This is a genomic window from Enterobacter cloacae (genome assembly GCF_013375935.1).
In the GTDB taxonomy this organism is placed as follows: Bacteria; Pseudomonadota; Gammaproteobacteria; order Enterobacterales; family Enterobacteriaceae; genus Enterobacter; species Enterobacter pasteurii.
Genome location: NZ_CP056117.1, coordinates 3,558,512 through 3,616,182 on the forward strand (window position 1 = coordinate 3,558,512; position 57,671 = coordinate 3,616,182).

The 57,671-nt window shown below is 57.1% G+C and carries 33 protein-coding genes and 4 pseudogenes (2 of these 37 running past the window's edge); 22 read left to right on the top strand and 15 right to left on the bottom strand.

Features of this window, described 5'->3' with window-relative positions; genetic code table 11:
* A protein-coding gene (gene hglS / locus HWQ14_RS16700) for a 2-oxoadipate dioxygenase/decarboxylase HglS (protein ID WP_176610366.1) crosses the window boundary here: on the bottom strand, positions 1 to 360 show its start. Its footprint begins 984 nt before the window's first position; only the first 360 of its 1,344 coding nucleotides appear in the window; the start codon lies at positions 358 to 360; its stop codon lies beyond the left edge, outside the window.
* A 227-nt stretch (positions 361 to 587) separates the two neighbouring features.
* On the opposite strand from hglS, the gene HWQ14_RS16705 reads away from it, so the two are divergent.
* Positions 588 to 1,511 carry a LysR substrate-binding domain-containing protein gene (locus tag HWQ14_RS16705; protein WP_176610367.1) on the top strand — a complete coding sequence of 308 codons (924 nt, stop codon included), beginning with the start codon at positions 588 to 590 and terminating at the stop codon, positions 1,509 to 1,511.
* Between the two features lie 41 nt (positions 1,512 to 1,552).
* Here HWQ14_RS16705 and HWQ14_RS16710 read toward each other — a convergent pair whose 3' ends face one another.
* The 3 genes from HWQ14_RS16710 to HWQ14_RS16720 form a co-directional block, all read right to left on the bottom strand.
* Positions 1,553 to 3,244: a methyl-accepting chemotaxis protein gene (locus HWQ14_RS16710; RefSeq protein ID WP_176610368.1), complete on the bottom strand. Its 1,692-nt coding sequence runs from the start codon at positions 3,242 to 3,244 to the stop codon at positions 1,553 to 1,555.
* 159 nt (positions 3,245 to 3,403) lie between these two features.
* A complete protein-coding gene (locus HWQ14_RS16715; RefSeq protein ID WP_148419490.1) occupies positions 3,404 to 4,522 on the bottom strand; it encodes an S-(hydroxymethyl)glutathione dehydrogenase/class III alcohol dehydrogenase in 1,119 nt (372 codons plus the stop codon).
* Between the two features lie 32 nt (positions 4,523 to 4,554).
* Positions 4,555 to 4,830: a metal/formaldehyde-sensitive transcriptional repressor gene (locus HWQ14_RS16720; RefSeq protein WP_176610369.1), complete on the bottom strand. Its 276-nt coding sequence runs from the start codon at positions 4,828 to 4,830 to the stop codon at positions 4,555 to 4,557.
* A gap of 349 nt (positions 4,831 to 5,179) precedes the next feature.
* Here HWQ14_RS16720 and HWQ14_RS16725 point away from each other — a divergent pair, with 349 nt between their 5' ends.
* The gene (locus tag HWQ14_RS16725; RefSeq protein WP_176610370.1) at positions 5,180 to 5,851 is read left to right on the top strand and encodes an SOS response-associated peptidase; all 672 of its coding nucleotides are present in this window, start codon (positions 5,180 to 5,182) and stop codon (positions 5,849 to 5,851) included.
* Positions 5,852 to 5,980: 129 nt separating this feature from the next.
* Positions 5,981 to 6,790 (top strand): chaperonin, encoded by an 810-nt coding sequence (locus HWQ14_RS16730; RefSeq protein ID WP_176610371.1) that lies wholly within the window; start codon positions 5,981 to 5,983, stop codon positions 6,788 to 6,790.
* A gap of 138 nt (positions 6,791 to 6,928) precedes the next feature.
* On the opposite strand, the gene HWQ14_RS16735 is transcribed toward HWQ14_RS16730, so the two are convergent.
* Together HWQ14_RS16735 and HWQ14_RS16740 are read right to left on the bottom strand one after the other, a co-directional pair.
* Positions 6,929 to 7,579: a hypothetical protein gene (locus tag HWQ14_RS16735; RefSeq protein WP_245166414.1), complete on the bottom strand. Its 651-nt coding sequence runs from the start codon at positions 7,577 to 7,579 to the stop codon at positions 6,929 to 6,931.
* Positions 7,580 to 7,721: 142 nt separating this feature from the next.
* Positions 7,722 to 7,987, bottom strand: a pseudogene (locus HWQ14_RS16740) (DUF4113 domain-containing protein); the annotation flags it as partial.
* A gap of 158 nt (positions 7,988 to 8,145) precedes the next feature.
* On the opposite strand from HWQ14_RS16740, the gene HWQ14_RS23360 reads away from it, so the two are divergent.
* The 6 genes from HWQ14_RS23360 to HWQ14_RS16770 all read left to right on the top strand — a co-directional run bounded on the left by HWQ14_RS23360 (position 8,146) and on the right by HWQ14_RS16770 (position 11,051).
* Entirely contained in the window at positions 8,146 to 8,394 is a 249-nt protein-coding gene (locus tag HWQ14_RS23360) for a tyrosine-type recombinase/integrase (protein WP_245166415.1), read from the top strand.
* A 397-nt stretch (positions 8,395 to 8,791) separates the two neighbouring features.
* Complete coding sequence (locus HWQ14_RS16750) at positions 8,792 to 9,397, top strand: transporter (RefSeq protein ID WP_176610372.1); 606 nt, start codon at positions 8,792 to 8,794, stop codon at positions 9,395 to 9,397.
* Positions 9,398 to 9,634: 237 nt separating this feature from the next.
* Positions 9,635 to 9,907 (top strand): DUF883 family protein, encoded by a 273-nt coding sequence (locus tag HWQ14_RS16755; RefSeq protein ID WP_148419487.1) that lies wholly within the window; start codon positions 9,635 to 9,637, stop codon positions 9,905 to 9,907.
* Between the two features lie 184 nt (positions 9,908 to 10,091).
* Positions 10,092 to 10,331 (top strand): regulatory protein YcgZ, encoded by a 240-nt coding sequence (gene ycgZ, locus HWQ14_RS16760; protein ID WP_176610373.1) that lies wholly within the window; start codon positions 10,092 to 10,094, stop codon positions 10,329 to 10,331.
* Positions 10,332 to 10,449: 118 nt separating this feature from the next.
* A complete protein-coding gene (locus HWQ14_RS16765) occupies positions 10,450 to 10,749 on the top strand; it encodes a hypothetical protein (RefSeq protein ID WP_148419485.1) in 300 nt (99 codons plus the stop codon).
* A gap of 23 nt (positions 10,750 to 10,772) precedes the next feature.
* A complete protein-coding gene (locus HWQ14_RS16770) occupies positions 10,773 to 11,051 on the top strand; it encodes a biofilm development regulator YmgB/AriR family protein (protein ID WP_148419484.1) in 279 nt (92 codons plus the stop codon).
* An 84-nt stretch (positions 11,052 to 11,135) separates the two neighbouring features.
* On the opposite strand, the gene HWQ14_RS16775 is transcribed toward HWQ14_RS16770, so the two are convergent.
* Complete coding sequence (locus HWQ14_RS16775) at positions 11,136 to 12,593, bottom strand: EAL domain-containing protein (RefSeq protein WP_176610374.1); 1,458 nt, start codon at positions 12,591 to 12,593, stop codon at positions 11,136 to 11,138.
* 285 nt (positions 12,594 to 12,878) lie between these two features.
* Between HWQ14_RS16775 and HWQ14_RS16780 the strand changes: the two genes are divergently transcribed.
* Positions 12,879 to 13,763, top strand: a complete 885-nt coding sequence (locus tag HWQ14_RS16780) for a MarR family transcriptional regulator (RefSeq protein WP_176611220.1) — start codon at positions 12,879 to 12,881, stop codon at positions 13,761 to 13,763.
* Between the two features lie 33 nt (positions 13,764 to 13,796).
* Here HWQ14_RS16780 and HWQ14_RS16785 read toward each other — a convergent pair.
* The 4 genes and pseudogenes from HWQ14_RS16785 to HWQ14_RS16800 form a co-directional block, all read right to left on the bottom strand.
* A pseudogene (locus tag HWQ14_RS16785) lies at positions 13,797 to 14,973 on the bottom strand (HlyD family type I secretion periplasmic adaptor subunit).
* Positions 14,970 to 17,135: a type I secretion system permease/ATPase gene (locus tag HWQ14_RS16790; RefSeq protein WP_176610375.1), complete on the bottom strand. Its 2,166-nt coding sequence runs from the start codon at positions 17,133 to 17,135 to the stop codon at positions 14,970 to 14,972. Before HWQ14_RS16790 ends, HWQ14_RS16785 begins: the two are co-directional and overlap by 4 nt.
* Before the next feature lie 176 nt (positions 17,136 to 17,311).
* Positions 17,312 to 35,317, bottom strand: a complete 18,006-nt coding sequence (locus tag HWQ14_RS16795; protein ID WP_176610376.1) for an Ig-like domain-containing protein — start codon at positions 35,315 to 35,317, stop codon at positions 17,312 to 17,314.
* A 122-nt stretch (positions 35,318 to 35,439) separates the two neighbouring features.
* Positions 35,440 to 36,778, bottom strand: a pseudogene (locus HWQ14_RS16800) (TolC family outer membrane protein).
* A 735-nt stretch (positions 36,779 to 37,513) separates the two neighbouring features.
* On the opposite strand from HWQ14_RS16800, the gene HWQ14_RS16805 reads away from it, so the two are divergent.
* Positions 37,514 to 38,257 carry a DeoR/GlpR family DNA-binding transcription regulator gene (locus tag HWQ14_RS16805; protein ID WP_176610377.1) on the top strand — a complete coding sequence of 248 codons (744 nt, stop codon included), beginning with the start codon at positions 37,514 to 37,516 and terminating at the stop codon, positions 38,255 to 38,257.
* A 13-nt stretch (positions 38,258 to 38,270) separates the two neighbouring features.
* The gene (locus HWQ14_RS16810; protein WP_176610378.1) at positions 38,271 to 39,338 is read left to right on the top strand and encodes an oxidoreductase; all 1,068 of its coding nucleotides are present in this window, start codon (positions 38,271 to 38,273) and stop codon (positions 39,336 to 39,338) included.
* Positions 39,339 to 39,376: 38 nt separating this feature from the next.
* Here HWQ14_RS16810 and cybB read toward each other — a convergent pair whose 3' ends face one another.
* Complete coding sequence (cybB, locus tag HWQ14_RS16815) at positions 39,377 to 39,907, bottom strand: cytochrome b561 (protein WP_176610379.1); 531 nt, start codon at positions 39,905 to 39,907, stop codon at positions 39,377 to 39,379.
* 394 nt (positions 39,908 to 40,301) lie between these two features.
* Here cybB and HWQ14_RS16820 point away from each other — a divergent pair, with 394 nt between their 5' ends.
* The 3 genes from HWQ14_RS16820 (at position 40,302) to HWQ14_RS16830 (ending at position 42,806) form a co-directional block, all read left to right on the top strand.
* Positions 40,302 to 40,964, top strand: coding sequence for a DUF1120 domain-containing protein (locus HWQ14_RS16820; RefSeq protein ID WP_176610380.1), 663 nt, complete (start codon positions 40,302 to 40,304; stop codon positions 40,962 to 40,964).
* Between the two features lie 258 nt (positions 40,965 to 41,222).
* On the top strand, positions 41,223 to 41,885 hold the full coding sequence (locus HWQ14_RS16825) for a DUF1120 domain-containing protein (protein WP_176610381.1): 663 nt from the start codon (positions 41,223 to 41,225) through the stop codon (positions 41,883 to 41,885).
* Between the two features lie 258 nt (positions 41,886 to 42,143).
* The gene (locus HWQ14_RS16830; RefSeq protein ID WP_176610382.1) at positions 42,144 to 42,806 is read left to right on the top strand and encodes a DUF1120 domain-containing protein; all 663 of its coding nucleotides are present in this window, start codon (positions 42,144 to 42,146) and stop codon (positions 42,804 to 42,806) included.
* A 53-nt stretch (positions 42,807 to 42,859) separates the two neighbouring features.
* Here HWQ14_RS16830 and aldA read toward each other — a convergent pair whose 3' ends face one another.
* Both aldA and HWQ14_RS16840 read right to left on the bottom strand, forming a co-directional pair.
* Positions 42,860 to 44,299, bottom strand: a complete 1,440-nt coding sequence (aldA, locus tag HWQ14_RS16835) for an aldehyde dehydrogenase (protein WP_176610383.1) — start codon at positions 44,297 to 44,299, stop codon at positions 42,860 to 42,862.
* A 199-nt stretch (positions 44,300 to 44,498) separates the two neighbouring features.
* Positions 44,499 to 45,293, bottom strand: a complete 795-nt coding sequence (locus HWQ14_RS16840) for a YdcF family protein (RefSeq protein ID WP_176610384.1) — start codon at positions 45,291 to 45,293, stop codon at positions 44,499 to 44,501.
* 387 nt (positions 45,294 to 45,680) lie between these two features.
* On the opposite strand from HWQ14_RS16840, the gene HWQ14_RS16845 reads away from it, so the two are divergent.
* The 6 genes and pseudogenes from HWQ14_RS16845 (at position 45,681) to HWQ14_RS16870 (ending at position 53,176) form a co-directional block, all read left to right on the top strand.
* On the top strand, positions 45,681 to 47,003 hold the full coding sequence (locus HWQ14_RS16845) for an MFS transporter (protein ID WP_413815233.1): 1,323 nt from the start codon (positions 45,681 to 45,683) through the stop codon (positions 47,001 to 47,003).
* A gap of 154 nt (positions 47,004 to 47,157) precedes the next feature.
* A pseudogene (locus HWQ14_RS16850) lies at positions 47,158 to 48,812 on the top strand (MFS transporter).
* Positions 48,813 to 48,831: 19 nt separating this feature from the next.
* Positions 48,832 to 49,914 carry an HlyD family secretion protein gene (locus HWQ14_RS16855; RefSeq protein ID WP_176610385.1) on the top strand — a complete coding sequence of 361 codons (1,083 nt, stop codon included), beginning with the start codon at positions 48,832 to 48,834 and terminating at the stop codon, positions 49,912 to 49,914.
* Positions 49,911 to 51,290, top strand: coding sequence for an efflux transporter outer membrane subunit (locus HWQ14_RS16860; RefSeq protein WP_176610386.1), 1,380 nt, complete (start codon positions 49,911 to 49,913; stop codon positions 51,288 to 51,290). Before HWQ14_RS16855 ends, HWQ14_RS16860 begins: the two co-directional genes overlap by 4 nt.
* 364 nt (positions 51,291 to 51,654) lie before the next feature.
* Complete coding sequence (locus HWQ14_RS16865; protein ID WP_176610387.1) at positions 51,655 to 52,320, top strand: DUF1120 domain-containing protein; 666 nt, start codon at positions 51,655 to 51,657, stop codon at positions 52,318 to 52,320.
* A gap of 196 nt (positions 52,321 to 52,516) precedes the next feature.
* Complete coding sequence (locus HWQ14_RS16870) at positions 52,517 to 53,176, top strand: O-methyltransferase (RefSeq protein WP_176610388.1); 660 nt, start codon at positions 52,517 to 52,519, stop codon at positions 53,174 to 53,176.
* Between the two features lie 96 nt (positions 53,177 to 53,272).
* On the opposite strand, the gene hrpA is transcribed toward HWQ14_RS16870, so the two are convergent.
* Positions 53,273 to 57,175, bottom strand: a complete 3,903-nt coding sequence (gene hrpA, locus HWQ14_RS16875) for an ATP-dependent RNA helicase HrpA (RefSeq protein WP_176610389.1) — start codon at positions 57,173 to 57,175, stop codon at positions 53,273 to 53,275.
* A gap of 204 nt (positions 57,176 to 57,379) precedes the next feature.
* Between hrpA and azoR the strand changes: the two genes are divergently transcribed.
* Positions 57,380 to 57,671, top strand: partial view of an FMN-dependent NADH-azoreductase gene (gene azoR / locus HWQ14_RS16880; RefSeq protein ID WP_148419465.1) — the 5' end (the start) only. 314 nt of this gene lie beyond the right edge of the window; the window shows 292 of its 606 coding nt (coding positions 1-292); its start codon is at positions 57,380 to 57,382; its stop codon lies beyond the right edge, outside the window.

A 57,671-nucleotide genomic window follows, 5' to 3' on the forward strand; every position in this document is an offset into this window, starting at 1 on the left:
GCACAGCGCGGCATCCTCAACCGGACGAAACGCCGTCGAGTGGACGGGAACGCCCGCCTGGGAGAGATCGTAATAGCTGACCGGGTACATGCCCATAATGGCGAAGATCCGGCGCAGGGTGGAAAGCTCCTGCGCGGTGCCGACGCGGATCGCACCGTGACGTTCAACATTCAGGCGCGCCAGCTCGTCCGCATTTGCCAGTTGTTCATGTAAAAGTGGGTTATTTTCCAGAACCGCCAGGTTAACGTCCGCCACCAGTTCCAGCAGCGTGCCGTACTGCGGAACTTCCTGCTGGTACATCGCCGACATAGCCTGCGAAAAGTGTTCCCGAATATCATCAGCCGTGATGGTGTTCGCCATGATGTCATGCCTCCAGTGAATACTACCTGGAGTGTAGAGAAGCCCGTTCCTTTCGTCGGGAAGAATTTACGAATTGTGATCCAGACAGACGAGTGGTCAAAGCATGGGCATTTTCGAAAAACGGTTGTAACTCAAATAGATCAAATGTTAAAAATATTTTGCTATCAGGTTATCAAATTCAAACATCTTAACTTGTCACCCGCGTCGCTCTGTTTTTAACATCGCCTATGGAAAAAAATGCTCTTTTCAGTCAGCGCATACGCTTGCGCCATTTGCATACTTTTGTAGCCGTCGCTCAACAGGGAGCGCTGGGGCGAGCGGCTGAAACCCTTAACCTCAGCCAGCCCGCGCTTTCAAAAACGCTGAACGAACTGGAACAGCTTACCGGAACCCGGCTGTTCGATCGCGGTCGCCTGGGCGCGCAGCTTACGCTTATGGGCGAACAGTTTCTGACGCATGCCGTTAAGGTTCTGGATGCCCTCAATACCGCCGGTCAGGCGCTGAACCGCAAAGAAGAGCCAGCCAGCGACATCGTGCGAGTGGGGGCACTTCCCACCGCGGCGCTGGGCATTCTTCCCGCCGCCATTGGCCAGTTCCACAGGCAGCAAAAGCACGCCACGCTCCAGGTGGCGACCATGAATAACACCATGCTGCTGGCTGGGCTGAAGTCGGGCGAGCTTGACCTGGGTATCGGCCGGATGTCCGACCCGGAGCTGATGAGCGGCCTCAACTACGAGCTGCTGTTCCTGGAATCACTGAAGCTGGTGGTGCGTCCAAATCACCCGCTGCTGCAGGATACCGTGACCCTGAGCCGCGTAATGGAGTGGCCGGTGGTGGTCTCACCAAAAGGAACCGTTCCGCGCCAGAATGCGGAAGCGCTGCTGCAAATGCAGGGCTGCACGCTTCCTTCAGGGTGTATTGAAACGCTTTCGGCGTCGCTGTCTCGCCAGCTCACGGTGGATTATGACTACGTGTGGTTTGTGCCGTCCGGCGCGGTGAAGGACGATCTGCGTCGCGGCGTGCTCACGGCGCTGCCGGTCACGTCGCCCGGAGCGGGAGAACCGATCGGGATCCTGACGCGGGTAGACGCCCCGCTTTCCGACGGCGCCCAAACGCTGCTAAGCGCCATTCGAAAATCAATGCCTCTCTGACGCGATGCTCAGAACCCGCCGCGAAGGCGGGTTTTTTTGACCTAAAACGTTTCCCAGTTATCCCCTGAAACGGCAGCCGCCGGAGCCAGCGGCGCGGGTTTTACCGCCGGGGCAGCGGTCGCGGGCCGTCCTGCACGCGAGCCGGCGAGCCGAAACGCCCCGACGGCTTCGGTCAGACGTGCGCCCTGCTCTTCAAGCGATGCTGCCGCCGCGGAGGCTTCCTCCACCAGCGAGGCGTTCTGCTGCGTCACTTTATCCATCTCGGAAATCGCCTGGCTTACCTGAACGATGCCGCGGCTCTGCTCGTCGGACGCCGCCGCAATCTCCAGCATGATATCGGTGACGCGCTTAACCGCCTCCACGATCTCATTCATGGTATTGCCCGCGGCAACCACCTCGCCGGAACCCTGATCGATAAGCGACACCGATTCATTAATCAGGCTTTCAATCTCCTTCGCGGCGTTCGCGCTGCGGCTGGCCAGCGTACGGACTTCGCTCGCCACCACCGCAAAGCCGCGCCCCTGCTCGCCCGCACGCGCCGCTTCTACCGCCGCGTTAAGCGCCAGAATATTGGTCTGGAAAGCGATGCTGTTAATCACGGCGGTAATTTCAGAGATCTTCTTCGAGCTGGTGGAGATGTTGCCCATGGTTTTCACCACGCCGGAAACCATCTGTCCCCCGCGGCTGGCCTTACCGGAGGCATCTTCCGCGAGTTTGCTCGCATGGTGCGCGTTATCGGCGTTCTGCTTCACCGTCGCGGTGAGCTGTTCCATGCTGGCGGCCGTCTGTTCGATGGCCGCCGCCTGCTGCTCGGTGCGGGAAGAGAGATCGGTATTTCCGGCAGAAATCTCGCTGGTACCCCGGTAGATCTCCTCCGCCCCCTGCCGCACGGTGCTCACGGTGCTGACCAGCGCGTGCTGCATGGTTTGCAGATCGTGCGTCAGGCGGCCGATTTCGCTGCGCCCGGTCGGTTCGTCCGGCAGGGTTAAATCGCCCTTCGCGATATTCCCGATGCGCGTCGCGGCTCGCTGCAGCGGGTTAATCACCGTGCGGCGCAGCACCACAAAGGTAATCACCGCCAGCGCCAGCGCCAGCCCAAAGGCGCCGAACATGAAGATCAGACCTAACCGGGTGCGGCTATGTGCCTGCGCCGTAAGGGCGTTAGCGCGGTCGGTGCGAATTTTTATCGCCTTCAGCAACACCGCGTTATAGGCATCGTCGAGCGGGCGCGCGGTTTCGTTCTCATGGTTGATGATGGCTTCAAACATGCCGTTTTTGGCGTATTTAAGCATCGGCTGCATGCCGGCAATGTAGGCGTCGTAGCGAGCTTTCAGATCGCCATCCAGCGCTTCGTCCGCCGGTGTGCGAACGGTGCGCTTCATGTAGGCGGCAAATCCATCCTGCGATTGCTTCAGGCGGGTTTCGGCCTCGGCGATGTTTTGCTTCATCGCCTCCATTTCCGCAATACGGCTCGCCGCCCCGGCGTGGATCATGTTGATGCGGGCGGTGCGTAAATGGTTAGAGCTGTTCGATAGGCCGGTACGCACCTGGATTTCTGCCGTGACGTCCTGCTGATCGTTGTCGGCCTGAAGCAGGAAATAGCCCGCCAGGCCCGAGCTCAATGCAAACAGGAGAATAATGCCACCGAGAATGGAGGAAAACAGCGGAACCAGCCGGATGTGATGCAGAAAGCTCAGCCCGTGCTGCGCCTGCATTGATGTTGTGTTGTCCATGACCGTCGACTCTCTTATAGGTAAGATGCGTAAAAACACGCCTGTAAAATAGTCATCGGCACGGCCGGGGATTAGATTACGCCTAAAAGCGCCAGACAGGTCACACTTTAGAGAAGTTCAGGGAAGAAAGGCCAGCGGCAAAAACCGCTGGCAGAATAATTAGTTGTCGCCGAAGTGAATAACGGTACGAATGGATTTACCTTCGTGCATCAGATCGAACGCTTCGTTGATCCGATCCAGCGGCAGGCGGTGGGTGATGAACGGATCGAGCTGAATTTTGCCCGCCATGGCATCTTCAACCATTCCCGGCAGCTGCGTACGGCCCTTCACGCCGCCAAATGCCGAGCCGCGCCAGACGCGCCCCGTCACCAGCTGGAACGGACGGGTTTTGATCTCCTGACCAGCCCCGGCCACGCCGATGATAATGCTCTCGCCCCAGCCCTTATGGCAGCATTCCAGCGCCGAGCGCATTACGTTGACGTTGCCGATACATTCAAAGCTGAAGTCCACGCCGCCGTCGGTCAGCTCAACAATCACCTCCTGAACCGGCCTGTCATAGTCTTTCGGGTTAACAAAGTCGGTCGCGCCCATTTCCCCCGCCAGCCTGAACTTCTCCGGGTTGGTATCAACGGCAATGATACGGCCCGCCTTCGCCTGTACCGCGCCCTGGATAACCGCCAGGCCGATGCCGCCGAGGCCGAACACCGCCACGGTGTCGCCCTCTTTTACCTTCGCCGTGTTATGCACCGCGCCGATACCGGTGGTTACTCCGCAGCCGAGCAGGCAGACTTTATCCAGCGGCGCCTGCGGATTGACTTTCGCCAGCGAGATCTCGGCGCAGACCGTATATTCGCTGAAGGTGCTGGTGCCCATGTAGTGATAGATTGGCTCACCGTTGTAGGAGAAACGGGTAGTGCCGTCCGGCATCAGGCCTTTGCCCTGGGTGGCGCGTACGGCCTGACAGAGGTTGGTTTTGCCGGATTTACAGAACTTACACTCGCCGCACTCCGCGGTGTACAGCGGGATCACGTGGTCGCCGGGCTTAAGGCTGGTCACGCCTTCACCCACTTCCACCACCACGCCGCCCCCTTCGTGCCCGAGCACCGCCGGGAACACCCCTTCCGGATCCTCACCGGACAGGGTAAACGCATCGGTATGGCAGACGCCCGTATGGGTGATCTTGATCAGCACTTCGCCTTTTTTAGGCGGCGCCACATCAATTTCAACAATCTTCAACGGCTGGCCTGGGCCAAACGCGACAGCTGCGCGAGATTTCATAATGTCTTTCCCCTGTTGTGTGGTGTGTGGGTTTATTTTAGATAAGAGCGCAGCAAATGGCCGACTTCTGCCATACGCGCGGCCCGCTGATCCGGGGTTGTCTCTCCCGCTACCAGCTCATCTTTGAGGTGAATTTCGACCATCTCCCCCATCAGGCCATTCGCCGCACCGCGCACGGCCGCAATCTGCTGGAGGATAGCCAGGCAGGGCTCGCCCGATTCCAGGGCGCGTTCGAGGGCATCGACCTGGCCCCGAATACGGCGCACTCGCGTGAGGATACGTTTTTTGTCTTCAGGTGAATGTGGCATATGCCCTCCTTAGATACTATAGGGGGGTATTGTATCTTCTAAAGTAACTTTATGTAAACATTAAGTTTTATAGGGTTATCAGGCATTTACGCGGTATACATAAAAGACACTATCGGACATAAAAGGTCTTTTTACTGCCCCCAAATTGCCCCCAAAGGGTATTTTGCCCTCAGATATGCCCCCAAAACTCACTCTTCTACATAGCTCCTTCCTGTTTCGAAACACACCTCTTTGCGCATCTCAGGTTGATCAGCATAATCGCCTCGAATCCGTTTGTAAGACTTAACCAGCGCGCGCTACTTTTTTCCCTACTCTATACTTTCAGTCTGACATCCGACCGGAGGTTTCTATGTGTGGACGTCTTGCTCAAGCCCAAACTCGTGAAGAATATCTGGCTTATCTGGCCGACGAAGCCGATCGTGACATTTCATATGACCCCGAGCCTATTGGCCGGTACAACGTCGCGCCTGGTACTAAAGTCCTGCTTTTGAGCGAACGCGACGAGCTGCTGCATCTCGATCCTGTATTTTGGGGTTACGCACCAAGGTGGTGGGATAAATCGCCACTGATTAACGCTCGTGTCGAAACTACAGCCACAAGCAGAATGTTAAAACCTCTCTGGCAGCATGGCCGGGCGATCTGCTTTGCGGATGGATGGTTCGAATGGAAGAAAGAAGGAGACAAGAAACAACCCTACTTTATTCACCGGGCCGACGGCCAACCGATATTCATGGCTGCGATCGGCAGTAGGCCGTTCGAACGCGGCGACAAAGCTGAAGGTTTCCTCATCGTGACATCTGCAGCTGATAAAGGTCTGATCGATATTCATGACCGCCGGCCACTGGTTTTGTTACCGAAAGCTGCCAGGAAATGGATGCGTCACGATGTCGGTGGGAATGAAGCTGAAGAAATTACGATAAATGGTGCGGTGCCTGCAGAGAAGTTCATATGGCATCCTGTTACGCATGCAGTAGGAAATCCCAGAAAACAGGGAGCCGAGTTAATCGAGGCTGCCCATTAATTACACAATATTAGCATGCACCTTTCTGCTAAATGCGTTAAAATATTTGCCATATATCTTTATTCACTTTTAGAAGTGTATTCAGTTAGATTTATGTTGCAAAACTAGTTCATCTTATTGAGGTAAGCAATGACCAAAATCAGTGAAAGATGGAAACATAATGGGATTACAAAAGGTTATTGTAATATTTGTGGTAAATATGACACACTCACTAAAGATCACGTCCCTCCCAAATGTGCTATAACTTTAGGTCCAGTTCTTCAGAAAACTGTCAGTGAATTTTTCAACACTCGTGAACCTGTTAAACCATTAAATGCCAAAAATGGTTCTTACTTTAGAACAATATGTAGCCAGTGTAATAATTATGTTTTAGGCGGTTATGATAAATCAATCGAACAAGTTACAAATTCCTTCAAAGAAAAATTAAACCAGCACATGACTGGATTAATTACATCCCCATTCATTAATATCCCATTTGATAGTGTATCTTTTACTAAGGCCATGATTGGCCATATTTTATCAGCCACTTCCGTTGAGGATTGTAAAAAAGAGCCTGTAGATAGCCCCTTTTATACTCCTTTGAAGGATTATGTCTTAGGAAAAAGTTCAAGCTTTGAGGATAGCCATGATATTTATTATTGGTTTTATCCACATAGAATGCATATCTCAGCTCAAAGCGTGGCATTTATGAATGATGGGCACATTGCTTTCATCTGTGCGTTACATTTTTTCCCAATAGGTTTTATCATTACTAAAAAGAATGAAGGTACTTATCCTGCACACTCAACAAAACTTAACCTTAAAGATAAATCGCTCACATTTAATATGACACCGATAAATTATGAATTTACCACTTTTCCCTTTGTTAGTCTTAAAGGAAACCAAATGTATGCCATGAGTAATGGGCACACTTGTGTAAGCTACCCAATAATAAAATAATAATTAATTGAGCGGAATTACTCAACGCTTACAATCTTTTCATATAATAGCTTATGTGAGTAGCATTTGCTACTCGCATAAGGATGAAACCGTATAAAATTGAAGTCTATAAAAATAGAGACAAAGGCATAACTTCGGCTACGAATTTTTTAGCTTTATTTTCAGCGCTGCTATTTCTTGATCAATAACATTAAACCCTTCAGTAATAACCTGCCTCAATTCAGCATCAATATGCTTAATCCCTTGAGCATAATCAACCATAACCGCTATTTTAGCCTCATGCAACCTTTCGTACATTTCCTTGTCTTTATTGTTGTCAGCCATGTCAAAAAATATCTTTTCGTATTCTGCGATAAGCTGATTATTACCTTTAAAAGATTGTATGAGTGAACGGGCGTAGGTATAAATGTTAATTATTGAATCTCTTGCAGTATCATTCAATTTCGCAATTTCTCGTGCATTTTGTTCATAAAATATGAAATTATCTTCCCCAACAGGAAAACTTATTAGCAACATCCCACCAGGCTCAATTCTTTCAATGTGATACTGCATTCTTTTATTATAAATATTGATTAAAGTTGAAACCTCCCCTTTGATACCTTTCAAAACAGATAACTGTAAATCAAGGGCATTTTTTTCGGCTTCTGCTCGAGTGATTTTAGCTTCACGATCAACACCTCGAAGCGTAAAAAAGCCACCAATAACCGCTCCAATTAAAGCGGTAATAAAGGACGACAACCATTCTGGTATACTATTTAAAAAAGCACTAGCATCACCCATTATACTCATTATGGCCCTCACCATGGTCAAAGTTAAACACGATACACATATCCTAACCGATTATATTTTTCATTCCATGCAATATTTACTCCAGAATACACCCTATCGTTCATAGCCGCTATTGGTTGTGAATGGACATTCTTCCCCGGCCTCAACGAATTCTAGGAAGATCAGAGTACCTCGTCGTGTAACGTGGAGATAGTATTTCACGCTTCATCTGCCACTGCTGCTGAATGCCCTGTCCTGCAAAGTAGAGTGTGCCTTTCCAGCCTTTCGCGTTCAGATGATCGAGCACCTCCATCAATCTTTCGCTGCCCAACCGTGGAGCGTACTCGTCGAACAAGTTCAATGCGCTACGCCCTGGCTAAAAAAGTCCCCCAGCATGATCCCTGCCTTTTGATAGCAGTGGCCATCCTTCTAGATTTTCTCTATTTAGGAGTTTTGATACGCTTTTTTTTTAACTTTTGCGCACCTAGCGGCATGTTTGCTGCACAATACAACAAATCTTCAAAGAACATGGGAGTACACTACCCAACAAACCACCCTAAGTAGGTTGGCCAGCTGGATGTGCTCTCATGTCAATCATACTTGGTTATGGGAAGACTGAAGTACAGAAGAAGCGTTTTGTGTTTCTGCCGCGCCTGGGGACAAAAGATCCGGGTAAGTATTTTTCGACGCAGTCCATTACCGACCGCTGGGATGCCTCGGTGAAAAAGGCCGGTATTCGCCGACGCACGCCTTATCAGTCACGACACACTTACGCATGCTGGTCACTTGCGGCTGGAGCGAACCCTTCGTTCATCGCCAACCAGCTCGGGCACTAAGACGCTGAAATGGTGTATCAGGTGTATTCGGCCTGGATCAAGGAGTTTGACGGTGAGCAGGTGGAGCTGTTAAACGAGCGGTTAGGGTTTGCCCCCAGCATGCCCCTGAAAACAAAATTATCTAAAATAAACCAATAATATCAACACCTTAAAGATATACCCACTACTATAGGGGGGTATACTACCTCGCATGTTGCTCATCTGTAAACAAAAAGAAAGATATTTGAATTGAGCGTAACCCTTCCAAACGGTACAGACGATATTTACGGCATATGTTCTCCACCGCTGAGGCTATTTAGCTCGTAATGTTAAAAATTTGCACTTATAACGCACGATGTGAACAGAAATAACATTTTCGTCACCTAACATAGTCGCGATAAACAAAATGGTGGTGTTAATGATTGTACTAAAAAGCTTTTTATTCTTCGCTGGCGCAGCGGCCGCCTGCGCACTTGGCGTACTTTGCCTTTGGGTGGACATGCACTTTTTTGGTCATGACATCCCTGAATTATCAATGACCGAAATCATGCAGGAAACGGTATTAGCGGCCATCGTATTTCTCCATTTTCGGCTCGCAAGGCTGTATGTTCCCATGCGCTACTGCAATATTCTCGTGGGAGGTTTTTTCCTGAGCATGTTAATTCGCGAGCTGGATGCCCTTTTCGATCTTATTTCTCACGGCAGCTGGGTGTGGTTCGCTCTTATTACCGCGCTGGCGTCCCTCATTCGCCCATTAATGCATTATCGTGAAACGCTGGACCAGCTGGCAAAATATACACAATCGCCGTGGTACGGCATTCTGCTGAGCGGCCTGCTGTGCGTGCTGGTCTTCTCCCGTCTGTTCGGCATGCAGGAGCTATGGCACGCCATCCTGGAGCATGGCTATATTCGCGTGGTGAAAAACGCCGTTGAGGAAGGTAGCGAAACGTTCGGCTATATGCTGTGCCTGGGCGCTTCCCTTGGCTATTACGCTACCTTTCGCCAACGCGAGGGTCGGAAATAATCCGCTTTCCCGCTGCGTATGGGATCGTTATTTCGCGCTCGCGGCCGGCCTATATCCCGGCGCCCCTTTAAGACATTAACTTTCGTTAATTAAGGATACGTGTTTATTTCGTAGAAGGTCAGAGAGTGAAAGGTAGACATATCCTAAAAATGCGCAATCCGCTGCCGATTTCAGCGGTTTATCTCTCACTTCCGCCATCAGCGACTATCCTTAATCTACCAACAAAAGGAGGCAGGAATGTCTGATATCGACGCTGATAAAAACGCTCAATACGCTGGCGATAAAGCCAAAAACAAACTCGATGAATTGTCCGGCTCTGCGCAGCAGCAGTTTGGCGAGTTCGTTGATTCCCCTAAGCACCAGGTGAAGGGGGCGGCGAAAAAATACGCGGCCCAGGCCAGCGATGCCGTTTCGGACGTCACTGAAGCCGTCAGAAACAACCCGCTAACCGGCTTAATCGCCGCAGGTGCGGTTGGTATCGTCCTGGGGCTTTTGCTGGGACGTAAATAACATCAGGCCCTCCGGGGCCTTTTTCTTTCTCCCTCTCCTTTCCTCCCCCCTAATTCTGATAGTTCTGGGGTCAAATGTACGCTCTGTACAACAAACTTGTACAATTTCTATGTACAGATTTGACTAAATAGTATAAATTCCATTCCAGTGATGTTACACAATTGTTTGTTAACGGTGGAAAATTATGCGTCGCAACCATGCTCCCTCTACAGCAGAAAGCGCTATCACGTTGTATTTCAACAAAGATAACGTGCCAACACAGCAGGAAACGCTCGGCGCCATTGTCAGTGAAATCATTAAAGAAAATGTACAACTGAGCAGAATGACAATTTGTACAAAGCTCTTACGCCGGATTGAGGAGTCACATTCCGACGTTGAGAAAGCACACTATAACGGTCTGATCGCCCTTTTCTTCGAGCGTTAACCTGAACACTGTTTTTTAACTTACTAAGTTAGGCACGCTGAGCGAGAATAGCTATATCGAACGCGATGACTAACCCCATGCTACAGCCTGCCGCGTGTAGCAGAGTGAGATTGAAGCTATGCATAGAACTAAATTTGAACGACTTAAAGATGACCTGATTGGTGAGGCCGTTTTATCAATCCTGAAAGAGAACGGGCCGATTACCTTTGCGTCTCTTGCCAGTCGCCTCCGGGCAATGGCTACCGTTGAATCAAATGACGAACGTAAAAATGCATTGGTTGCTGCTGAAGATGAAGTGCGCCAGCGCGTAACCGGCGTATCGCAGGATCGAGGAAGGGTCATAGGAGATTATGACATCGGCCGCATGCGCTCTCTCTTCAGCAAAACCACGCTTCTGGCCCCAGACAAGAAACACTAATATTAACCGACACGGTGACCACCATGAGTAAAGCGCTTAGGCAGCAGACGTACAACTTTGAAGCACTGCACGATAAAGGACTGGCAGAACATTTCCTGAATGCGGGAACGCATCTCAGCGGTGAGGTTGAAGTATTAGGCTCTGCCATCCGCTGCATTATGCTGACCGGCGATAATCTTTCTAATAAAGAGATCATCCTGCAACTTATTCACGCTCTTGAAATTACGCCAGAGCCTGATGCCTGTGACGTTATTCGCAACACGCTTGAAATTGTGGTCGGTTTTACTCGTGATGATATCTGAGAACGGTCTGTATCAACGGTGAGTCTCCGTTTTAAATGCTGGTGGTTAACAAAAGCCTGCTTTTATTGTTCCACCAGCATACCGCTAGCTAAATAATCGCACCATACGATCTAACTCTTCTTCTTTTACCGCCCGGGAAAAATAGTATCCCTGGAAGCGCTTAACGCCCAATGCGACAAGCTTTTCAAATTTTTCCTCGCTGTCCACCCCTTCCGCAACGCATTCCCCGCCCGTCAGATCGCTATAAATCTGTATTGCCTTAATAATATTATATTCATTATCGTTAGCGACAAACGCCTCGACGATATCCCGGTCGAGCTTAAGACCATCAAAGTGAACCTGTCTGACGGGAAACATGGCGTGATCTCGTGAAAAACAGTCATCCAGAAACAAACGACAGCCAGCGCTGCGTAAGCGCTGAAGCGTTTCGGGTATATTTTTATCCTTCGTGACGTCAACGGTTTCCGCTAATTCAAAGACAAGCTTATCGGCCCATTGCGTCTTAAGTAACATCTCAACGGCCTTTTTCGCCATGCCCGGCAGCGCGTTTCCGGACGCCAGCTGGGGCGGTATATTCACTGAAAAATAATATTTACCGTTGTATTTATTAATGCCGGATACGGCAGCGTGGATCGCCAGCGCCGTCAGCTTTAGCCATATTTCAGCGTTTTTTATACCGCTAAGAAACTGGCCCGGCTTAATAATTTCTCCGTTTTTATTCCAGCGCAGCAAAATTTCAAACCCTACCCCTTTTTTATCGCCGTCGGTAATAATCTGATATGCCGCAAAGATTTCCCGCTTGTGCAGCGCCTGTAATACCGCCACTTCCGCTTCTGAAAAGGCCTGCTGATTATCAGGCGCAATATAGACTTCATCCCTGAATACGCGCGAATCGTTAAACCACAGCCGAATAAGATGCAACTTGGTTAAACCCACCTTACGATGGCTATAGACGGTTTTATCCGACACCCCCAGCTTCACGCATAACGCCTTAATTGAAACCCCGCGATAAAAGTTCAGCAATACGTCCAGCTCACGCTTCGTTAAGCCATGCACATTTTCTTTTTCTCCATTATCGGGAACGTCACGCAAAAGGCGTGACGAACGTGCCTGGCCGCTCGAATTATTCGTTAACTTATCTATGACCTCTGAAATATTCGCTATGCGGATCCTGGAGAGCATTTTTTTATTACTGACGAGGCTTTTCAGCGTGGCGTAGAGCCACCTTTCAGGCACTGCGCCATACAGCGTGACGCCGGAAACAGCGGGCAGCGCATTAAGAACGGATACCAGCCGCTTCAGGCTTTCAAGAAAGGCGGCAACGTCGCGACCAAGAAAAACAGAAATGGTAACTGATTGATTATATGCCATTTTACTCACATCAGCCGAACACACCTCATCCTCTTCAAAACGGAGGCGCGTGACGTTTACGCCACGGGCCTTAAGGAGCTGGCTGTACCCCTGGAAGGTAAAGGCGCAGGATGAAATAACAAATCGTTGCTCAGAACACGCGTCGTTCAGTGAAGATAAATGTTGAGGCATAACCTGCTCCTGAGAATGAAGATGTCATTCCCGCTGGGGATGAAAATCAATAATTCGCGTTGCACAACATTATTTTACCGCACCCCCTAAGGTTAATAAACCGTTATCAATGTTAAGTACCGGAACATCTTTGGGTTAATCAACCGGCGCATCCATAAGCCGTATAAATATAACTTTCTTTTCATATAACGTAAGTATCCGGGACTTTCTCAAGGTATAATGAAAATTCCGAAAAAGAAGAGCGGACACTTCATCTTATCGGCTCATACAAAAAGAGAAAATGCTATGGATAATCATATCTCATCCAGGGCCTTGTTACATCGACGGGATGTCATTAAGCACAACCCGCGATTTAGCGAAGCCATAAAAGAGCACTACAGAATTAATGACGCCATCTATAAAAAACAGCCCCTGTTCTACAAGACGATGCTTCAGGAATCACGCTTCAATATAATACTGTCTATGTGTTGTTTTGTTTTTGGCAATCAGGCCGAGTCAGTTTCAGAAATTAAGGAATTGTGCTCCCGCTATAATATCGCCAGCCCTAACAGCGTTATCGCGATCATCACAATACTGAAAACCACCGGGCGAATTAAGACCTGGCGCTGCACCGAAGATCGACGAAAGACAAAAATCGCCCCTACGGATAAGGGACTCGATGAGCTTAAGCGCTATATGTCCGGGGCATTTACGCCCGTGAGCATTCTTTATCCGGCATTCAATATAAACGTTAACCTGCTGGATAATGATATTTTACGACACAACTTTTTCCGGCGGGCTGCGGAATATCTTTTCCGGGGATTAACGTTCAGAAAAGTACTTCCTGAGGTCGGGTTATTTATCGATAAAGATGGCGGCCGCATGATTATGCTGTATCTCTACTTACAGGCCATTGATAATAAAACCGCACACGGCGCAACCATTGCGTATTCAGCCAGCACGCTGGCAAAAGAATTTTTTGTTTCGCGTATTCACGTTAACCGGATTATCAAGTCGGCACAGGAGGCGGGTTATCTAAAAGATCGCGGCGACGGCCGGATGTCGGTCTACCCGGCATTTATTGAGCTTGTCGAAAATTATGCCGGGCTCTATTTCGCCTATGTCACCCATTACATCAACGTGGTGCCAAAAGAACGACGCCATGCCCCCAGCATGACGTCCGCATACTAATCTCACCGGCGTTCGGCTTGCTGAACGCCTTTTTTATCGCTCGCGAAGCGCCTCTTTTGCTTTATTGAGCGGCTTCAGCAGATAATCAATAATCGATTTACTGCCGGTTTTGATATCGACGGTGGCTATCATGCCCGGAAACACCGGAAATGCTTTACCCTGCCTGTTCGTCAGGTGGTTACTCTCCGTACGGATATAAACGCGATAGTAATAGACGTCCCTTTTTACCTCGTCCTGGAGCGTATCCGGGGAAATCATCGTCACCTCGCCCTTCAGCCCGCCGTAGATGGAGTAGTCATAGGCGGTAATTTTGACCAGCGCTTTTTGCCCCGGATGGATAAACGCCACGTCGCGCGGGGAGATTTTCGCCTCGATAACCATCTGGTCGTCAAGCGGGACCAGGCTCATCAGCTTGCCGTTTGGCGGGATCACCCCGCCTACCGTCGTCACGTCAATATCCTTTACGATGCCGCGCACCGGCGCATTGAAGGTCAGACGAGTCAGCGAATCTTCGCGCCCTTTCATGACGGAACGCTGCGCTTCGATCTCCGCGTTGGCCTTCGCCAGCTCTTCACGCGCGCGAACGTAGTACTGGTTCTTCATCTCGGTGATTTTATTCTCAAGCTCGTTCTTCTGGCGCTCAAGACGCAGCACCTCAACCTTGCTGGCCGCGCCCTGCACAACCAGCGGACGGGTTAGCGCCAGCTCGCGCTGCACCAGCGCCGCTCCCTGACGCAGCCCGGCCAGCCCTTTTTCCAGGCTCTCGCGGCGTGACTGATAAAGTGCCGTTTCCTGCTTAACCAGCTCGACGTCATCGTCCAGCTCCGCCGGGAAAGCCAGCGCCGTATCGTTTACCTCGGCCTTCAGGCGCGCGGCGGTTGCCAGCGCGGCATTAAGGCGGGATTCACTCTCCAGCACGCTGGATTCCGTTTTGGTGCGGTCGAGCTGCGCCAGCTGCTGGCCCCGCTCGACGATATCGCCTTCGCGCACCAGCAGGCTGTGAATAATCCCCCCCTTCCAGGGACTGGATCACCTGTTCGTGGGACGACGGGATCACCTTGCCGCTGCCGGTCGTCACCTCATCCAGCTGGAAAAGGCTGGCCCAGATGATAAAGACCGCCAGCAGGGCAAACAAAGACCAGGCCACCAGCGTGGAGCGCGGCAGGCGCGGCTCCTTCAGCCGGCTGTTAAAACGGGAGAAATCATTCATGCCACGCCCTCCGCTTTCAGTTTGACGGTACGCTGGGGCGCCTGCTGCGGCGCCATGCCGTGCTGGCGCAGGATGGCATCCCGCGGGCCGTCCATCACCACTTTACCGTTTTCCAGCACGATGATGCGGTCCACCAGCTCCAGAATCGGCAGACGATGGGTAGCGACCACCAGCGTCCGGCGCTTGCCCAGCCACTGCCTGAGGTGCTGAATAAACTGCTTTTCGCTCACCTCGTCCAGCCAGGCGGTAGGCTCGTCCAGCAGCAGAATATTCGGCGACGTGATCAGCGCGCGGGCCAGCAGCAGCGCCTGACGCTGGCCGCCTGAAAGCCCCGCGCCCCCTTCATTGATGATGTAGTTCAGCCCCATTTTCTGCTTACGCACAAACTCCAGCGCGCCGCTGTTGACCAGCGCCTGGTGGATCTCGTCGTCCGTCGCCAGCGGGTTACCCATCAGGATGTTGTCCCGCACGGAGCCAAAGAACAGCCGCGCCTGCTGGCTCAGCAGCTGCATGTCGCGGCGCACGTCGGCCGGATCCAGATGATTGAGCGCGATATCGTCCAGCAGAATGCTGCCCTGCTGCGGCTCCTGCATGCCGGCCAGCAGCTGTAGCAAGGTGCTTTTCCCGGAGCCGTTGCGCCCGAGTACCGCCACGCGCTCCCCGGCGCGAATGCGCAGCTTGCTGATGCTCAGCACGGTAAGCTTCTCTTCTTCGTCATAGTAAAAACCCACGTCGTCGAGAACGTAGTCGCCCCGCAGGTGCGCTTTGTGCACCTTTTTGCCCTGCTGAGGATCGTCAATCGGGCGCTGCATCAGATCGTCCAGGCCCTTTCTCGCCACCTTCGCCGACTGCCAGCGGGAAAGCACGCCGGAAATCTGCGACAGCGGCGCGATAGTGCGCGAGGCCAGAATCGAGGTCCCCACCAGCGCGCCGGTGGTCATATCGCCGCTGATAACCAGATAGCACCCCACCAGCAACACTACCGCGTAAACGATGGACTGTACCTCCTGCGTCCACGTCAGCAGCAGCCCGGTCAGCCAGCGCTGCTTCATGCCGACGCTTGCAGCCACGTCGTTGGTGTTGTTCCACTGGTTCTGAAAGCGCTGTTCGGCGCGCATGAGCTTAATGTCCTCGATGCCCTGCACCGCCTCCACCAGCGTGGCGTTACGGATGGCCGATTCGCGCATCCCCTCGCTGGACAGCTTCCCGAGCGGGCGCTGTACCAGCAGGCCGGGGATCAGCAGCAGCGGAACGGCCAGCAGCACCACCAGCACCAGCGGGCCGCCAATCATCCACAGGATGAAGACAAACAGCAGGAAGAACGGCAGATCGGAAATGGCCGCGATGGTGGTTGAGGTGATTAGCTCGCGCACCGACTCCAGCTCGCGGATCTGGGCGATAAACGAGCCGGTCGACCTTGAGCGAGCGCCGTTTTTGATCCGCAGGGCGTGGGCGAACACGCGTTCAGAAATGCGCAGATCCGCGCGTTTCCCCACCACGTCCGAAATATGCACCCGCAGCATGCGCATGATGAACTCGAACACAATGGCAATCATTACCCCGCCGAACAGGACCCACAGCGTGGCCTCCGACTGCGACGGCACCACCCTGTCGTACACCTGCATGGAAAAGACCATCCCGGAGAGCGCCAGCACGTTAGCGACCAGCGCCACCAGCATGATGTCGCCGTAGCGCCGCCAGTCCTTCAGCGCCAGCTGCCAGAACCAGTTCTTCTCGTACGGTTTGATGTACTCGTCTACGCGGGCATCCGGCGTGGACTCCAGCGGGCGCAGCACCATCAGCCCCTTCAGGCGTGGCCCCAGCTCTTCGCGGGTGAGCGTCGTCTCAAGGCCGCCGTCGCCGCTAAACTGCAGGCTGACGTTGCCGTCGCTGTCCATACGGTTAATCACCGCAATCTGCCCGCCGGTAAATTCCGCCAGCAGGGGTAAACGCCACGGATCGAGCGAGACCGCCTCCGCCGCCACCATACGCATCCCCAGCCCCAGCTGGCGCGCCATCTCCTCCAGCACCAGCTGGCGCGGCGACTGACTTTCGTGGTTAATCGTTACCCGAACATGCTCAGCCGAAAAGTCCAGCCGATAGTGCTTCGCGATGATGAGCATGCCCTGCAGCCAGGGTTCGTACTGTGGATGTGTCTTCATAATGCTACGTCCTGTTCAGGGCGATAATTTCGCACTGAAATGATACCTTTGCGGGACGATAAGTAATGGAACGATCCCTAAACGAACCCGCAAAATAATCTTGTGAAATATAGGGTTATGGCTATTCGTGTAAAGAAACGCAAAAGGCCGCGAGGATCGCTCCCCGCGGCAGGTTTTTACGCAATTAACAGCTGATGATTAGCCAGCAGCGTGGCCAGATCAGTCTGCACGCCGTTCAGCGTCACCAGGGTGGTCGGCGTGAACTGCCCGCCCGCCCCGTCCAGGTCAACCTGGATCTCGGTGTTGCTGCCGTTCTGCACCACGCGGATGTAATCGGCGATGTTGCCCGCGCTGCTGTCCAGCGTGGCGACGCCGTTGACATAGCTCGCCGAGCCGCTGCCGGTATAGCCGCTGTCGGACAGCAGGTCGCGCAGGTCAATGCGATCCGTATCCGCCGTCCCCTCCCAGGTACCGACGGTGAAGCCGTTGACCACATCGCTGCCGTTCCCGCCGGTCGCGTCCGAGGCGCTGATCAGCTTATAGAGCAACGTGTCGTGACCGCCGCTGCCGATGTTGAAGGTGTCGTTACCGCCGCGACCTTCGAACTGGTTATCACCGCTGTTGCCGGTAATGACGTCGTCGTAGTCAGAGCCGTTGATCCCTTCAATATTGAGCAGTCGTGACGTACCGAACCCGGTGTCCTGCGCGGTTGAGAGGCGCAAATCGACGGTTACGCCGGACGTGGCGTTGCGGTAATCCACCGCGTCCATTCCGCCGGTGTTGCTCCAGGTGTCATAGTCGGAATGGGTATTCCAGCCGCCGGAGCCGTTGTAGGTATAGGTGCCATCCTCCGCGATAAAGGTGTCGTTATACCCGGTACCGGTAATCGTTCCGCTGTGGCCGCCGGTGGCCGCTTCGGCGGTGAGCACGTAGCCCTCCTTGCCGTTGCCCGCCTCCAGGCCGCTCCAGGTGACGTTATCCGACACGCCGTTGGTGATTTTCACGATCTCTGCCGAGTAGGTCTCGTTCGGATCCAGGCCGTAGAAGCTCACCAGCGCGGAGGTATCGTTCGAACCAATACCGGACTGGGCGTTGATGATCTGCGAGGCCACCAGCACGCCTGCGGCGTTGTACAGGTTGACCGTATTGCCGTAGTAGGCGTTGATGCCTTCGCTGTCGACAATGTGCAGATGCATCGCGGTACCGTCCGCAATGGTCTTGCTGTTTTGCACCAGCACCACCTTGCCGTTTTGCTGCGAGACCAGCAGGTCCTTCGCACCGTCCCAGTTGTAGTCCACTGCGGCCACGCCGGTAACGTTAGCAAGCCCTGACGCCAGCTGGCTGGAGGTCCAGCTTGAGCCGTAGCCGTTGTTGGTGAACAGCGTCGCGGTCTGCGAGCCGCCGTAGGTGCTGAGCTTAACGATGTCCATCTGCCCGTCACCGTTCCAGTCTACCGCCACCGACAGATAGCCCGCGGAGGCGTTAGAGGCCTCAACCGCGCTCTTGGTGGTGGACAACTGTCCTGCACCGTTGTTGTAGTAAATCACCCCACCGGTGTTGTTGTAGCTGCTGCCCAGGTACAGATCCATGTAGCCATCACCGTTGAAGTCCGCCCACGTCATGGACGCCGCCGTGGTGGTATTCGCCGCGTTCACCACAAACACGTTGGTCATGTTCTGGCCGATGGACAGCGTACCGTTGCCGTTGTTGTTAATCACGGTAAGCGAGTACGCGCCGCTGCGGTTGGTGTGCTGCACAATATCCACCGTGCCGTCGTTGTTCAGGTCGACGCCGGAAATCTCGCGCCCGGAATCAAACTGACCGTAGAACCCACCCTCACCGCCGGTGCCATCCGGCGACAGAACGCCGTTGTTGTTCACCAGGTAGGTCAGGGAGTCCATACCGGCATCACCGTAGGCCAGGTCCAGATAGCCATCCCCGGTTTTATCGTACGCCATCACCCCGCCGTACCAGATGGTGGTCCCCATCGCCAGCTGGCTGGCGTTATAGGTGCTGCCATCGTAGGTCCACATCACCTGCGTGGAGCCGGCGTAGGTGTTCTCCGTTGCGAAGATATCCTGCGTGCCGTTACGGTCGAAGTCGGCGGCGGTCTGGCTCACCACGTAGTAGCCGCGGGTATTGCTCAGCGTATTTCCGGCATAGGTCGAGCTATCGCTGCTGGAGTAAGACTGGCTGTTAGCAATGATGCTCCACAGGCCGCTGCTGTTCGTGCCGACGGTCATGGTCGAGTTGTTGCTGTTCCCCGTCGTGGTCGCCCAGTCGGTATTCACCGTGGTGGTATCAATCACCAGGCTGCCGGTCGCCGTGCCGGTGGTATTGCCGTTGCCCGCGCTGCTCTTGACCTGCGCCGTGACGTCGTAGCTCGCCACGCTAAGGGCATCGCCGTCCGGGATCTGCAGATACCAGGTGTTGTGATCCGGATCGACGACGACCGCACCGCCGGTCTGCGAGGTATAGGTTTTACCGTTCACCGTCACCACCAGATATTCACCGTTCACCAGGTCTGCGGATACCGTACCGCTGACAATCGGCGTGGTATCGGAGGTGGTCTGGGCGGTAATTGCCGCCGTGGTGGTCGGTACGCTGGTATCGACGTTCAGCACAAACCCGTCCGATTCCGTGTAGTTACCGGCTTTATCGGTGACGCGCACAATGTAGGTGTGGTTGCCATCGCTCAGGCCGTTGTCCTGGAAGGACCAGCTGGCGCTGCCGTTCATGGTCACCTGACCAAGCAGGATTCCGTCACGGTAAAGCTGCACAATTTCACCGTCCTCCGGGGCGCGGTTGAGCGTACCGTTAATCAGCGGCGAGGTATCATCCGTCGCGACTGACGCGCCGTAGGTGCCCTGACGTTCGCCTTCCCCGTCGGTGTAGCTGACCACCGTTCCCACCGTGTCAGGCGGCGTGGTATCCACCGTCACGATCTGAGAAGCGGTCGAGCCAACGTTGCCCGCCTGGTCAACAATCCGCACCTGATAAGCGTAATCCCCGTCAGGCAGATCGCGGGTATCGGTGTAGCTCCAGCGCTGGTTCGTCACCGAAGCGTCAACCCACGTATTGCCGCCGTCGAGGCTGATCTGCACCCGCTCGTCGCCTGCAAGCGCGCTGCCGAGCGAGCCGTTGAGGGTCAGAGTGGTGTCCATGGTGATGAAATCACTGCCGGACTGCCCGGTATCGTCGCTGATGCTGTCGATGGTGATGCCGTACTGCGGCGCCTGCGTGTCCACCGTTACCGCCTGCGACGCGGTAGCGCCGACGTTCCCCGCCTGGTCGACGACTCTCACCTGGTAACTGTAGCTACCGTCGGTCAGCGTGCGCGTGTCGCTATAGCGCCACTGCGTGCCGCTCACGGTGGCGTATACCCAGGTGGTGCCGCCGTCCATGCTTACCTGCACGTACTCTCCCGCCCCCAGCTCCGCCCCGAGCGTGCCGTTGAGGGTGTACGAGGTCGAGCTGGTCAGGAAATCGTTGTTATCGAAGCCGGTATCCACGGTGATGTTATCCACGGTCACCGTAATCGCGGCATCTGGCGCCACCGTATCGACGGTCACCTGCTGATGCGCGCTGGCGCCCACGTTGCCCGCCGCATCGACCACGCGCACGTAGTAGTCATAGGTCTGGTTACCCAGCGTGCGTCCGTCCACGTAGTACCAGCTGTTGCCGGTGACGATAACGTTCTGCCAGGTTACGCCGCCGTCGATGCTGATCTGGGCATACTCCCCGTCGGCCAGCGTCGCGCCCAGCGATCCGCGCAGCGTCAGCGAGGTATCGTTGGTGATAAAGTCGCTGCTGCTCAGGCCGGTATCGTCGCTGATGCTGTCGATAGCGATCGTTTTGCTGGCGTCCGGCGCTACGGTATCAATCGTGACAACCTGGCTGGTCGTCGCGCTGACGTTCCCCGCGTCGTCAATCACCCGCAGCTGGTAGTTGTAGTCGCCGTCGGCAAGCGTGCGGCCGTCCATATACGTCCAGCTCAGCCCGCTCACGCTCACGTCGGTCCAGGTCACGCCGCCGTCGAGGCTGATCTGCGCGTGGTCGCCGCTGCCGAGGGCCGCCCCGAGCGTGCCCTTCAGGCTGATCTGGGTGTCGCTGGTGATAAAGTCGCTGCCGGACAGGCCGGTATCCTGCGAAACGGCATCCACGGTTATGGTCGTTGCAGCAGGCTTCGTCAGGTCAATCACCACGTCCTGGCTGTCCGTTGCCCCCACGTTCCCGGCGTTATCAATCACCCGCACCTGGTACGCGTACGTACCGTCGGTCAGGGTGCGGCCGTCGGTATAGCGCCATGTGGTGCCGGTCACGGCCAGGTCAGTCCAGGTCGCGCCGCCGTCGAGGCTGATCTGCGCCTTCTCGTTATTGCCGAGCGCCGCCGTCAGCGAGCCGTTGACCAACACCTGTCCGTCGTTAGTGATGAAATCACTCGCGCTCAGGCCGGTGTCGTTTTGCAGGGAATCAATGCTGATGCCCATTGACGGCGCGGTCAGATCCACGGTGACGGTGTGGCTGTCGCTGGCGGCGTTGCCGATGGCATTGCTCACCTGAGCGTTGATGACGTACGAGCCGCCGTCCGCCAGCGCGGTCACGTCCGCGCTACCGAGCGTATAGCTCCAGCTGCCGTCCGCCTGCACGGTGGCGGTATAGGTTTTGCCGTTCAGCGTGATGGTCACCGTCTGGCCCGCAGGCGCGTCGGTGGTCCCGCTGATAACCAGAGGCGTGCCGTGCTCGGCGGCGTTAACGATGTCGTCCTGCGCAAACGTGTTGATGCCGATCGTCGGCACGTCGCCGTTCAGCGTCACGTCGTGCGATGCGCTGCCGGGGTTCCCCGCCTTATCGCTCACCGAGGCGGTAATGGTGTACTCCCCGTCGGTCAGGCCAAGGAAGTCGCGGCCCGGCACGAAGACCGACCACGCCCCGTCCGCCGCGACGGTCGCCTGGTAGCTGTGCCCGTTGAAGGAGACGGTGACCGTCTGCCCCTGCTCCGCCGTGGTGGTGCCGCTGATGGTCTGGCCCGCCAGCTGCTCGGCGTTGTTCACAATATCGTCATCGGCGACGGTGCTGATGGTCACGGTCGGCGCCGTGGTGTCTACCGTTAAGGTATGCGTGGTCTGGCCGTTATTCCCGGCTTTGTCGTTAACCGAGGCGGTCACCGTCAGCGCGCCGTCGTTCAGGGCAGCCAGGTCGGCGGCAGGAACGTCGAGCGTCCAGGTGCCGTCGTTTGCCACAGTGGCGGTATAGGTTTTCCCACCCAGCGTCACGGTGACGGTCTGGCCCGCCTCGGCGCTGGAGGAGCCGCGAACGGTCAGCGGCAGCTGCGCTTCCGCCGCATTCAGCACGTCATCCCCTGACAGCGCCGCAATGCTCACCACCGGCGCGGTGGTATCCACGCTGATAGTATGCGCTGCCGAAGCGCCGTTGCCCGCGCTGTCGTGCGCCGATACAGAAACCTGATAGCGCGCGCCGTCCGCCAGCGCGCCGACGTCCGCAGCCGGAACGGTGGTAGTCCACGAGCCGTCGCTCTGGATGGTGGCCGTATAGCTCTTGCCGTTGAGGGTCACGGTAACCTGCGTACCGCTGGCAAACTGCGCGCTCGACCCGCTAATCACCAGCTCGTTGCCCGCTTCCGCGGCGTTAATAACGTCATCGCCGCCGATAGCGTTCACCGTCAGCGCGACGGAGGCCGTGTTCACGACGACGTCGTGGGTCCGGGTGCTGCTGTTGCCCGCGCTGTCGGTGATGGTCGCGGTAAGGGTCACGGTGCCGTCGTTGAGCGCAGAAATCACGCTGGCCGGAACGCCCACGCTCCAGTTACCGCTGGCGTCAACGGTGGTGGTGTACTGGTTCGTACCTAAGGTGATGAACACCTTATCGCCGACGTTCGCGCCGGTTGCCGTGCCGCTGACGATCTGCGCCTGCGCGTGCTCCACGCTGTTAATAACGTTATCGCCCGCCACGACGTTAAAGCTGACGGTCGGCGGCGTGGTGTCCAGCGTAATCGCCTTGCTCGCGCTGCCCGGGTTCCCCGCGGCATCGCTGACGCTGACCTGCACGGTGTAACCGTTGTCTGCCAGGGCGGACAGATCGGTGCCAGGAACATTGACGCTCCAGACGCCCCCCTGCTGCACCTGGGCGGTATAGCTGTTGCCGCCGAGCGTCACGGTCACCGTCTGGCCGACTTCGGCCGTTGTCGTACCGGAAACCGTTACACCGGCCCCGGCTTCAGCGCCGTTGATCACGTTATCGCCCGCAACCGTATCAATAGTGACGGCTGGCGCGGTGGCATCCACGCTGTACTCGCACCCCGCGGACGCGCTGTTGCCGTGCGCGTTGGTAACGCTCACCTGCACGCTGGCGTCGCCGTCCTTCAGGCCCGCCAGATCCGCAGAAGGCACGGTTGCGGTCCAGTTACCGTCAGCATCCACTTTCGCGGTATAGGTCTTGCCGCCGAAGGTAATAGTGACGGTCTGGTTTTCTTCCACGTTAGTCGTGGCACCAGAAAGCACCAGATCCGCCCCTTTCTCCGCCGCGTTAATCACGTCGTCGGCGGCAATGGCATCAATGCTGATAGCCACGGCCGCCAGATCGACGGTCACGTCGTGGCTGATAGTGACCGGGTTGCCCGCGCTGCTCTGTCCCGCCACGATGACGGTGACCGTACCTGCGGCCAGGGCACCTACGTCTGCCGCCGGGATTGCCGCGCTCCAGGTGCCGTCTGCCAGCACGGACGCCGCGTAGGTTTTGCCGTTGAGGGTCACGGTGAGCGTAGCGCCCGCCGCCAGCCCGTCGCTGGAGCCGGTGACGATCAGGTTTTGAGTATGTTCAATGCTGTTGATCACGTCATCGCCCGCCACTACGTCCACGCGCAGGCCCGGCAGGTTAGCGTCGATAGTAATCTCGCGCTCGCCGGTGCCGGTGTTGCCGTGGCCGTTGGTGACGGAGGCTGACACGGTCAAATCGCCGTTGCCGAGCGCCGTCAGGACGGACTCCGGCACGCTTACCGACCAGTTGAGATCGCTCTGTACCGTCGCGGTATAGCTGTTGCCGCCAATGGTCACCGTCACGGTATTACCCGCTTCAGCGTTCGCCACGGTGCCGCTGATGGTCTGGCCGGTAGCCACTTCCGCGGCGTTGATGACGTTGTCGCCCGCCACGGTGTTGATGGTGACGGTCGGCAGCGCGGTGTCCACCAGCAGGTTAGCGGTATTGCTCACGCTGTTGCCCACGCCGTTAGTCGCGGTCGCGCTCAGGGTGTAATTCGCCTGGCCCAGGCCCGCCAGATCCGCCGCCGGTACCGTCAGGCTCCATGTGCCGTCCGCCGCCGTCGTCGCCGTATAGCTTTTACCGTTCAGGGTCACGGTAACCGTGGTGCCTTGCGCCAGGTTAGCGCTGGTGCCGCTCACGCTCAGGTCCTGACCTTTCTCCACCGCGTTCAGCACGTTATCGCCGCTGATGGCGCCAAAGTTAACGGACGGCAGGCCGGTGTCGACGGTCACGCTGTGGGTGCCGGTGCCGGTGTTGCCCGCCGCGTCGGTGACGGACGCCGTGACGGTCGCGGTGCCGTCGCTGAGGCCGGAAATGACGCTGGCCGGAACGCCCACGCTCCAGTTACCCGCCGCGTCCAGCACGGTGGTGTAGGTCTGGCCGCCAATGGTGACGGTGACCTTGTCGCCCGCCGCCGCACCGGTAGCGGTTCCGCTGATGATTTGCGCCTGAGCGTGCTCGGTGACGTTAATGACGTCATCGCCTGCAACGGCGTTGATGGTCACCGCCGGAACGGTCACGTCCACCGTCAGGTTGTGGTCAACGGAGGCCGGGTTACCGGCTTTATCGCTCACGGAGGCCGTCACGGTCACGCTGCCGTCGCTCAGACCCGCAAGGTCGGCCGCCGGAACGTTCAGCGTCCAGCTGCCGTCTGAACCTACCGTTGCGGTGTAATCCTTGCCGTTCAGAGAGACGGTCACCGTCTGGCCCGCTTCGGCGGTGCTGGTGCCGGAGATCGCCAGTTCAGACTGCGCTTCCGCGGCGTTCAGAATGTCGTCTGCCGCAATCGTACTGATGGTCAGCGACGGCGCGGTAGCGTCCACGCTGTACTCGCGCCCCGCGGACGCGCTGTTGCCGTTGACGTTGGTGACGCTCACCTGCACGCTGGCGTCGCCGTCCTTCAGGCCCGCGAGATCCGCAGACGGCACGGTATAGGTCCAGTTGCCGCTGTCATCGACGGTGGTGGTGTAGATTTTGCCGTTCAGGCTCAGGGTAACGGTCTGCCCGGCCTCCACGTTGGTGGTAGCGCCTGAGAGCACAAGATCCGCCCCTTTCTCCGCCGCGTTAATCACGTCGTCGGCGGCAATGGCGTTGATGCTGATAGCAACGGCCGCCAGATCCACGGTGACGTCGTGGCTGATGGTAATCGGATTCCCCGCCGCGCTGTCGCCGGTAACGCTGATTTTCACGGTGCCTTCCGGCCAGGCGCTCACGTCGGTGGACGGGATCGCCGCGCTCCAGGTGCCGTCCGCCAGTACCGTCGCCGCATAGTCTTTACCGTTGACGGTGACGGTCAGCGTCGTGCCCGACGCCAGCCCGTCGCTGGAGCCGGTGACAATCAGGTTCTGCGCGTGCTCGATGCTGTTGACGACATTGTCGCCCGCCACGGTATCCACGCGCAGTCCCGGCAGGTTAGCGTCGATAGTAATATCGCGCTCGCCGGTTCCGGTATTGCCGTGGCCGCTGGTGACGGTCGCCGTCACGCTCAGGCTACCGTTGCCCAGCGCGGTCAGCACGTCAGACGGCACGTTCACGGACCAGGTCAGATCGCTCTGCACCGTTGCGGTGTAGCTGTTGCCGCCTATGGTGACGGTAACGGTATTGCCCGCTTCGGCATTCGCCACGGTGCCGCTCAGGGTCTGGCCTGCCGCCACTTCCGCCGCGTTGATGACGTTGTCGCCCGCCACGGTATTGATGGTTACGGTAGGCAGCGCGGTGTCCACCAGCAGGTTCGCGGTATTGCTCACGGTGTTGCCCACGCCGTTGGTGGCGGTCGCGTTCAGGGTGTAATTAGCCTGACCGAGACCGGCCAGATCCGCTGCCGGAACCGTCAGGCTCCAGGTGCCGTCTGCCGCAGTCGTCGCCGTGTAGTTTTTGCCGTTGAGGGTCACGGTCACCACGGTGCCTTCCGCGAGGTTGGCGCTGGTGCCGCTGACGCTCAGATCCTGACCCTTTTCAACGGCGTTCAGGACGTTGTCATCGCTGATGGCGTTGAAGTTGACCGATGGCAGACCGGTATCGACGGTCACGTTATGCGTGCCGGTGCCGGTGTTGCCCGCCGCGTCGGTGACGGACGCCGTGACGGTCACGGTGCCGTCGCTGAGGCCCGAAATCACGCTGGCCGGAACGCCCACGCTCCAGTTACCCGCCGCGTCCAGCACGGTGGTGTAGGTCTGGCCGCCAATGGTGACGGTGACCTTGTCGCCCGCCGCCGCGCCGGTGGCGGAGCCGCTGACGATCTGCGCCTGGCCGTGTTCCGCCACGTTAATCACGTCATCGCCCGCAATAACGTTAATGGTTACCGCCGGAACGGTCACGTCCACCGTCAGGTTATGGTCAACCGAGGCCGGGTTACCGGCTTTATCGCTCACGGAGGCCGTCACGGTCACGCTGCCGTCCGTTAAGCCTGCAAGATCGGCCGCCGGAACGTTCAGCGTCCAGCTGCCGTCTGAGCCTACCGCTGCGGTGTAGTCCTTGCCGTTCAGGCTCACGGTCACCGTCTGCCCCGCTTGTGCGGTGCTGGTGCCGGAGATCGCCAGGTCAGACTGCGCTTCGGTGGCGTTCAGGATGTCGTCAGCCGCAATCGTACTGATGGTCACCGACGGCGCGGTAGCGTCCACGCTGTACTCGCGGCCCGCCGAGGCGCTGTTGCCGTTGACGTTGGTGACGCTCACCTGCACGCTGGCGTCGCCGTCCTTCAGTCCTGCCAGATCGGCGGACGGCACGGTGGTGGTCCATTTGCCCTGCGCGTCAACGGTTGCGGTATAGGTTTTTCCGCCAAAGCGTATCGTGACGGTCTGATTTTCTTCCACGCTGCTGGTGGTGCCGGACAGCACCAGATCCGCGCCTTTTTCCGCCGCGTTAATCACGTCGTCGGTGGCGACGGCGTCGATGCCGATCGCCACGGCCGCCAGATCCACCTTCACGTTATGGTCGATGGAAACCGGGTTGCCCGCGCTGCTCTGGCCCGCCACGGTCACGGTCACCGTGCCTGCTGCCAGGTCGGCCACGTCCGCCGCCGGAATCGCCGCGCGCCAGGTGCCGTCTGCCAGCACGGTGGCCGCATAGGTTTTACCGTTCAGGGTGACCGTCAGCGCGGCGCCTGCGGCCAGGCCATCGCTGGAGCCCGTCACGATCAGGTTCTGCCCGTGCTCGATGCTGTTGATCACGTCATCGCCCGCCACGGTGTCCACGCGCAGGCCCGGCAGATTTGCATCTATAACGATTTCGCGCTCGCCGGAACCGGTGTTGCCCACGCCGTTGGTGACGCTGGCTGACACCGTTAAATCGCCGTTGCCCAGCGCCTTCAGCACCGCTTCCGGCACGTCGACGGACCAGGTCAGGTCGCTCTGCACCGTTGTGGTCCAGGTGTTGCCGCCAGCGGTGACCGTCACGGTATTGCCCGCCTCGGCATTTACCACCGTTCCGCTGAGGGTCTGGCCTGCGGCCAGCTCGGCGGCGTTAATCACGTCGTCGCCCGCCACGGCGTTAATGGTGACGCCGGGCAGGACCGACTCCACGCTAATCCCGTGCGAGGTGCTGGCGCTGTTGCCCACGCTGTCCGTGGCTGACGCAGTGACGGTGTAAAGGGCTTCACCCAGCTGGCCCACTTCGCTCGCCGGAACCGTGGTCGTCCATTTTCCGCTGTTATCAACCGTGGCGCTGTAGGCTTTGCCGTTCAGCATTACGGTCACCGCTGCACCCGCCGCCAGGCCGGTTGCGCTGCCGGAGACCGACAGATCCTGCGCTTTTTCGGCGCTGTTGATGACGTCATCGTCGGAAACGGTGTCGATGGTCAGCACCGGCGCGGTGAGGTTGACCTCAACGTCGCGGGTAGCGCTGCCGCTGTTCCCGGCTTTATCGGTCAGCGCCGCGGTGATAGCGTGATCCCCGGCGGCCAGAGCGCTAACGTCTGCCGCAGGCACGCCCACGCTCCAGTTGCCGGAGGCATCCAGGGTGGCGGTGTACGATTTGCCGTTGAGGGTAACGGTGACCACGTCGCCCGCCGCCGCGCCAGTTACGGAACCCGTGACAATCAATGCCTGCGCATGCTCGGCGCTGTTGATCACGTCGTCGTCGGAAACGGTGTTAATGGTCAGCTGCGGAACGGTGGTATCGACCAGCACGTCACGATCCGCAGAGGCGGGGTTGCCCGCCTTATCAGACACGGCGGCGCTGATGGTGTAGTTGCCTTCGGTAATCGCGCCTACGTCTGCAGACGGCACGGTCACGCTCCAGCTACCGTTCGCCTGTACGGTGGTGGTGTAGTCCACGCCGTTCAGGGTGACGGTGACGGTCTGGCCCGCTTCGGCGTTAGTGACGCCGTTAACGACCAGATCCTGCTGCGCTTCTGCGGCGTTGATAATGTTGTTGTCGCTGACGATCTCAATGGAGAGCGTTGGCGCGGTGGCGTCCACGCTGTATTCACGCCCCGCCGAGGCGCTGTTGCCGTTCACGTTGGTGACGCTCACCTGCACGCTGGCATTCCCGTCCTTCAGGCTGCCGAGGTCGGCTGACGGCACGGTCGCCGTCCAGTGGCCGCTCGCGTCCACGGTGGCGGTGTATGACCTGCCGCCAAAGGTGATGTGGACGGTCTGGTTTTCTTCCACGTTGGTGGTGGTGCCGGACAGCACCAGATCCGCGCCTTTTTCCGCGGCGTTAATCACGTCGTCCGCGGCAATCGCGTCAACGCTGATGGCCACCGCCGCCAGATCGACCTTCACGTCATGGCTGATGGAGACCGGGTTACCCGCCGTGCTCTGGCCTGTGACGGTCACGGTGACCGTGCCCGCGCCAAGCGCGCTCACGTCCGAGGCCGGAATGGCCGCTGTCCAGGTGCCGTCGGCCAGCACCGTCGCCGCATAGATTTTACCGTTTACGTTCACCGACAGCGCGGTGCCGCTTGCCAGCCCCTCGCTGGAGCCGGTGATAATCAGGTTTTGCGCATGTTCAATGCTGTTGATGACGTCGTCACCCGCCATGGTATTTACGCGCAGGCCCGGCAGGCTGGCGTCGATGGTGATGTCGCGCGCGCCGGAGCCGGTGTTGCCCACGCCGTTGGTAACGCTGGCGGACACGGTCAAATCGCCGTTACCGAGCGCTGTAAGCACGTCGGACGGCACGTTGACCGACCAGCTTAAGTCGTCCTGAACCGTGGCGGTAAAGCGGTTGCCGCCCACGACAATCGTGACAGTGTCACCGCTCGCCGCCCCGCTGACCTTTCCGCTCAGGGTCTGCCCGGAGGCGACCTCCGCCGCGTTGATCGTATCGTCAATCGCCACCGCGTTGATGGTCACCGTCGGCAGCGCGCCGTCAACCCGCACGCTGTGGTCGGCGCTCGCGCTGTTGCCTGCGGCATCGGTCACGCTCGCCGAGACGGTATAGCCCGCTTCGCCCAGCGCCGAGACGTTGGCCGCCGGAACGGTAACGCTCCAGCTGCCGCTGGCGTCGGTGGTCGCGGCGTAGCTTACGCCGTTCAGGGTTACCGTAACGGCGGTATTGGCCGGCTGGTTGCTGGTGCCGGTGAGGAGCAGATCCTGGCCTTTCTCCGTCGCGTTAATCACGTCGTCGTTCGCGACGGTATCGATGGCGATAGTCGGCGCGGTCAGGGAGACGTCAACATTGTGCGCTGCGGTGGAGCTGTTGCCCGCTTTATCCGTAATCGTGGCGGTAATGGTCTGGCCGCCGTCCGCCAGCGCGCCCACGTCCGCCGCCGGCACGCCCACGCTCCAGCTGCCGGACGCGTCCAGCATCGCGGTGTAGTCTTTGCCGTTCAGGGTAACGGTGATTACGTCGCCCGCCTGCGCGCCCGTTACCTTACCGGAAACGATCAGCGCCTGGCCGTGCTCGGCAATATTAACGATGTCGTCGCCCGCCACGATGTTGAACGTAATCTGCGGAACGGTGGTGTCGACCAGCACCGAGGAGCCCGCGCTAGCCGGGTTGCCCGCCTTATCGGACACGGTCGCCGTTACCGCCGCGCTGCCGTCGGTAATGCCTGCCATATCCGCCGCCGGAACGTCGAGCGTCCAGCTGCCGTCCGCCTGCACCTGCGCGGTGTATTGATTGCCGTTGAAGGTCACGGTGACCGTCTGGCCTGCTTCGGCAGTAGAGGTGCCGCTCAGGGTCAGATCCTGCGCCGCCTCTGCCGCGTTCAGCATATTGTCATTGCTGATGGTGTTGATGGTCACCGTCGGCGCGGTGGTATCGACGCTGAATTCCTGCGCCGAAGACGCCGCGTTGCCGTTCACGTTGGTGACGCTGACCTGCACGCTGGCGTCGCCGTCTTTCAGGCCGCTCAAATCAGCTGACGGTACGGTGTAGGTCCAGTCGCCGTTGGTATCCACCGTCGTGGTATAGGTTTTACCCGCGAAGGTGATGGTCACGGTCTGACCCGCTTCAACGTTGGACGTGGTGCCGGAAAGCACCAGGTCCTGGCCTTTTTCCGCCGCGTTGAGCACGTTATCGTCGGTCACGCTGCTGATGGTGATGGCGACAGGCGCGAGATCGACATCCACGACGGTCCCGATAGCCACCGGGTTGCCGGAGGCATCCTGCGCGCTGGCGCTGATGGTGAGCGAACCATCTGCCCACTGGGACACATCGGCCGCCGGTACCGCCGCCTGCCAGGTGCCGTCCGCCAGTACCGTTGCGGAATAATCTTTGCCGTTGATGGTCACGGTAACGGTGCTGCCCGCCGCCAGATCGCTACTGGTACCAGACACAATCAGGTTCTGCGCGTGTTCAATCACGTTAATCACGTCGTCACCTGCGACGGTATCAATCCGCAGTCCCGGGAGTTGGGCGTCGATGTTGAAGTCGAGAGAAGAGGAGCCGGTATTGCCGTGCGCGTTGGTCACGCTGGCCGATACGGTGAGCTCGCCGTTGCCGAGCGCGGTAAGCTGGCTCTCGCTTAACGACAGGCTCCAGGTGAGATCGTCCTGCACGGTAGCGGTGTACGTCTGGCCGCCAAGGATAATAGTGACAGTGTCACCTGACGCTGCGTTCGTCACCTTACCGGTCAGGGTTTGCCCTGCCGCCACTTCCGCTGCGTTAACGATATTGTCACCCGCCAGCGTGTCGATCGTCACCACCGGCAGCGAGGTGTCCACCAGCACATCGTGTGAGGTTGAGGCGCTGTTGCCTACGTTATCCGTGACGCTCGCCGTCACGGTGTAATGGGCTTCTCCCAGCGCGCTAACGGCCGAGGCCGGTACGGTCACGCTCCAGTTACCGCTGGCGTCAGTAGTGGCGGTGTAATTGATGCCGTTCAGGTTAACGGTGACGCGTGTTCCTTCCGGCTGATTGCTGGTGCCAGAGAGCAGCAGATCTTCACCCTTCTCGGTCGCGTTAATCACGTCGTCCGCCGCCAGCGTGCTGATGGCGATAACAGGCGTCACGGTATTCACCACCACATCCAGTGAACTGCTTCCGGTATTGCCGGATCGGTCGGTCACGGAGACGTCGATGGTCCAGGTGCCGTCCGTCAGCCCCTGCACGACAGACGCGGGCAGGCCAAGGCTCCAGTTCCCCGCCGCATCCACCACCGTGGTGTAATCGACGCTGTTAATGGTGACGGTCACCCGATCGCCCGCTGCCGCGCCGGTCACGGAGCCGCTCAGGATCTGCGCCTGTGAATGGGCGAGCTGGTTAACGGTATTGGTGTCGGTGACAAAGTCGTTAATCGTCACCTGCGGCACGGTGGCATCCACCAGGCCGACGCGGTCCGCGCTGCTGGTGTTGCCCGCCACGTCGCTCACGGTGGCCGTCACGGTGAGGTTACCGTCGTTCAGCGCGCCAGCATCGGCGGCCGGAACGCTCAGCTGCCAGCTGCCGTCCGCCTGCACGGTGGTCTGGTACGACTTGCCGTTCAGCGTCACGGTGACCGTCTGGCCCGCCTGCGCGCTGCTGGTGCCGCTGACGATCAGGTCCTGCTGCGCTTCTGCCGCATTGATGATGTTATCGTCGGTCAGGTTGTTAATGGTTATGGTCGGCGGCTGCGTATCCACCGTCACCACGCGGGCCGCATCGGCGCTGTTGCCGCTGGCGTTCGTCACGCTGGCGCTAATCTGCGCGCGGCCGTCGATCAGGGTTTCCATGGCGCTGGCGGGCACGGTCAGGCTCCAGGTGCCGTCCTGCTGTACCTGCGCGGTAAAGGTCTGGTCAGCAAATTTGACCACCACGGTCTGGCCTGCTTCTACGCCCTGCGTCTGGCCGGACAGGGTCAGATCGCTGCCTTTTTCCGCCGCGTTGAGCAGGTCATCGCCTGAGACAACGTCAATAGTGACCGCCACGGCGTTCAGGTCCAGCTCGACGGGATGCTCGGCAGAGACGGTGTTGCCCCAGGCATCCTGCGCGCTGGCGTGCACGACGACGTTGCCCGCCGTCCAGGCCTGGAGATCGGCTGCCGGCACGCCGATCTGCCAGCCGCCGCTGGCGTTAACCACGGCAGGATAGTCGACGTTATTAATGGTGACGGTAATCTGCGCGCCGGCGGCCAGATGGGTGCTGGAGCCGGATACGGTCAGATCCTGCTGCTGCTCTATGGCGTTAATGACGTCATCACCGGAGATGGTGTTGACGCGCAGGCCCGGCAGTTCGGCGTTGATGCTGATATCGCGCTCGCCGGTGCCGGTGTTGCCGTGGGCGTTGGTGACGGAGGCGGTAAAGGTCAGTTCGCCATCGCCAAACGCCTTAAGATCCGCTGAAGGGATCGTCACGCTCCAGGTCAAATCGCTGCTGACCTCGGCGGTATAGCTCTTGCCGCCCACGGTAATGGAGACCGTATCGCCCGCCGCCGCGCCGGTTACGCGCCCGCTGAGGGTCTGATCGACAGCCGTTTCGGCATTGTTAACCAGGTTATTGCCCGCAAAGGTATTGACGATCACCTGCGGCAGCGCGGTGTCAACCAGCAGGTTCGCCTCGGCGGAGCCGCTGTTGCCCACGCTGTCGGTGCCGCTCACGCTGACGGGGTAAAGGGTGTTCGCCAGGCTCAGCACGTCGGAGACCGGCACCTGCACGGACCAGACGCCGCCCGCCACCGTGGCCGCATAGCTAACGCCGTTGAGGGTCACGGTGATGGCGCTGCCGTCCGGCAGGTTGCTGGTGCCGGTCAGGCTCAGCGGCTGCATGGCCTCCTGCGCGTTCAGGACGTTATCCTGGCTGATGGCGTCAATCGTGAATTCCGGCGGGTTGCCGCTCAGGGTAATATCGCGCGTGGCGCTGCCGGTATTGCCCGCCGCGTCGGTCACGGAAACGGAAATGCCGTGTTTGCCTTCCCCCAGCGCACCGACGGCGGAGGCAGGAATGCCTACGCTCCAGCTGCCGTCCGCCTGCACCGCTCCGGTGAAGGTCTGTCCGCCAACGGTGACGGTCACGATATCGCCAGCGGCCGCACCGTTTGCCTTACCGGAGATAATCTGCGCCTGGCCCTGCTCGCTGGTGTTCAGAATATCGTCGCCCGCGACGGTGTTGATGGTCACTACCGGGGCCGTCGTATCAACGGTAACGTCCGCGGTGGTGGATGCGCCGTTCCCCGCCTTGTCGCTGACGTTAACCGTCAGGGTGTGCTGACCGTTCGCCAGCGACTGCACCTCGCTGGCGGGCAGCGTGACGGACCAGCCGCCATCGCTGCCCACGGTCGCGGTATGGTTTTTACCGTTCAGCGTCACCGTCACGATTTGTCCGGCTTCGGCGCTGGTTTTACCGGTCAGGGTCAGCGGCTGATTATGCTCCGCCGCGTTGATGACGTTGTCCTGCGCGAGAGTATCGACGGAAATCGTCGGCGCAGCGGTATCCACGCCAATCGTCTGGCTGCCGGTCACGGTGTTGCCCGCCGCGTCTTTACCGCTGACGTTCACCGTCCAGGTGCCGTCCCCCAGCGCCTGCGCGTCCGCGGCCGGCACGTTCACGCGCCAGCCGCCGTCGGCGCCCACTTCAGCGGTATAGGTTTTGCCGTTCAGCGTAACGGTCAGCGCCGTGCCCTGCGCCAGGTTTTTAGCGCTGCCGGAGAGCGTAAAGCCGGCGGCTTGTTCGCTGGCGTTAATCACGTTATCCCCCGCCGTCGTCGCCAGCGTCACGCTCGCGTCGGCAGTGGTGACGGTGACGGTAATGCTGCCGGCCGCCGTGGTTTTGCTGCCGTCGATCTGCACGACCGACCAGGTATGCTCCCCATCCTTCTGGGCGGGTAAGGTTACCGACCAGGTGCCGTCTTTGGCGACCATGGCGCTGGCGATGGTGCTTCCGCTGCTGTCTTTGACCTGTATCGTCGCGCCCGGCTGGCCGGTGCCGCTAAAGGTTGGGGTGTTGTCATCCGTGATGGCGTTTGCGCTCAGCACGCCCTGCCTGTCACCCGCGTTGTCCGTAAGCAAGAACGTCGGCGTGGCGCTCTCAACCTCTTTCGTATTATCAATCACCTTCGTTTTGGTTTCACCGTCGCCCCCGCTGGCCAGCAGCGCGCCGATGGCCCCGCCGCCGAGCGCCGCGCCCGCAATCCATCCCCACGGCGCATCGCTCAGCGCGCTTCCCTGCTCCAGGAAAGGCTCAATGCTGCTAATCGGCGCGGCCTGGGCGGTTAATTCGGTCGCGACAGCGCCTGATGCTTCCCCGGCATCGGCAAATGAAATATGCGTCAGTTCCTGGCTATCGTTAAATACCAGTTCGGACTGATTATGGGTTTCCGGATCGTCGACAAAATAGTTATTGCAGCGAATGACGCTGCCGTCTTTCATATAAATAAGGAGGTCTTTTCCCTGGCGGACATAACGCACCACGTCCTGCGCAGAACCCTGAATTTCAATTACGCTCGGCGATGAAATGGAGACCGACAGATTTCCTTCGCCGGTTAATCTCGTTTTTTCTGCCGTCTTGCGAACGATGACATCAACAACTTTTGCGTTACTCATATTCTTCTCCTTGCAGGTGTGCGGATTCCTGTGGATATGTCCACCAGATGGATGTAGCTATCCCTGGGAAAAAACACCCATTTTTTATCAGACCTAATTTGCGCAGGAAGGCGCGTTTTTTATTAACTCAAATCGGGTAATTTTGCGGCAGCGTTCTTCTCTATTCCAATAAGCGGCATCAGGTTATCAACGGCTGCGGCGTAATTAATTGCCGCGCTCCAGCCGTCATATTCAGCGATTATTTTGGCGGAGGTGGCCTGCCACACGTCCTGCTCCACGCTGAGCAAATCGTTAATGCTGCGCTTGCTCAGGGTATATTCATTTTTATAGACATCCCGGGCGCGCAGCGCATTTTCCAGCTGCCGTTTTCCGGCCTCCATTCGCCCCCGGGCGCCGGTCCAGTCGGCCTGCGCAACGGAGGCTTTTTGCAGCACATCGAAGCGGGCCTGATCGACCTGCGACGATGCCATTGCCCGTGCCCCTTCAGCCTGGCGCACGCGTGCCGAGACCGCGCCGCCCTGATAAAGCGGTGCGTCAATGTTGAGCTGGATCTGGTCGTCCCAGTAGGCGCGATTATCGGACTCATACCGGGTTCGGCCCCCCCTTCAGGCTCAGGGTTGGCCAGTGCTGCGACTTCGCGGTTTCAACGCCGTACTGGGCTGAACGCTCCATGTTCTGCGCGGCCATCACCGCCGGAATCAGTGAATAATCAATGCGATTGAGCGCGCCGGGCTCCACCGCCAGGCTTCCCGGCACCGGAGAATAGCGTTCAGCCTCAATGCCGGTTAACACCGCCAGCCTCGCGCGGGCGCTGTTCAGGGACGCGTTGTACTGCTCTACCGTCGCCTGCATCCCGGCAATGCGCGTGCGGGTCTGAAGCTCGTCAGAGGTGGAGCTTACGCCTGCGTCGGCGCGCAGCTTCGCCAGCTGTTCCACGGTTTTGAGCGCCTGCACGTTCTCTTTTGCCGCCTGCAGCAGATCGCTGTAGCGTTTGACCTCCACATAGCTGAGGGCCGTTTTTTCCGCCACCTCAGAGAGCGTGCCCATCAGCTGGTAGCGATAGCCGTCACGCTGCGCTGAAGACCGGCTGATGCTGTTGTTGGTCTTGCCAAAATCGTACACCAGCTGCGTCAGGCTCAGCCCCCAGGCGGCGGAATTGCGCAGCGAGCCGCTTGAATCGGTAGTCTGGCTATGGCCCGTGCTTCCGTTCAGGGATATTTGTGGCATCCAGCCGCTGCGCGCTTCGTCTATTTGTGCCTGACCAATTCCCAGCTGCGCAGCCTGCTGGCTAACCGACGGATCGCGATCGAGCGCGAAAAGAATACTTTCCTTCAGCGTGGTTGCCGCAACGGGAGCAATACCTCCCTGAGCGCTATTTGCATTTGCCGCCGTCGCGGTCAGCGATATTACGACCAGGGAGAGGGATAATCTGAGTAACCTGTTATTGCGCATCATCGTCATAATATCTCCCCCGAATCCAGGTGGTGGCTAAATAATTACCCAAGAAGAGGTACAGATAATTCGACAAATATCTTCTCGCTCCTTCTCGAAAATTTTTAGGTAATAGAGGCCCGCACCCATTTCAAATTGAGATGAGAGCCGTTCTGCGTCTTATTACAATTAAGAATTTACTTAATTATTTATTGATTCGCAGCATAACAAAATGTGATATGAGCAACCACACCCGCAATGTTAACGCGGTGTTACAAGTAAGAAAAAAGATGGGGTTTCTGGACAAATGGCTATAAGACGCCTTTCAGATGAAACATATAAACATGCTGTAATTTAAGGAAAATTCCTAAAGTGTCGCCTGTACATTTTTGGGTTAATTTCATGCCGGTTCAGACACAAAGATTTTCAAAGAAGTGTCAGTTTAGGTAATGAGGAGGATATATTTAGATTATTTAACCACAAATACATGATTGGCTAGATAATTAGCCTACAAATCCATTTGCAATCAAATCAATACTCCATATTTACCGCCCACCCTGGTTACTTAAACCAAATTTTCAGATAAAACATGTCGATAACAACAAGCGTAAGGGTTAAAAACATGTTTTTTAAGGCTTATTAATGCATTATCAATAATAACGCCATTGAACTGCTTTGCTTAACATCTGCCTCTCGCCCATTCCTTTTCCGCCAAGATGCTGTATTATGCGATTTATTGCGACATTTTGCAGGATTCGCCGCGCTATGCATAAAACCGCCCGTCAAAAATACGTGCTTGATCTCCTTAGTGAACGAGGCCAGGCAAGCATTACCGAGCTTGCCGAAAAGTTGCAGGTTTCTGCCGACACCATCCGCCGCGACCTGACTGACCTGGAAAACCAGGGGCTGGCGCAAAAAAATCACGGCGGCGCCATCGCGCTGAATCTCTCAACGATGACCCGCCAGAGCAGAAATACCCTGCTGCCTGAAACCAAGCAGCGGCTCGGTAAACGCGTCGCGGAAAGCGTACCGGCGGGTTCAACGCTTTTTCTGGATGCGGGAAGCACGGTGCTGGCCGTTGCTTCTTTTCTTAAGGGACCGTTGACCGTCATTACCACCTCGCTGGATATCGCCCATCACGTCAGCGACCGGGAGGATATCGAGCTGATCCTCCTCGGCGGCAGGTGGGACAGGAAGCAGCGCCTGTTCGCCGGCAGCGCCACCCTCTCCCTGCTCTCGCGCTATCGGGCAGATATTGCCATTCTTGGCGCATGCGCCATTGATGCGGAGCTGGGCCTGAGCGCCAGCCAGGAAGCGGATGCGGAGGTGAAGCGCGCCATGCTGGCCGCAAGCCAGAGGCACTGGATCGTCGCGGACCATCTGAAGCTCAACCAGTGCGAACCGTATCTGGTGTCAGGGTTATCCAACATACATCAGCTGTTTTTAGATCGTCCCTGGGCCGAGCTTGGGGACCATAGCGCAGTGCAGGTCACCGTTTGCGCGCATTAACGTGGAGAAGGTCATGAGTAAAGTGAAGACAGTAAATATTGCGCTGATCGGCTATGGGTTTGTCGGTAAAACCTTTCACGCCCCGCTGATCCAGTCCGTCGACGGGCTTAAGCTGGCGGTGGTTTCTTCCCGCGATGAGGAGAAGGTAAAACGCGATCTTCCGGACGTGCAGGTGGTGGCCACGCCAGAAGAGGCTATTCAGCATCCTGATGTCGATCTGGTGGTGATTGCCTCCCCTAACGCCACCCACGCCCCGCTGGCGACGCTTGCCCTGAACGCCGGTAAACACGTGGTCGTGGATAAGCCTTTCACCCTCGACATGCAGGAAGCGCGGGACCTGATAGCGCTTGCGGACGAAAAACGGCTGCTGCTCTCCGTTTTCCATAACCGCCGCTGGGACACCGACTTTCTCGGGATTAAGCAGGTTATTGAGCAAGGCAGCATCGGCAGGGTTAAACACTTTGAGTCACACATTGACCGCTTCCGCCCGGAGGTTCGCGTCCGCTGGAGAGAGCAAAACGTTCCCGGCAGCGGCCTGTGGTTCGATTTAGGCCCGCACATGATTGACCAGGCGCTGCAGCTGTTTGGTCTGCCGCTGTCCGTTCAGGGCAATATCGCCACCCTGCGCGACGGCGCGGAAATTAACGACTGGGCGCACGTGGTGCTCAATTACCCGGAACACAGGGTGGTGCTTCATTGCAGCATGCTGGTGGCCGGCGGCGTTTCGCGCTTTACCGTACACGGGGACAAAGCCAGCGTGGTGAAGGCGCGTATCGATCAGCAGGAAGCGCAGCTGCTGGCGGGCGTTATCCCGGGAAGCGAAAGCTGGGGCAAGGACAGCGACGATATGGTGCTGTTTAACGCTCAGGGTGAAGCCAGTACCCTGCGCACGCCCGACGGCGATCAGCGTCAGTACTACATTAACGTGCGCGATGCGCTGAGCGGTGAAATCGAAAATCCGGTGCGCCCGGTAGAGGCGCTGGCGGTGATGGCGGTGCTGGAAGCGGCGGTTAAATCTTCCGAAACCGGCTCAACGCAGGCGCTGGAATTAACCGCGCAGGAGATTGCGCAGCTTCAGTAAAGCGCAAAAAAATGCCCTGCGGTTGCAGGGCATTTCATTTACTGGCGCTTTTTCGGCATCATGCGCAGAAGCGTATTATCCTTCCAGAAATAGTGATGCAGCAGCGCGGCAAACGCGTGCAGGCCAATCACGAAATATCCCAGATTCGCCAGCGTGACGTGCCACGCCTTGAGCGTATCCACCAGGTCAAAATTTGACTCCGCCGCATGCGGCATCACCATGCCGAAGGCAAACCAGTCATTTCCCCGGCTGTACATCATCATAAGGCCAATCAACGGCAGCGCAATAAACAGCAGATAAATCACCAGATGCCCCAGGTGAGACAGTCCCGTGACCATTGCTTTTGGCTTCGGTTGAATCGGTGGCGCGGGGAACCTGAGGCGAACCAGCAGACGCGCCACCATCAGCACCAGGATACTGATGCCGCAGGAGACATGGATCATATTGATCGTCGGACGCGCGGTGCGCGGGAAGAACCCCCTGAACTCCATGGCGCAGTAGGCGACGATGACCAGCAGAAACACCAGCCAGTGAATGCCGATTTGCAGGCTTGTATATTTTGTGCGCATGTACTTTCCCGATTAAACACAGTTACCGCGCCAACATAATCTCCTTTCCTTAAAAATTCATTAACTTTTCTGTATGTTTACCCGGCCGCTCCCCTCGCATGGCGCCTCTTCGGCTGCCAGTTACATATGCATAGAAGGGTCATTGCCGTAACTAAGTGCGATCCTGTCCGTCCAACGCGACGCGCAGAAATGGCTTTTACGCTGTCATTAATTTTCTCGGGTAATATTATTCACTTAAGTTTTGTATTCACCGTTAATTATCATTAGAACTTCTAAAATCAGCTTTTAAATATAGTTGCTTTAATTTTATAAGCCATCCCAATAATATAATTGCAAGACATGCAATTACGCCTGTCACGTTAAACGCCCATCTTTATATTGTTAAGGAACAACAATGAAAAAAGTTATTTTAGCTTCATTAATCGCGCTGGCCAGCGCCTCAGCTTTCGCAGAACCAACCGCGGTATTAAAAGTACACGGCACCCTGACGAATGCTGCCTGTTCGCCTTCCATTGGCAATGGGGGGGTTATCGATTACGGTTTCATTCGTCTCGGTGATTTATCCGCAACGGAAAATAACAAAATTGGCATGAAGCAGGTTCCGGTAACCATTACCTGTACGGCGCCAACCAAAGTAGGCTTTACCATTCTTGATAACCGCGCCGACAGCAATGCGCAGCTTCCGCTGGATATTGGTGGTAACCAGAACCAGTCTGCTAAATATTATACCTACGGCGTGGGCACCACGACCGAAGGCGTTAAAATTGGTAACTACGGCATGTGGATGACGGATGTTACGGCGGATGGCAATACGGTAGATCCGGTGAGCAACAACCACGACTGGGAAGCGTCTAAGTGGCATAAAACCGGGATCCCGCGCAGCGATGCGTTTACGACCACCTCCTTTGCGGCAACCGGAACCGAGGCGCCGATTGCCATTACCACGGCTAACTTTAACTTTGTTACTAACCTGACGATCCGCGATACCGCAGCGCTGGCTATTACCGACGATACCCCTCTTGACGGTCAGGCGACGATGACGCTGGTGTACCTTTAACTACACATTGAACTATACTGGTTCAGCGCGTGGCTGAACCGGTACTTTCACCGTAATTATATTCACGCCACCAATTAAAAACGCTTCATTCATTTTCCGTATCCGCATAACTTTATTTTTTCTAAAAAGTAGATTAAATTTTAATAAATATACCAAAAAACGAATGATAAATATTATTCCCGCCGATGGGTAAGGACGCCATCGCGGCGTTCTCTTATCTGCTCCGCAAATATTACAATCACGCAAAGGAAATCAAGGATGAAAAAAGTCATTCTGGCAACAACCATCGCCCTTATTGCTTCATCAGCTTTCGCAGCAGACACTGCCATTATTAAAGTTACAGGCACGTTAACCAACGCGGCCTGCACGGCAGAACTGGGTAACGGCGGTGTTATTGATTACGGTTACATTCGCCTCGGCGAACTATCAGATACAGCCAATAATAAGCTTGGTGAAAAACAGATTCCTGTGAGCATCACCTGCACCACGCCAACCAAGGTCGGCTTCATCATGACCGATAACCGCGCCGACAGCAATGCGCAGGTCCCTGTTGATATTGCGAAAAATAAGGACGTGACTGCAAAATATTACACCTTCGGCGTAGGGTTGACGCCTGAGGGGATTAAGATTGGTAACTACGGCGTGTCGATTAGCGGCTCCACCGTAAACGGTCAAGCCGCGGATAATATTGGGCAAAACCAAGGCTGGGTTTCAACCAAGTGGGAAAAAGCCGGAATTTCTCGCAGCGATGGCATCCAGACCCTTACTTTTGCTGAAACAGGCACAACCGTTCCTATGGCCATCACGACGGCTAACTTTAACGTCGTCACCAGCCTGGCAATTCGTGATACCGCCACCCTGGCCATAACCGACGATACCGCGCTGGATGGTCAGACCACAATGACGCTGGTGTACCTCTAATCACAGACGTTGCCTATACCGGTTCAGCGAGTGCCTGAACCGGTACTTTTACCGTAGTTATATTCACACCACCAATTAAAAAGATTTCTTAAATTTCGGGATTCTCATAACTTAATTTTTTCTACAAAGTGGATTAAATTTTAATAAATATACCAAAAAACGAATAATAAATATTATTCCCGCCGATGGGTAAGGACGCCATCGCGGCGTTCTCTTATCTGCCCCGCATGTTTTAAAATCAAGCAAAGGAAATCAAGGATGAAAAAAGTCATTCTGGCCACAACCCTCGCCCTTATCACTTCATCAGCTTTCGCCGCAGACACTGCCATTATTAAAGTTGCAGGCACATTAACCAACGCGTCCTGCACGGCGGAACTGGGCAACGGCGGCGTTATTGATTACGGTTATATTCGCCTGGGTGAATTATCAGAAGGCGCGAATAACAAAATCGGTGAAAAAAAGATCCCGGTGACCATTAGCTGTACCGCGCCAACTAAAATGGGTTTCACTATCACCGACAATCGCGGCGACACTAATGCTCAACTGCCGGTTGATATCGCGGGTAATTTGAACCAGACGGCCAAATATTATACCTATGGCGTAGGTAAAACGGCTCAGGACGTGAAAATCGGTAATTACGGTATGTGGATTACGGGCGTAAGCGTAGACGGTAAGTCCGCGGACAGTATCGCGAATAACCACGACTGGCCTTCAACCAAATGGAATAAAAACGGCATTCCTCGCAGCGATGGGTATAATACCCTCGCGTTTGCCGAAACGGGCACAACTACCCCAATGGCGTTCACGACAGCGAACTTTAACTTCGTCACCAATCTGGTGATTCGGGATACCTCAACGCTGGCCATCACCGACGATACCGCACTGGATGGCCAAAACACCATGACGCTGGTTTATCTGTAAACAAATACGCGTTATTCATGCCGGGTCAGCGGGTTGCGCTGGCCCGGCTTTTTTTACGCCTGCAGGTAGACGACCTGTGTTTGCAGGTATTCATTCAGACCGTGCTTGCCGTCCGCCCCACCGATGCCGGACTTGCGCCAGCCCGCGTGGAATCCCTGCATCGCTTCAAAGTTCTCGCGGTTGATGTAGGTCTCGCCAAACTTCAGCCCCCTGATGGCCTTCATCGCCACGTTCAGATCCCGGGTATATATGGAAGACGTTAACCCATAGTCGCTGTCATTAGCCATGTTCAGCGCCTCCTCCAGCGTTTCAAATACCGCCACGGGCAGCACCGGACCGAAGGTTTCCTCGTGCATAATTGCCATCTCCTGGCGCACGTCGAGCAGCAGGGTTGGAGGATAAAAACATCCTCTTCCCTGCACAGCCTCACCGCCGAGAACGACTCTTGCTCCCTCCTGCACCGCGCGCGCCACCTTCTGCTCGACCCGCTCCAGCGCGGCGGCGTTAATCAGCGGCCCCATCGCAATATCGGTACGTTCAGCCGGATCGCCAAACTGCACGGCCTTCATCGCCTCCCCCAAGCGGTTGACAAAGCGGTCGTAAATTCCCTTCTGCACGTAAACGCGCTCTGCACAGTTACACACCTGCCCGGAGTTTATGACGCGCGAGTCTACAATGGCCTTAACGGCCAGCTCCAGATCTGCATCATCCATCACGATGGCCGGCGCTTTACCGCCGAGCTCAAGCCCCAATTTGGTGATGTTTTTCGCAGCCGCCGCCATGATTTTCTCACCCGCACCGACGCTTCCTGTCATGCTGACCAACGCCACTTTAGGATTGCCCGCCAGCTCCTGGCCGACGGTTTCGCCGCGGCCCAGCACAAGGTTAAACACGCCTTTCGGCAGGCCAATCTCATCGACGATTTTGGCGAACGCAATGGCGTTATTCGGGGTAAATTCGCTCGGCTTAATCACGATGGTGTTGCCGGTCAGCAGCGCGGGCGCAAGCTTGCGGGCAATCAGGAAGAACGGGAAGTTCCACGGCAGGATACCGGTGGTAACGCCCAGCGCGCGTTTAAAGACCAGGATGTTCTCGCCCGGGCGGTCGCTCTGGATGATTTCGCCTTCATAGCGACGCGCCCACTCGGCCATATAATCGATATAGTCAGCGGTAAAGTTAACTTCCACCGCCGCCAGCTGCTGGATTTTTCCACCTTCTGCCACAATCAGCGCCGTAATTTCATCCGCCCGTTCGCGGATCCCGGCGGAGATTTTACGCAGCCAGCCTGCCCGCTCAATGGCCGGCAGCGCCTCCCAGCCGGCCTGCGCGCGCTCAGCCGCGTCAATGGCTTTACGGGCATCTTCCGCGCCGCCGTCTGGAATGCGGGAAATGACCTCCTCGGTGGCGGGATTGATCACGTCAATCCAGGCGTCACCCTGCCAGGCAACAAACTGTCCATCGATATACATAGGATGTTGTACGGGTACTGTCATGACCTGCTCCTGTAATTACGCTGTTTTTAACAAGTAAATGCATTGTTAAAAACTATAATTACCGGCGCAGTTGCCTACCCTGGCTGGCTGTTTTTGTGAGGTATCTCATAAAAGAATCGGGTCAGCCGGTTAAGAAAAGTCACAAACCAGCAACATAAGGTGCCCGTTTGCGTAAAAGATGGCGCAAACGGGCAGAACGTTACAGCAGCGAGCGGCTGACCAGCGCGTCGGTGAGGATCGCGTCATTGCGCAAAATTTGCCACGCGTCCTCCACCTCTGCCGGGATGTCGACATGGTTAATAAAGTCGCGCCCCGCCGGGCCGTAGCCGTTAACGTCGTCCCGCAGGCGCGGAAGCTCTCCCAGCACCAGCGACAGATAGCGCTCGACCGGCCACAGCCCTTCGCCCGAGCCAACAAACGCCAGACCGTCGTCGCTGTTTTGCAGGACGGGCGTGAGGCCAGGGTGGCTTAACCACGCGGGCGAAACCGGTTCATCACGGAAAACGCGGGCAAAGGTGGCCATCGTGCGCCGCTGCATGGTCGGGTCCTGTACCACCAGTATCCGCGCGTCGTTAAGGCCGCGATGCCTGATAAGCTCCCGGCTAAAGCGGGCATTCTCGCCGCAGTTGGTAGACTGATCTTCAATAACAATGTTTTCAGCCGGAATGTTCCAGAACTCACGCGCGATATCGGCCAGGATGGCAGCTTCCGGGCGGCCGGTGGTGGGCAGCCGGTTATAGCGAGGATGTTTCGCAATCGCGGCGTACAGGAAAGTGGTTGAGTGCCCGATGCCGCCGCTGACTATCAGGGGAGCACGCTGTTCAGCCGCGATTTTACAGGCAGCATCAATCGCGGGGATCACCGCGTTACCCGCCAGAATCACCAGATCAACGGGCTGGCTGGCCTGATAGTCATCCTGCGCCAGCCACTTCCCGACGGTATTGACGGCGTTGAGCGTCGAGCCGGGCAGACAGGGAAAAAGTGCCAGTGTCATCGTTACCTCCTTACAGCATGAATAACCAGAGTACCGAATGCATCCTGGCTGAAAAGGAGATCACTCTGAAAGCCGAAACGCCCTACAGCCTGCATTTTTGTCATTATTTTGAAATAACCAGAAACATCCAAAAACATTCAGGTTGCACCTCTACCTTATGCTTTTAATTATCGACGACACCAACGATCGTGCCACGTTATTGCACTGCAGAAGCACCCGCCGCTGCTTGTTTCACCGTGATCTGACCAGTATGAACCCGATCCCGCTTGCCAAAAGTAACATCCAACCCTAAGTTGCTTAACAATTTGACAACCTTTTACCCCTACAGGTTGCACCTGAAGCGCGCCGGGTGACACCTCTCTTATCATCTATGTGGCGGAGCGTTGAATGATGACACACCATGAGAGTACAGCTGCGGTTTTACGGAAAAATAAAAAGGTTTTAATCGCCAGTCTTACGGGAAGCTCTATTGAATGGTTTGACTATTTTCTCTACGGCACGGCAGCCGCGCTGGTCTTTAACAAGATTTTCTTTCCGATGGTCGACCCGGTTATTGGGCTGATCCTTTCATATCTCTCATTCTCGTTGACCTTCTTTATCCGCCCTGTCGGGGGTGTCCTTTTTGCCCACATCGGGGATCGTATCGGGCGTAAAAAAACGCTGGTGCTCACCCTTTCACTGATGGGAGGTGCAACCGTTACGATCGGTCTGCTGCCTACCTACGACACGATCGGCATGTGGGCGCCCGCCCTGCTCATCCTGATGCGCATTATCCAGGGAATGGGTATTGGTGGTGAATGGGGCGGCGCGCTGCTGCTGGCATACGAATATGCGCCGGAGAAACGCAAAGGCTTCTTCGGCAGTATTCCACAGGCGAGCGTAACCATTGGTATGCTGATGGCGACCTTTATCGTCTCGCTGATGACGCTGTTCAGCGAAGAAGATTTTCTCTCCTGGGGCTGGCGCATTCCCTTCCTGCTCAGCTCCGTGCTGGTCTTGTTAGGACTGTGGATCCGCAAAGATATCGACGAAACGCCAGATTTTCAGAAGGTGAAAAAATCCGGTCAGGTGGCAAAAACACCGCTGCGCGACACGGTAAAACAACACTGGCGGGAAGTGCTGATTGCCGCCGGTTTGAAGGTGGTGGAAACGGCCCCGTTTTATATTTTCTCCACCTTCGTCGTGAGCTATGCCACCACCACGCTCGCCTATCAGAAGTCGCAGGCGCTGGAAGCCGTGACGCTCGGCGCGCTGGTAGCGACCATTATGATCCCCCTGATGGGCCTGCTCTCCGATAAAATCGGACGCCAGCGCATGTACGCGGTCAGCGTTTTTGTGCTCGGCCTGTTTATCGTTCCATGGTTTATGCTGCTGAATACCGGCACCACCTTGGGCATCGTGCTCGCTACCGTTATCGCCTTCGGCGTGCTGTGGGCGCCGGTAACGGCAGTTCTCGGCACGCTCTGTTCGGAGATTTTCAGCGCTAACGTCCGCTACACCGGCATCACGCTGGGCTATCAGCTAGGTGCAGCCCTCGCGGGGGGAACCGCACCGCTGATTGCCACCGGCCTGCTGGCGAAATATGACGGCGACTGGGTGCCGGTGGCATGGTATCTGGGCGTGACGGTCGCGATTTCGCTGATCGCCATTTTCTTTGCCAGCCGCCTTAAGAGCACCCCTTCCATTCAGGCGCAGCCTGAAAAGCAATAAACGTTCGGCGGCTCCGTCTGAGGGCCGCTTTTCATTATCCCCGCCCGCAGAATTTGATAAATTCATCATAATCATATTCACTTGAATTATTATTTGCGTCAGCTTTAGAATCATTAGCCCGCTCACCATTCATTTTTCAAAGGTAAACCCCGCTATGCGCCTGCCCGAACGCGACCCTTATGCTCCTCGCGAGTGGCAGCCACATGAGAAACCCGCCCTGCTGGGTTCGCCTTCCACGCCGGAACACAGCACGCCCAAACGGATTGCCTATGGCGTCGTTGGCCTGCTGGTATGCCTGACCGGAGCCCTGGGCAATGCGCTGGTCACCGCCAACCTGCAAAATTTGCAGGGTACGTTTGGCGCCTGGTCTACGGAGATAGCCTGGCTGCCGGCAGTCTACGTGATGACCAACATCTCCATTAACCTGCTGCTGGTGAAGTTCCGCCAGCAGTACGGTCTGCGCGCCTTCACGGAAGGTTTTCTGGTGCTGTACGTGCTGGTGACGTTTTTCCACCTGTTCGTGAACGACCTTAGCTCCGCGCTTATGGTCCGCGCCGCGCACGGGATGGTGGCCGCCGCGCTGAGTCCGCTCGGCATTTATTACCAAATCCAGGCCTGGCCCGCGAAGCACCGGCTCAAGGCGCTGACCATCGGCATCACCGGCTCTTCTCTCGCGATCCCTCTGGCGCGCCTTTTTTCGACCGAGCTACTACAGCTGGACGAGTGGCGCGGGCTCTATTTCTTTGAACTGGGTCTGGCGCTGATCTCCCTGGCCTGCGTGATAGCCCTGAAGCTGCCCCCCGCGACCGCCGTAAGGTATTTGAGAAAAAAGATTTTATTACCTTCTTCTTAATGGCCCCCGGAATGGCCCTGCTCTGCGCGGTGCTCTCTTTGGGACGTCTCGACTGGTGGTTTGAAGCGCCGTGGATCGGCTGGGCGCTGGCGCTCTCGCTGGTGCTGATCGTCTCCGCCATCACGTTTGAGCATAACCGCAGTAACCCGCTGCTGAACACCCGCTGGCTGTCCAGCGGCAGCATCGTGCGCCTGGGGCTGATTATGCTGCTGATCCGCATCGTGCTGGCGGAACAGAACACCGGCGTCATCGGCTGGCTGCAGTACGTGGGCCTGCAGAACGAGCAGATGACGCATCTGGCGTGGGCTATCTTCGCCGGGATCGTCTGCGGTATCGTCACCAGTTGCCTGACGATTAAGCCCACCAGGCTGGCCTGGCCGATTATAACGTCCCTGGCGCTGATGATTGTCGCCTCGCTGCTGGACAGCCAGTCCAACAACCTGACCCGCCCGGACCAGCTGATCCTCAGCCAGTTCCTGCTGGGCTTCGGCAGCGCCTTCTTCCTCGCCCCGGCCATGCTGGCCGCCATCGGCGGCGTGATTGCCGATCCGCGTAACCTGGTCAGCTTCTCGGTAATGTTCGGCATGAGCCAGAACCTCGGAGGCCTGCTGGGTTCCGCTATTCTCGGCACCTTCCAGACCTGGCGCGAAAAGTACCACTCCAGCCTGCTGGCCGACCAGCTCACCACCCTCAATCCGCTGGTGAACGAACGTATTCAGCTTTACACCCAGATGTACAAAAGCCTGATTGGTGACAGCGCTCTGCTGGGCACCCAGGCCATCACCCAGCTTCAGACGGTGACCGCCCTTGAGGCAAATATTCTGGCTTACAACGATACTTATCTACTGACGGCGAGCATTGCTACTGCCACGCTGGTCTGGATTTTATGGCGCTTGCTGCGCCTGCGCATCACCGCCCGTATGGCCCTTAAGCACGCCACTGGCAATAAGCAATGATTATTTTTCAGGAGAAGTTATGAGTCAGCAGGACGCCGCCAAAGAGCAGGCCAATACCCGCAAAAACGTGCGCGTGGTTTCCGTTTTCACCGCCGCCGCCATCGGTATAGTCGGGGTACTGGCGATCCTGTACGCGTGGCAGCTGCCGCCGTTCACCCGCCACGTGCAGTTTACCGATAACGCCTACGTGCGCGGCCAGACGACGTTTATCAGCCCGCAGGTGAATGGCTATATCACCGAGGTACGCGTGCAGGATTTCGCGCAGGTTAAAAAAGGCGAGCTGCTGCTGCAAATTGATGACCGCATCTATCGCCAGCGCGTGCATCAGGCCGAAGCGCAGCTGGCAATGAAGGTTGCGGCGCTGAATAACAACCTGCAACAGCGTAAAAGCGCGGAAGCGGCGATCGTCAGTAACGAGGCGGCGCTGAAAAACGCCCGCGCGCAGAGCCTGAAAAACCAGGCGGATTTAAAGCGCGTTAAGGAACTTACCGCGGACGGCTCCCTCTCCATTCGCGAGCGCGATGCGGCGCTGGCGAGTGCCGCGCAGGGCAGCGCCAACATCGACCAGGCGAAAGCAACGCTTGAGATGTCGCGTCAGGATTTGCAGACGGTAATCGTGAACCGCGCTGCGCTGGAAGCGGATGTTGAAAACGCCAAAGCCGCGCTGGAGCTGGCGCAGATTGACCTGCAAAATACCCGCATCGTCGCGCCGCGGGACGGCCAGCTTGGGCAGATCGCGGTGCGTCTGGGAGCGTACGTGACCGCCGGCACCCATCTCACCACTCTGGTTCCCCCGCAGCACTGGGTGATTGCCAATATTAAGGAGACGCAGCTTGCGGAGCTGCGCGTCGGTCAGCCGGTTAAATTCACCGTCGATGCGCTCAACAACAAAGCCTATCAGGGCCGCGTGGAGAGCATTTCCCCGGCAACGGGCGTCGAGTTCAGCGCCATCACCCCGGATAACGCTACCGGGAATTTCGTCAAAATCGCCCAGCGTATTCCGGTGCGCATTGAGGTGCTCGGCGAACCGGAGGACTATCGGCTGCTGCGTCCGGGCATGTCGGTGCAGGTAACCATTGACACGCGGGAGGCGAAACCATGACGCTTCGCCCGATAGCTGGCCTGCTGATGATGGTGATGCTGGCGGGTTGCCAGTCGGTAGACGTTGAGCCAGCCACATCGTCACTGCACATTCCTGAGCAGTGGCGCGCCGCGTCGGGGCCGAACAGCCCGGCGGAGCAGCTCTGGTGGCGGAATTTCCACGACAACAATCTGAACCGCTACGTGGAGCGGGCGCTCAGGAACAACAGCGACGTGCTCATTGCCCGCGAGCGGATTAACGAATACCAGGCGCGGGTGTACGCCGCCGACGGCAGCCTGTTTCCCTCCCTGGATGCGGGCATCTCGGGCACCCGCGCCCGGTCGCAGTCCGCCGCGACGGGGCTTCCGGTATACGGCGCGTTGTACAAAGGCAGCCTGACCGCCAGCTACGACGTTGATATCTGGGGCGTAAACCGCAGCACGGCCAATGCCGCGCAGGCCTCGCTGGAAGCGCAAAAGGCGGCCGCCGCGGCTGCGGACCTAACCGTTGCGTCATCGGTAGCCTCCGGGTATGTCACCCTGCTGTCGCTGGATGAACAGCTGCGCGTTACCCGCTCCACCCTGAAGTCCCGGGAGGAAGCCTTTAACCTTGCCAGGCGGCAGTTCGAAACGGGCTACAGCTCGCGCCTGGAGCTGATGCAGTCCGACTCCGAGCTGCGCGCCACCCGGGCGCAGGTTCCGCTTCTCCAGCACCAGATTGCGCAGCAGGAAAACGCGCTTAGCCTGCTGCTGGGCAGCAACCCGGGCGAGGTGGCGCGTAGCGAGAGCTTCAGCACGCTCACCCCGCTCAGCCTGCCTTCACAGCTGCCGTCGTCGCTGCTTAACCGACGTCCTGATATCGTTCAGGCCGAGCGCCAGCTGGTCACGGCCGATGCGACGCTTGCCGCGTCACGCGCCAGCCTGCTGCCGTCGATCAACCTGACGGCAACCGGATCGGTTCAGGATCGCACCCTTTCAGGGCTGCTGGACAATCCGCTCCAGCTCTGGAGCGTGGGTGGCAGCGTTCTCGCCCCGCTGCTGAACCGCCAGGCGCTGAACGCGCAGGTGGATATTTCCCAGTCGCAGCGTAACCAGGCGCTGTACGCCTATGAGAAAACCGTACGTAACGCGTTTGCCGAAGTGAACAACAGCCTTGACGCCATTACACGCTATCAGGAACAGCTGAGCGAACTGCTGGCCCAGCAGGAAGTGGCACAGGAGACGCTGCGCATTGCGCAACACCGCTATCGCAACGGGTACTCGTCCTATCTGGACGTGCTGGACGCGCAGCGCACGCTGTTCTCGGTGCAAACAAATGTGGTGCAGGTGAAAAATAACCTGCTGCTGGCGCAGATTGATTTGTATAAAGCGCTGGGCGGCGGCTGGATCAATGCCTGAAGACATGCCCGGTGGCGCTACGCTTGCCGGGCCAACATTTCGCCCCCGGCGATACGGGTGCTGCACTACTCGTATCCAGGAACTGCCAGCATCGTGTATCGCGATCGGCGACATTTTATCGAGGCCCTATTATGGCAATGGGGTTAACGTTATAATATCTTTGTTATTTCAGCACGCAAATATTCAACTAATAATCCCGCCAAATATTTCAACCTACAAAACAATTTATTAATTTTAATAAATAAATTCAGAAACCCTAAATATACACACAGGCACAATATTATTATTATGCATTAGAGATGAAATAATTCGCGCATATTCATCTCATCCTCATTATCACATTTATGTAAAGGAATTATCAGGGATGAAAAAAGTCATTCTTACCACTATTTTATCATTAAGTATTACATCGGCTTTCGCAGCTGAAACCGCTGTTCTGAAAGTTACAGGCACGTTAACCAACGCGTCTTGTACGGTTGAACTGGGTAACGGCGGCGTGTTTGATTATGGCGCTATTCACCTGGGTGAGTTATCCGCAACAGAAAGCAATGTAATTGGTGAAAAACAACTTCCTGCGACCATTCACTGCTCCGCGCCAACCAAAGTGGGATTCACCCTTACCGATAACCGTAGCGACAGCAATGCCGGATTGACGGTGCCGGTGGGTACTACAGGGGGTAGCACCTCTGCTAAGTATAAAACCTATGGTGTGGGAACGACCACTAACGGCGTGAAAATTGGTTCTTACGCGATGTGGACGATGGATCCTACTGTCGATGGAAATTCCGTTGACGGAATTGCACACAATCTGGACTGGCCTGATGGCAAATGGACAGCAGCTTCCGGTCCGCGTAGTGATGCTTTCAGTATCCTCACCTTTGCGGAAAAAGGCACTACCACTCCAATGCCTATCACAACAGCTTCATTTAACTTCGTGACCAATCTGGTAATTAGCGATACCGCAACGCTGGCTATTACAGACGATACCGCTCTGGATGGTCAGACCACCATGACGCTGGTTTATCTGTAAAAATTTAATTAATCGCAAAAGGGACTCCATCGGAGTCCCTTTTCGATTTATAGTTTTATGTGCGTAGCCCCATGTGCCGTTTACTTCAGGTTGCCCGTAGTTGACGGCGACTGCGCTGAGCCACCCTGGCACGTTCGCAGATCCTGTCGTTTCAAAGTTGAAAGAAACAGATGACGAAAAAACCAGGAGTCAATCTATGCAACAACCGTGGTCGGCAGTAGATAATTACATGATTTCGTCTCTTATCCCGGAAGGCGACGTGCTCCACCAGGTTCTTGAAAATAACAAGCGCGCCGGGCTACCGGAGCACGATGTTGCCGCCAATCAGGGACAACTGCTGGCGCTGTTCGTACGCATGACTCAGGCGCGGCGTATTCTTGAGATAGGCACGCTGGGTGCGTACAGCTCAATCTGGATGGCGAGAGCCCTGCCGCCGGACGGAGAGCTGATTACGCTTGAGGCCGATTCCACGCATGCCGACGTGGCGCGCCGGAATATTCAGCTTGCCGGTCTCAGCGATCGCATCAGGCTCATTGAAGGACCTGCGCTGACCTCTCTGGAAAATTTCGGCGATGTCCCGCCGTTTAACCTGATCTTTATTGATGCCGACAAGCCGAACAACCCCGGCTATCTCGAATGGGCGCTGTACTACTCTCGTCCCGGCACGGTGATTATCGGCGATAACGTGGTGCGCGAGGGTGAAGTGATTAACGGCCAAAGCGACGACGCGCGCGTGCAGGGAGTACGTCGATTTATCGAGATGATGGGGGATAATCCGCGCTTAACCGCCACCGCGCTACAAACGGTCGGGGTTAAAGGATGGGATGGGTTTACCCTGGCGATGGTGAACGGGTGAAAATTGTGCGGCCTGTTGCCCTCACCCCGGCCCTCTCCCACAGGGAGAGGGAGGTTAAAGTGCCCCCTCCCACGGGGAGAGGGAGAAAACCGGGTTTTAAGCGGTAATCTGCTCCATTGCCTGCAAAATACGCTTATCCGAAATCGGATACGGCGTACCGAGCTGTTGAGCAAAGAAGCTCACGCGCAGCTCCTCGATCATCCAGCGGATCTCCTGCACGTCTTCGTCATCGCGGCGCGCCGGAGGGAGTTTGTTGAGCCACTGCTGCCACGCCTGCTGCACGCTTTCCACCTTCAGCATTTGCGCGCGGTCGCGGTGCGGATCCACCGCCATTTTCTCCAGACGTTTTTCAATCGCCTGTAAATAACGCAGCGTGTCGCCCAGACGCTTAAAGCCGTTGCCGGTGACAAAGCCGCGATAGACCAGCCCCGCCATCTGCGCCTTCACGTCCGACAGCCCCAGCGCCATGGTCATATCCACGCGCCCCTTAAGGCGCTTGTTGATATTGAACACGGCGGTGAGGATCTGCTCAACCTGTTTGGCTATCTCCACCACGGTATCGTTCAGCTCCGCGCGCACCTTGTCATGCAGCCGAGCAAAACCCTCCTCCGTCCAGACCGGACCGCCCGCCTCGTGGATAAGCTTATCCACGCCGCAGGAAATACAGTCGTCGATCAGATCCAGCACCTTGCCGTACGGGTTAAAGTACAGCCCCAGCTTGGCTTTGTTCGGCAGCTTCTCGTGCAGATACTTAATCGGTGACGGGATGTTGAGCAGCAGCAGGCGACGCAGCCCGCGCCACATCATCTGCTGCTGCTCCTGCGGATTGTCAAAAAGCTTAATCGCCACGCTGTCGCGCTCGTCCACCAGCGCAGGCCAGGCCTTCACCCTGTAGTTGCCGCGCTTCTGCTCATAGCTTTCCGGCAATTGGCCGAAGCTCCAGATATGCAGCCCGCTCTGCTCGATGCCGTCGTCCGCCACGGCGGATAGCGTTTCCTGAACCTTGCCTTTTAACGCCTCCTTCAGCTCCGTCAGAGAACGGCCTTCCAGCAGCTTTTTGTTTTTATCGTCCACCACGCGGAAGCTGATTTTCAGATGATCGGGCACCTGATCCCAGTTCCAGTCGTCGCGGTCAATGGTGGTGCCGGTCATGCGTCGGAACTCGCGCTCGAGAGCGTCCAGCAGCGGCAGCTCCAGCGGCGTGACGCGGCCTAAAAACGCTTCAGCGTAGTTCGGCGCGGGCACAAAGTTGCGCCGCACCGGCTTGGGCAGGGATTTAATCAGGGCAATCACCAGCTCGCGGCGCAGGCCGGGGATCTGCCACTCAAACCCGCTCTCTTCCACCTGGTTAAGCAGCGGCAGCGGAATATGCACCGTGACGCCGTCCGCGTCCGCGCCCGGCTCAAACTGATAGGTCAGGCGCAGCTTGAGGTTGCCCTGATGCCAGAAGTTCGGGTAGTCGAGCTTGCTGACCGACTCCGCGCCCTCTTTAATCAGCATGCTCTTTTCAAAGTTGAGCAGGTCCGGCGTCTCTTTACTGGCCTTTTTCCACCAGCTGTCAAAATGGCGCGCCGAAATCACGTCGTGGCTGATGCGCTGGTCGTAAAACTCAAACAGCGTTTCGTCGTCCACCAGAATGTCGCGGCGGCGGGACTTGTGCTCCAGCTCTTCCACCTCGGCGCGCAGCTTCAGGTTTTCACGGAAGAACGCGTGACGCGTCTGCCAGTCCCCCTCCACCAGCGCGTGGCGGATAAACAGCTCGCGGCTCAGCGCCGGGTCAATCTGGCTGTAGTTCACCTTACGCGCGGCGACGACAGGCAGACCATAGACGGTCACTTTTTCCGTCGCCATGACCGCGCCCTGCCCGCGCTCCCAGTGCGGTTCGCTGTACGAACGCTTCAGCAGGTGCTGCGCCACCGGCTCAACCCACTCCGGATCGATACGCGCGGCAATGCGTCCCCACAGGCGGCTGGTTTCCACCAGCTCCGCGACCATGGTCCATTTCGGCGGCTTTTTGAACAGGCCGGAACCGGGGAAGATGGAGAAGCGCGCGTTGCGTGCGCCGGTATATTCCTGCTTATCCGCATCCTTCATCCCGATATGGGACAGCAGGCCGGTCAGCAGCGCGATATGAATTTCGCGGTATTCTGCCGGCTCGCTGTTAACCGGAATCCCCAGCTCCTTCACCACCTGGCGCAGCTGGGTGTAGATATCCTGCCACTCGCGCACGCGCAGGTAGTTAAGGAAATCCACCCGGCACTGGCGGCGGAACTGGTTAGACGAGAGCGCCTTCTGCTGCTCGCCGATGTAGTTCCACAGGTTGACGAAGGCGAGGAAATCAGACTCTTTGTCGTGGAAGCGCCGGTGCTTTTCATCCGACGCCTGCTGCTTGTCCATCGGACGCTCGCGCGGATCCTGAATGGAGAGCGCAGACGTAACGATCATCGCCTCGCGCACGCAGCCGTGCTTCTGCGCTTCCAGCACCATGCGCGCCAGGCGCGGATCCACCGGCAGCTGGCTGAGCTGGCGACCAAGCGGCGTCAGCTTATACGCGCTCGCCTGTTCATTGGTGGTAATTGCGCCCAGCTCTTCCAGCAGGCGCACCCCGTCCTGAATGTTGCGCTTGTCCGGCGCTTCCACAAACGGGAAGGCGGCGATGTCGCCGAGGCCCAGGGCGGTCATCTGCAGGATAACGGACGCCAGGTTGGTGCGCAGGATCTCAGGGTCGGTAAATTCCGGGCGCGACAGGAAATCGTCTTCCGAGTAGAGGCGAATGCAGATCCCCTCGGACACGCGGCCGCAGCGGCCCTTACGCTGGTTGGCCGACGCCTGGGAAACCGGCTCGATCGGCAGACGCTGGACCTTGGTACGGTAGCTGTAGCGGCTGATGCGCGCCGTGCCCGGATCGATAACATATTTAATGCCCGGTACGGTCAGCGAGGTTTCCGCCACGTTGGTCGCCAGCACGATGCGACGTCCGCCGTGGGGCTGGAACACGCGGTTCTGCTCGCTGTTCGACAGGCGCGCGTACAGCGGCAGGATCTCCGTATGGCGCAGGTCGCGCTTGCTGAGCGCGTCGGCGGTATCGCGTATCTCGCGCTCGCCGCTCATGAAGATCAGAATGTCGCCCGCGCTTTCGTTCCCCAGCTCGTCTACGGCGTCAAAAATCGCCTGCAGCTGGTCGCGTTCGGTATCGTCCGCCGCCTCCACAATCGGGCGATAGCGCACTTCCACCGGATAGGTACGGCCCGACACTTCAATAATCGGCGCATTGTTGAAGTGTTTTGAGAAACGCTCCGGGTCAATGGTCGCGGAGGTGATGATGATTTTCAGATCCGGACGACGCGGCAGCAGCTCCTTCAGGTAGCCGAGCAGGAAGTCGATGTTCAGGCTGCGCTCGTGCGCCTCATCGATGATGATGGTGTCATACTGCATCAGCAGGCGATCCTGCTGGATTTCTGCCAGCAGGATACCGTCGGTCATCAGCTTGACCATGGTGTTATCGCTCACATGGTCGCTGAAGCGCACCTTATAACCGATGCAGCCGCCCGGCTCCGTTTGCAGCTCTTCAGCAATACGGTTGGCCACGGTACGCGCCGCCAGACGACGCGGCTGGGTGTGGCCAATCAGCCCCTTCACCCCGCGGCCCAGCTCCATGCAGATTTTCGGCAGCTGGGTCGTTTTCCCCGACCCGGTTTCGCCCGCGACGATCACCACCTGGTGGTCGCGCACGGCGTTGAGGATGTCCTGCTTTTTCTGGCTGACGGGCAGATTTTCCGGATAGGTAATCTCCGGGCGCGCGGCTTCACGCAGCACAACTTTCCCTGCCGCCTGTTCAATCTCTTTCGCCATCTCCTGGTAAATGGCCTGTTGTGCATCAGGATTTTTAACCTTCTTAACGCCGTGCAGGCGGCGCGCAAACCGCTGTTTATCGCGCAGCATCAGCGAATCAAGCTGCTGCATCAGCATCGGGAAGGTTAACTTATGTTGTTCTGTCATAGCGTTAATGGGCAGTGCTCTGCCGGGTAAAATCTCTTTTTAATGATTGCTATAGCGTACCACATCAGCGCTTTTCGCGCCTTATTCAAAAAATTCGAACATAGACTTCGATATATTGCGCTATCCCTGTGGCAGGATTGTGAATAAAGTGTCAACAAGCAACGGGGCAACCCCCTTCAGTCAAATACAAAACAGGAATCACCCATGAGCAAAGTATTAGTGTTGAAATCCAGTATTCTGGCAGGGTACTCACAGTCTGGTCAGCTGTCCGACTATTTCGTTGAACAATGGCGTGAACAGCACACCGGTGATGAAATCACCGTCCGCGACCTGGCGGCAAACCCGATTCCCGTGCTGGATGGCGAACTGGTTGGAGCGCTGCGTCCGAGCGATGCGCCGCTCTCCCCGCGTCAGCAGGAAGCCCTGGCCCTGTCTGACGAGCTGATTGCCGAGCTGAAGGCGCACGACGTTATCGTGTTCAACGCTCCAATGTACA

What these genes read in the sequence shown, in the direction of transcription:
- HWQ14_RS16720 (WP_176610369.1), bottom strand. Translation starts at nt 4,830, where the DNA reads ATGCCACATTCACCTGAAGACAAAAAACGTATCCTCACGCGAGTGCGC.
- HWQ14_RS16770 (WP_148419484.1), top strand. Translation starts at nt 10,773, where the DNA reads ATGAGTAAAGCGCTTAGGCAGCAGACGTACAACTTTGAAGCACTGCAC.
- HWQ14_RS16755 (WP_148419487.1), top strand. Translation starts at nt 9,635, where the DNA reads ATGTCTGATATCGACGCTGATAAAAACGCTCAATACGCTGGCGATAAA.
- HWQ14_RS16830 (WP_176610382.1), top strand. Translation starts at nt 42,144, where the DNA reads ATGAAAAAAGTCATTCTGGCCACAACCCTCGCCCTTATCACTTCATCA.
- HWQ14_RS16825 (WP_176610381.1), top strand. Translation starts at nt 41,223, where the DNA reads ATGAAAAAAGTCATTCTGGCAACAACCATCGCCCTTATTGCTTCATCA.
- HWQ14_RS16795 (WP_176610376.1), bottom strand. Translation starts at nt 35,317, where the DNA reads ATGAGTAACGCAAAAGTTGTTGATGTCATCGTTCGCAAGACGGCAGAA.
- HWQ14_RS16775 (WP_176610374.1), bottom strand. Translation starts at nt 12,593, where the DNA reads ATGCCTCAACATTTATCTTCACTGAACGACGCGTGTTCTGAGCAACGA.
- HWQ14_RS16805 (WP_176610377.1), top strand. Translation starts at nt 37,514, where the DNA reads ATGCATAAAACCGCCCGTCAAAAATACGTGCTTGATCTCCTTAGTGAA.
- HWQ14_RS16735 (WP_245166414.1), bottom strand. Translation starts at nt 7,579, where the DNA reads ATGAGTATAATGGGTGATGCTAGTGCTTTTTTAAATAGTATACCAGAA.
- HWQ14_RS16870 (WP_176610388.1), top strand. Translation starts at nt 52,517, where the DNA reads ATGCAACAACCGTGGTCGGCAGTAGATAATTACATGATTTCGTCTCTT.
- HWQ14_RS16765 (WP_148419485.1), top strand. Translation starts at nt 10,450, where the DNA reads ATGCATAGAACTAAATTTGAACGACTTAAAGATGACCTGATTGGTGAG.
- HWQ14_RS16820 (WP_176610380.1), top strand. Translation starts at nt 40,302, where the DNA reads ATGAAAAAAGTTATTTTAGCTTCATTAATCGCGCTGGCCAGCGCCTCA.
- cybB (WP_176610379.1), bottom strand. Translation starts at nt 39,907, where the DNA reads ATGCGCACAAAATATACAAGCCTGCAAATCGGCATTCACTGGCTGGTG.
- HWQ14_RS16715 (WP_148419490.1), bottom strand. Translation starts at nt 4,522, where the DNA reads ATGAAATCTCGCGCAGCTGTCGCGTTTGGCCCAGGCCAGCCGTTGAAG.
- HWQ14_RS16810 (WP_176610378.1), top strand. Translation starts at nt 38,271, where the DNA reads ATGAGTAAAGTGAAGACAGTAAATATTGCGCTGATCGGCTATGGGTTT.
- aldA (WP_176610383.1), bottom strand. Translation starts at nt 44,299, where the DNA reads ATGACAGTACCCGTACAACATCCTATGTATATCGATGGACAGTTTGTT.
- HWQ14_RS16705 (WP_176610367.1), top strand. Translation starts at nt 588, where the DNA reads ATGGAAAAAAATGCTCTTTTCAGTCAGCGCATACGCTTGCGCCATTTG.
- HWQ14_RS16860 (WP_176610386.1), top strand. Translation starts at nt 49,911, where the DNA reads ATGACGCTTCGCCCGATAGCTGGCCTGCTGATGATGGTGATGCTGGCG.
- hrpA (WP_176610389.1), bottom strand. Translation starts at nt 57,175, where the DNA reads ATGACAGAACAACATAAGTTAACCTTCCCGATGCTGATGCAGCAGCTT.
- HWQ14_RS16750 (WP_176610372.1), top strand. Translation starts at nt 8,792, where the DNA reads ATGATTGTACTAAAAAGCTTTTTATTCTTCGCTGGCGCAGCGGCCGCC.
- HWQ14_RS16840 (WP_176610384.1), bottom strand. Translation starts at nt 45,293, where the DNA reads ATGACACTGGCACTTTTTCCCTGTCTGCCCGGCTCGACGCTCAACGCC.
- ycgZ (WP_176610373.1), top strand. Translation starts at nt 10,092, where the DNA reads ATGCGTCGCAACCATGCTCCCTCTACAGCAGAAAGCGCTATCACGTTG.
- HWQ14_RS16855 (WP_176610385.1), top strand. Translation starts at nt 48,832, where the DNA reads ATGAGTCAGCAGGACGCCGCCAAAGAGCAGGCCAATACCCGCAAAAAC.
- HWQ14_RS16780 (WP_176611220.1), top strand. Translation starts at nt 12,879, where the DNA reads ATGGATAATCATATCTCATCCAGGGCCTTGTTACATCGACGGGATGTC.
- HWQ14_RS16710 (WP_176610368.1), bottom strand. Translation starts at nt 3,244, where the DNA reads ATGGACAACACAACATCAATGCAGGCGCAGCACGGGCTGAGCTTTCTG.
- HWQ14_RS16725 (WP_176610370.1), top strand. Translation starts at nt 5,180, where the DNA reads ATGTGTGGACGTCTTGCTCAAGCCCAAACTCGTGAAGAATATCTGGCT.
- HWQ14_RS23360 (WP_245166415.1), top strand. Translation starts at nt 8,146, where the DNA reads ATGTCAATCATACTTGGTTATGGGAAGACTGAAGTACAGAAGAAGCGT.
- HWQ14_RS16845 (WP_413815233.1), top strand. Translation starts at nt 45,681, where the DNA reads ATGATGACACACCATGAGAGTACAGCTGCGGTTTTACGGAAAAATAAA.
- HWQ14_RS16730 (WP_176610371.1), top strand. Translation starts at nt 5,981, where the DNA reads ATGACCAAAATCAGTGAAAGATGGAAACATAATGGGATTACAAAAGGT.
- HWQ14_RS16865 (WP_176610387.1), top strand. Translation starts at nt 51,655, where the DNA reads ATGAAAAAAGTCATTCTTACCACTATTTTATCATTAAGTATTACATCG.
- HWQ14_RS16790 (WP_176610375.1), bottom strand. Translation starts at nt 17,135, where the DNA reads ATGAAGACACATCCACAGTACGAACCCTGGCTGCAGGGCATGCTCATC.